This is a genomic window from Ruegeria sp. BA2 (assembly GCF_056539605.1).
In genome coordinates this window covers 1-57,671 of sequence record NZ_JBQFVE010000019.1, presented here as the reverse complement: position 1 = coordinate 57,671, position 57,671 = coordinate 1, and the positions used below count along the sequence as shown (strand labels likewise).

At 56.5% G+C, this 57,671-nt stretch carries 55 protein-coding genes (1 of these 55 running past the window's edge); 33 read left to right on the top strand and 22 right to left on the bottom strand.

The window, feature by feature from the left end; genetic code table 11:
* The 5 genes from ACR0NN_RS23615 to ACR0NN_RS23595 all read right to left on the bottom strand — a co-directional run.
* Positions 1-1,021 carry the 5' portion of a VWA domain-containing protein gene (locus ACR0NN_RS23615; protein ID WP_170723810.1) on the bottom strand. Its footprint begins 902 nt before the window's first position, so the window shows 1,021 of its 1,923 coding nt (coding positions 1-1,021); it begins with the start codon at positions 1,019-1,021; its stop codon lies off the left edge, out of view.
* Positions 1,022-1,030: 9 nt separating this feature from the next.
* Positions 1,031-1,840, bottom strand: a complete 810-nt coding sequence (locus ACR0NN_RS23610; protein ID WP_170587458.1) for a CbbQ/NirQ/NorQ/GpvN family protein — start codon at positions 1,838-1,840, stop codon at positions 1,031-1,033.
* A 2-nt stretch (positions 1,841-1,842) separates the two neighbouring features.
* Positions 1,843-3,243, bottom strand: a complete 1,401-nt coding sequence (locus ACR0NN_RS23605) for a cbb3-type cytochrome c oxidase subunit I (RefSeq protein WP_170723809.1) — start codon at positions 3,241-3,243, stop codon at positions 1,843-1,845.
* 16 nt (positions 3,244-3,259) lie between these two features.
* Positions 3,260-3,709 (bottom strand): c-type cytochrome, encoded by a 450-nt coding sequence (locus tag ACR0NN_RS23600; protein WP_170686808.1) that lies wholly within the window; start codon positions 3,707-3,709, stop codon positions 3,260-3,262.
* A gap of 98 nt (positions 3,710-3,807) precedes the next feature.
* A complete protein-coding gene (locus ACR0NN_RS23595; protein ID WP_170723808.1) occupies positions 3,808-4,989 on the bottom strand; it encodes an NnrS family protein in 1,182 nt (393 codons plus the stop codon).
* 233 nt (positions 4,990-5,222) lie between these two features.
* Between ACR0NN_RS23595 and ACR0NN_RS23590 the strand changes: the two genes are divergently transcribed.
* The 20 genes from ACR0NN_RS23590 to ACR0NN_RS23495 all read left to right on the top strand — a co-directional run bounded on the left by ACR0NN_RS23590 (position 5,223) and on the right by ACR0NN_RS23495 (position 25,700).
* Positions 5,223-6,899, top strand: coding sequence for a cytochrome D1 domain-containing protein (locus ACR0NN_RS23590; RefSeq protein WP_170723807.1), 1,677 nt, complete (start codon positions 5,223-5,225; stop codon positions 6,897-6,899).
* Positions 6,900-7,020: 121 nt separating this feature from the next.
* Positions 7,021-8,805 carry a NapC/NirT family cytochrome c gene (locus tag ACR0NN_RS23585; RefSeq protein WP_170723806.1) on the top strand — a complete coding sequence of 595 codons (1,785 nt, stop codon included), beginning with the start codon at positions 7,021-7,023 and terminating at the stop codon, positions 8,803-8,805.
* A 54-nt stretch (positions 8,806-8,859) separates the two neighbouring features.
* Complete coding sequence (locus ACR0NN_RS23580) at positions 8,860-9,261, top strand: plastocyanin/azurin family copper-binding protein (protein ID WP_170723805.1); 402 nt, start codon at positions 8,860-8,862, stop codon at positions 9,259-9,261.
* A gap of 191 nt (positions 9,262-9,452) precedes the next feature.
* Positions 9,453-10,214, top strand: a complete 762-nt coding sequence (gene cobA / locus ACR0NN_RS23575; protein WP_170723804.1) for a uroporphyrinogen-III C-methyltransferase — start codon at positions 9,453-9,455, stop codon at positions 10,212-10,214.
* Entirely contained in the window at positions 10,207-10,578 is a 372-nt protein-coding gene (locus ACR0NN_RS23570) for a c-type cytochrome (RefSeq protein WP_170723803.1), read from the top strand. The genes cobA and ACR0NN_RS23570 overlap by 8 nt, the downstream gene beginning before the upstream one ends.
* Entirely contained in the window at positions 10,575-11,720 is a 1,146-nt protein-coding gene (locus ACR0NN_RS23565) for a cytochrome D1 domain-containing protein (protein WP_170723802.1), read from the top strand. Before ACR0NN_RS23570 ends, ACR0NN_RS23565 begins: the two co-directional genes overlap by 4 nt.
* A 3-nt stretch (positions 11,721-11,723) precedes the next feature.
* Complete coding sequence (gene ahbB / locus ACR0NN_RS23560; protein WP_170723801.1) at positions 11,724-12,713, top strand: siroheme decarboxylase subunit beta; 990 nt, start codon at positions 11,724-11,726, stop codon at positions 12,711-12,713.
* On the top strand, positions 12,710-13,159 hold the full coding sequence (locus ACR0NN_RS23555) for an Lrp/AsnC family transcriptional regulator (protein ID WP_170723800.1): 450 nt from the start codon (positions 12,710-12,712) through the stop codon (positions 13,157-13,159). The genes ahbB (ACR0NN_RS23560) and ACR0NN_RS23555 overlap by 4 nt, the downstream gene beginning before the upstream one ends.
* Complete coding sequence (ahbB, locus tag ACR0NN_RS23550) at positions 13,156-13,638, top strand: siroheme decarboxylase subunit beta (RefSeq protein WP_170723799.1); 483 nt, start codon at positions 13,156-13,158, stop codon at positions 13,636-13,638. The genes ACR0NN_RS23555 and ahbB (ACR0NN_RS23550) overlap by 4 nt, the downstream gene beginning before the upstream one ends.
* A 4-nt stretch (positions 13,639-13,642) precedes the next feature.
* Positions 13,643-14,857 (top strand): heme d1 biosynthesis radical SAM protein NirJ, encoded by a 1,215-nt coding sequence (gene nirJ, locus ACR0NN_RS23545; RefSeq protein ID WP_170723798.1) that lies wholly within the window; start codon positions 13,643-13,645, stop codon positions 14,855-14,857.
* Positions 14,832-16,457: a cytochrome D1 domain-containing protein gene (locus tag ACR0NN_RS23540; protein ID WP_480685662.1), complete on the top strand. Its 1,626-nt coding sequence runs from the start codon at positions 14,832-14,834 to the stop codon at positions 16,455-16,457. Before nirJ ends, ACR0NN_RS23540 begins: the two co-directional genes overlap by 26 nt.
* Positions 16,414-16,677 carry a hypothetical protein gene (locus tag ACR0NN_RS23535; RefSeq protein WP_170723797.1) on the top strand — a complete coding sequence of 88 codons (264 nt, stop codon included), beginning with the start codon at positions 16,414-16,416 and terminating at the stop codon, positions 16,675-16,677. Before ACR0NN_RS23540 ends, ACR0NN_RS23535 begins: the two co-directional genes overlap by 44 nt.
* A gap of 103 nt (positions 16,678-16,780) precedes the next feature.
* Positions 16,781-17,245 carry a DUF2946 family protein gene (locus ACR0NN_RS23530; protein WP_170723796.1) on the top strand — a complete coding sequence of 155 codons (465 nt, stop codon included), beginning with the start codon at positions 16,781-16,783 and terminating at the stop codon, positions 17,243-17,245.
* A gap of 44 nt (positions 17,246-17,289) precedes the next feature.
* A complete protein-coding gene (locus ACR0NN_RS23525; protein ID WP_480685678.1) occupies positions 17,290-19,413 on the top strand; it encodes a 4Fe-4S binding protein in 2,124 nt (707 codons plus the stop codon).
* A 14-nt stretch (positions 19,414-19,427) separates the two neighbouring features.
* Positions 19,428-21,335 carry a TAT-dependent nitrous-oxide reductase gene (gene nosZ / locus ACR0NN_RS23520; RefSeq protein ID WP_170723794.1) on the top strand — a complete coding sequence of 636 codons (1,908 nt, stop codon included), beginning with the start codon at positions 19,428-19,430 and terminating at the stop codon, positions 21,333-21,335.
* A gap of 2 nt (positions 21,336-21,337) precedes the next feature.
* Positions 21,338-22,594 (top strand): nitrous oxide reductase family maturation protein NosD, encoded by a 1,257-nt coding sequence (locus ACR0NN_RS23515; RefSeq protein WP_480685661.1) that lies wholly within the window; start codon positions 21,338-21,340, stop codon positions 22,592-22,594.
* On the top strand, positions 22,584-23,477 hold the full coding sequence (locus ACR0NN_RS23510) for an ABC transporter ATP-binding protein (RefSeq protein WP_170723792.1): 894 nt from the start codon (positions 22,584-22,586) through the stop codon (positions 23,475-23,477). Before ACR0NN_RS23515 ends, ACR0NN_RS23510 begins: the two co-directional genes overlap by 11 nt.
* Positions 23,474-24,295, top strand: a complete 822-nt coding sequence (locus ACR0NN_RS23505) for an ABC transporter permease (protein WP_170723791.1) — start codon at positions 23,474-23,476, stop codon at positions 24,293-24,295. Before ACR0NN_RS23510 ends, ACR0NN_RS23505 begins: the two co-directional genes overlap by 4 nt.
* Complete coding sequence (locus tag ACR0NN_RS23500; RefSeq protein ID WP_170723790.1) at positions 24,292-24,807, top strand: nitrous oxide reductase accessory protein NosL; 516 nt, start codon at positions 24,292-24,294, stop codon at positions 24,805-24,807. The genes ACR0NN_RS23505 and ACR0NN_RS23500 overlap by 4 nt, the downstream gene beginning before the upstream one ends.
* Positions 24,804-25,700 carry an FAD:protein FMN transferase gene (locus ACR0NN_RS23495; protein WP_170723789.1) on the top strand — a complete coding sequence of 299 codons (897 nt, stop codon included), beginning with the start codon at positions 24,804-24,806 and terminating at the stop codon, positions 25,698-25,700. The genes ACR0NN_RS23500 and ACR0NN_RS23495 overlap by 4 nt, the downstream gene beginning before the upstream one ends.
* Before the next feature lie 414 nt (positions 25,701-26,114).
* Here the strand turns inward: ACR0NN_RS23495 and ACR0NN_RS23490 are convergent, their stop codons facing one another.
* The 6 genes from ACR0NN_RS23490 to ACR0NN_RS23465 all read right to left on the bottom strand — a co-directional run bounded on the left by ACR0NN_RS23490 (position 26,115) and on the right by ACR0NN_RS23465 (position 31,315).
* The gene (locus ACR0NN_RS23490) at positions 26,115-26,822 is read right to left on the bottom strand and encodes an IS6 family transposase (RefSeq protein WP_170723426.1); all 708 of its coding nucleotides are present in this window, start codon (positions 26,820-26,822) and stop codon (positions 26,115-26,117) included.
* Positions 26,823-26,998: 176 nt separating this feature from the next.
* Positions 26,999-27,961 (bottom strand): ion transporter, encoded by a 963-nt coding sequence (locus ACR0NN_RS23485; RefSeq protein WP_170723427.1) that lies wholly within the window; start codon positions 27,959-27,961, stop codon positions 26,999-27,001.
* On the bottom strand, positions 27,954-29,144 hold the full coding sequence (locus tag ACR0NN_RS23480) for a low temperature requirement protein A (RefSeq protein WP_170723428.1): 1,191 nt from the start codon (positions 29,142-29,144) through the stop codon (positions 27,954-27,956). The genes ACR0NN_RS23485 and ACR0NN_RS23480 overlap by 8 nt, the downstream gene beginning before the upstream one ends.
* A gap of 199 nt (positions 29,145-29,343) precedes the next feature.
* Complete coding sequence (locus ACR0NN_RS23475; RefSeq protein ID WP_259462648.1) at positions 29,344-29,997, bottom strand: DsbA family oxidoreductase; 654 nt, start codon at positions 29,995-29,997, stop codon at positions 29,344-29,346.
* A gap of 3 nt (positions 29,998-30,000) precedes the next feature.
* Positions 30,001-30,720, bottom strand: a complete 720-nt coding sequence (locus ACR0NN_RS23470; protein ID WP_170723429.1) for a glutathione S-transferase N-terminal domain-containing protein — start codon at positions 30,718-30,720, stop codon at positions 30,001-30,003.
* The gene (locus tag ACR0NN_RS23465) at positions 30,707-31,315 is read right to left on the bottom strand and encodes an NAD(P)H-dependent oxidoreductase (RefSeq protein ID WP_170510850.1); all 609 of its coding nucleotides are present in this window, start codon (positions 31,313-31,315) and stop codon (positions 30,707-30,709) included. Before ACR0NN_RS23465 ends, ACR0NN_RS23470 begins: the two co-directional genes overlap by 14 nt.
* 213 nt (positions 31,316-31,528) lie before the next feature.
* Here ACR0NN_RS23465 and ACR0NN_RS23460 point away from each other — a divergent pair, with 213 nt between their 5' ends.
* Positions 31,529-31,813: a winged helix-turn-helix transcriptional regulator gene (locus ACR0NN_RS23460; protein WP_480685657.1), complete on the top strand. Its 285-nt coding sequence runs from the start codon at positions 31,529-31,531 to the stop codon at positions 31,811-31,813.
* Between the two features lie 96 nt (positions 31,814-31,909).
* On the opposite strand, the gene ACR0NN_RS23455 is transcribed toward ACR0NN_RS23460, so the two are convergent.
* The 9 genes from ACR0NN_RS23455 to ACR0NN_RS23415 form a co-directional block, all read right to left on the bottom strand.
* Positions 31,910-32,263, bottom strand: coding sequence for a GFA family protein (locus ACR0NN_RS23455; protein ID WP_170723430.1), 354 nt, complete (start codon positions 32,261-32,263; stop codon positions 31,910-31,912).
* Between the two features lie 74 nt (positions 32,264-32,337).
* Positions 32,338-32,466: a hypothetical protein gene (locus ACR0NN_RS23450; RefSeq protein ID WP_480685655.1), complete on the bottom strand. Its 129-nt coding sequence runs from the start codon at positions 32,464-32,466 to the stop codon at positions 32,338-32,340.
* A gap of 98 nt (positions 32,467-32,564) precedes the next feature.
* Complete coding sequence (locus tag ACR0NN_RS23445; protein WP_480685653.1) at positions 32,565-33,485, bottom strand: ABC transporter substrate-binding protein; 921 nt, start codon at positions 33,483-33,485, stop codon at positions 32,565-32,567.
* A 64-nt stretch (positions 33,486-33,549) separates the two neighbouring features.
* Positions 33,550-35,211: a BCCT family transporter gene (locus tag ACR0NN_RS23440; protein ID WP_480685651.1), complete on the bottom strand. Its 1,662-nt coding sequence runs from the start codon at positions 35,209-35,211 to the stop codon at positions 33,550-33,552.
* A gap of 86 nt (positions 35,212-35,297) precedes the next feature.
* Positions 35,298-36,644, bottom strand: a complete 1,347-nt coding sequence (dddP, locus tag ACR0NN_RS23435; protein WP_170723432.1) for a dimethylsulfonioproprionate lyase DddP — start codon at positions 36,642-36,644, stop codon at positions 35,298-35,300.
* A 260-nt stretch (positions 36,645-36,904) separates the two neighbouring features.
* Complete coding sequence (locus ACR0NN_RS23430; RefSeq protein ID WP_170723433.1) at positions 36,905-37,903, bottom strand: GlxA family transcriptional regulator; 999 nt, start codon at positions 37,901-37,903, stop codon at positions 36,905-36,907.
* A 14-nt stretch (positions 37,904-37,917) separates the two neighbouring features.
* Entirely contained in the window at positions 37,918-40,368 is a 2,451-nt protein-coding gene (locus ACR0NN_RS23425) for a GcvT family protein (RefSeq protein ID WP_170723434.1), read from the bottom strand.
* A 172-nt stretch (positions 40,369-40,540) separates the two neighbouring features.
* Positions 40,541-42,100 (bottom strand): trimethylamine methyltransferase family protein, encoded by a 1,560-nt coding sequence (locus tag ACR0NN_RS23420; RefSeq protein WP_170723435.1) that lies wholly within the window; start codon positions 42,098-42,100, stop codon positions 40,541-40,543.
* Positions 42,101-42,363: 263 nt separating this feature from the next.
* Entirely contained in the window at positions 42,364-42,957 is a 594-nt protein-coding gene (locus ACR0NN_RS23415; RefSeq protein ID WP_170646503.1) for a helix-turn-helix domain-containing protein, read from the bottom strand.
* Here ACR0NN_RS23415 and thrC point away from each other — a divergent pair.
* Together thrC and ACR0NN_RS23405 are read left to right on the top strand one after the other, a co-directional pair.
* A complete protein-coding gene (thrC, locus tag ACR0NN_RS23410; protein WP_480685648.1) occupies positions 42,942-44,441 on the top strand; it encodes a threonine synthase in 1,500 nt (499 codons plus the stop codon). The two genes, ACR0NN_RS23415 and thrC, sit on opposite strands and share 16 nt — an antisense overlap.
* Complete coding sequence (locus ACR0NN_RS23405) at positions 44,438-45,226, top strand: hypothetical protein (RefSeq protein ID WP_170646505.1); 789 nt, start codon at positions 44,438-44,440, stop codon at positions 45,224-45,226. The genes thrC and ACR0NN_RS23405 overlap by 4 nt, the downstream gene beginning before the upstream one ends.
* A gap of 144 nt (positions 45,227-45,370) precedes the next feature.
* On the opposite strand, the gene ACR0NN_RS23400 is transcribed toward ACR0NN_RS23405, so the two are convergent.
* The gene (locus ACR0NN_RS23400) at positions 45,371-46,300 is read right to left on the bottom strand and encodes a LysR family transcriptional regulator (protein WP_010442716.1); all 930 of its coding nucleotides are present in this window, start codon (positions 46,298-46,300) and stop codon (positions 45,371-45,373) included.
* Positions 46,301-46,380: 80 nt separating this feature from the next.
* Here ACR0NN_RS23400 and ACR0NN_RS23395 point away from each other — a divergent pair, with 80 nt between their 5' ends.
* The 6 genes from ACR0NN_RS23395 to ACR0NN_RS23370 all read left to right on the top strand — a co-directional run bounded on the left by ACR0NN_RS23395 (position 46,381) and on the right by ACR0NN_RS23370 (position 52,849).
* The gene (locus tag ACR0NN_RS23395; RefSeq protein ID WP_480685646.1) at positions 46,381-47,430 is read left to right on the top strand and encodes an ABC transporter ATP-binding protein; all 1,050 of its coding nucleotides are present in this window, start codon (positions 46,381-46,383) and stop codon (positions 47,428-47,430) included.
* A 78-nt stretch (positions 47,431-47,508) separates the two neighbouring features.
* The gene (locus tag ACR0NN_RS23390) at positions 47,509-48,753 is read left to right on the top strand and encodes an extracellular solute-binding protein (protein WP_170723437.1); all 1,245 of its coding nucleotides are present in this window, start codon (positions 47,509-47,511) and stop codon (positions 48,751-48,753) included.
* Positions 48,754-48,829: 76 nt separating this feature from the next.
* Entirely contained in the window at positions 48,830-49,861 is a 1,032-nt protein-coding gene (locus ACR0NN_RS23385) for a carbohydrate ABC transporter permease (protein ID WP_010442719.1), read from the top strand.
* A 10-nt stretch (positions 49,862-49,871) separates the two neighbouring features.
* Positions 49,872-50,753, top strand: a complete 882-nt coding sequence (locus ACR0NN_RS23380; protein WP_010442720.1) for a carbohydrate ABC transporter permease — start codon at positions 49,872-49,874, stop codon at positions 50,751-50,753.
* A gap of 76 nt (positions 50,754-50,829) precedes the next feature.
* Entirely contained in the window at positions 50,830-51,828 is a 999-nt protein-coding gene (locus ACR0NN_RS23375) for an ester cyclase (RefSeq protein WP_010442721.1), read from the top strand.
* A gap of 25 nt (positions 51,829-51,853) precedes the next feature.
* A complete protein-coding gene (locus ACR0NN_RS23370) occupies positions 51,854-52,849 on the top strand; it encodes a nuclear transport factor 2 family protein (protein WP_170512638.1) in 996 nt (331 codons plus the stop codon).
* Between the two features lie 591 nt (positions 52,850-53,440).
* On the opposite strand, the gene ACR0NN_RS23365 is transcribed toward ACR0NN_RS23370, so the two are convergent.
* Positions 53,441-54,322 carry a LysR family transcriptional regulator gene (locus tag ACR0NN_RS23365; RefSeq protein WP_170723438.1) on the bottom strand — a complete coding sequence of 294 codons (882 nt, stop codon included), beginning with the start codon at positions 54,320-54,322 and terminating at the stop codon, positions 53,441-53,443.
* A 104-nt stretch (positions 54,323-54,426) separates the two neighbouring features.
* Here ACR0NN_RS23365 and ACR0NN_RS23360 point away from each other — a divergent pair, with 104 nt between their 5' ends.
* The 4 genes from ACR0NN_RS23360 to ACR0NN_RS23345 all read left to right on the top strand — a co-directional run bounded on the left by ACR0NN_RS23360 (position 54,427) and on the right by ACR0NN_RS23345 (position 57,597).
* Positions 54,427-55,221 (top strand): VOC family protein, encoded by a 795-nt coding sequence (locus ACR0NN_RS23360; protein WP_170723439.1) that lies wholly within the window; start codon positions 54,427-54,429, stop codon positions 55,219-55,221.
* 35 nt (positions 55,222-55,256) lie between these two features.
* Entirely contained in the window at positions 55,257-56,027 is a 771-nt protein-coding gene (locus tag ACR0NN_RS23355) for a nuclear transport factor 2 family protein (RefSeq protein WP_170723440.1), read from the top strand.
* 60 nt (positions 56,028-56,087) lie between these two features.
* Positions 56,088-56,390: an antibiotic biosynthesis monooxygenase family protein gene (locus ACR0NN_RS23350; RefSeq protein ID WP_480543496.1), complete on the top strand. Its 303-nt coding sequence runs from the start codon at positions 56,088-56,090 to the stop codon at positions 56,388-56,390.
* A gap of 550 nt (positions 56,391-56,940) precedes the next feature.
* Positions 56,941-57,597 (top strand): hypothetical protein, encoded by a 657-nt coding sequence (locus ACR0NN_RS23345; RefSeq protein WP_170723442.1) that lies wholly within the window; start codon positions 56,941-56,943, stop codon positions 57,595-57,597.
* Positions 57,598-57,671 lie beyond the last annotated feature (74 nt).

Here is a 57,671-nt window from a genome sequence, read left to right as displayed (position 1 = left end):
GATTCACATCCTCTGGCGCTAGGTCCAGATGCAGTTTCAGCTTGGTTGGCGGGGCTTTGGAGATCTGGCCCAAGCCGATCTCTTCCTGATCATCAGCGGCCTTTTTGGCATTGTCGGGATCGTCATCGTCGATGCGCCGATTGATGTTCAGGAACTCGGCCCAGCTGAGGATCGCCTCGAACTTGTGCAGGATGAAACTGTCACTGCGCGAGGCCTGATCCGATTTTCTGCGGCGGGCGCGGTGGGTCTTCTCACCGGACTCTTCGGGCGGTCCGTCGGTATCGGGGTTTTCGACTTCGTTATGTTCGGAAAAACCAACAGCGCGCAGTTCGGGCCACAGGGGCACGAGACGAAAATGCTGATATCCGCGCGGGGCGGTCAGATCATCACTTAGCGCCAAGAACTTCTCGGCTCTTGATGACAGCGGCGCGGGGTCGCCAAGCATATGGCGAACCAGTTCTTCAAGCGCTACTTCAACAGGAGGCAGAACTGGGATATCGCGGTGATGCAGAACACCTTTGCAAAGCTCAGTATAAAGTGGCCGCAGGCCGGGAGCGTTTTCCAAGGTGGCCTCGACCATGCTCTGCGCCGCGATCAGCGCGTGCAGATCGGCACGCAATGGGTCGCGTTCGTCAATTCGAGTTCCGGCATGAGCAGCAGCAGCGGCCAGCCAGACAAAAAGCGCGCCATTGGCTTCGCGCGCAGGGAAAACCGCCAGCCGGTCCGGCAGGCGCAAAACTTCACCATCGAACGAGGCGCGCGGCATCAGCTCGACCTCAGTTGCCAGCTTGCGGCGCCAGCTTAGACGGTGATGTGAAACCTCGGGTGAGACCGGGCGCAATTCAACGCCCGGACTACCCCCAAGCCCTCGGAAGAGGACGGCCAGCCGCCCTGCGACCTCTGAGAGGTCGACCGCGGCTCCATCATGCACCTCAGGTGCATCAAGGCGGCTGGCAAGGGTGTGCCACAGTTTCCCGATCGTTTCTTCGGGTTCCCATGGCTCAAAATCGATCCTGACCATCGGCCGGCCTCACCCAAAGACAGCCGTGACAAGATCGAGGAGCCCGCGTTTGATGTCCTCGTCATCAGTCAGAGGTTCAATCATTGCGGCGAGGATGGCGCGGTCGGTGGACATGCCTTGCGCGATCAACGTCGCGGCATAGACAACCAGACGGGTGGAAACGCCTTCCTCAAGGTCCTGACCCTTGAGCCCGCGCAGCTTGTTCGCCAGACGGATCAGCGGCTTGCAGCGCTCCAGCGCCAGCCCGCTTTCCTGGGCAACGACTTCGGCCTCCATCTCAGGCGAGGGGAAGTCGAATTCCAGCGAGATGAACCGCTGCCGGGTCGAGGGTTTCAGGGTTTTCAGGATATTCTGATATCCGGGGTTGTAGGATGCAACCAACATGAAGCCGGGCGCCGCCTCAAGCTCCTCACCCGTACGGTCGATCGGCAGGATGCGCCGGTCGTCGGTCAGCGGGTGCAGCACGACGGTGACGTCTTTGCGCGCCTCGACCACCTCATCGAGATAGCAGATCGCGCCTTCGCGCACCGCGCGGGTCAGGGGACCGTCGACCCAGACGGTTTCTCCACCCTTCAACAGGTAGCGGCCAATCAGGTCGGCAGCGGCGAGGTCATCGTGGCAGGCCACGGTGTAAAGCGGGCGGCCAAGTTTGGCGGCCATATGGGCCACAAAGCGGGTCTTGCCGCAGCCCGTCGGGCCTTTCAGCAGAACCGGCAGGTCGTTGTTGTAGGCGGCGGTGAATACATCGCATTCATCACCTTGGGCGAGGTAGAAGGGGGCGTTTGCCGCCCCCTCGTTCAGTTTCATGGAGCCGTCCATCTTCATGACTCCGCTGCGACGTGGTCAGGATCGCTTTCCAGCCGGTCGCGTTCGATTGGGCCGGGTTCGACTACCTCTTTCCGGGGCACCCAGATCGAGTAGATGAACAGCAGCGCGCCAAGGACGACGACCACGCCGGAGCCGAGACGCATCCAGTAGAAGACTGCGATCTGGTCCTGGACGTCCATGAAGTAGTCTCCGACCACACGCTGCATGTGCGTCTGCACGGTCCCACCAAAGGTCAGCACAAAGGTCATGAAGACCATGCCGCTGCTCATCAGCCAGAACGAACCCATGTTCAGCACCTGATTGTACGGGTCACGGTTCTTCAGGATTGGCATCGCATAGCTGAAGATTGCCAGGTTGAGACAGACATAGGCACCGTAAAAGGCCAAGTGACCGTGCGCGGCAGTGATCTGCGTGCCGTGGGTATAGTAGTTCACCCCATGCAACGTGTGCAGGAAGCCCCAGACACCGGCACCGAAGAAGGCCAATGTGGCGCAGCCCAGCGACCACAGCAGCGCGGCCTTGTTGGGGTGGTCACGGCGGCCTTTCCAGACCATGACGAATGCAAAGGCCATCATGGCAAAGAACGGGATCACCTCGAGGCTTGAGAAGATCGAACCGATCCACTGCCAATATGCAGGCGTACCAATCCAATAGTAATGGTGACCTGTGCCAAGGATCCCCGAGAACAGCGCGGCGGCGACGATGACGTATAGCCATTTTTCGACGATTTCACGGTCCACACCTGTCAGCTTGAGCATCAGATAGGCCAGGATCGATGCCATGATCAGTTCCCATACACCTTCGACCCACAGGTGGACAACATACCACCAGTATTGCTTGTCCAAGGACAGGTTGCCCGGGTTGTAGAAGGCAAACAGGAACAGCAGCGCCAACCCCCAAAGACCCAACAACAAGATGTTGGTGATGGCGGTTTTCTTGCCTTTCAGAACGGTCATCGAGACGTTGTAGAGGAAGATCAGCGCGGCAACGACAATGCCCGCCTTGACCCATTTGGGTTGCTCAAGGAACTCGCGGCCTTCTTTGCCCAGAAGCCAGTTGCCTTCAAACAGGTTGAACACATAGGTCACAACCACACCCAATGTTCCGACCACAAGGATGATCAGTTGCAGATAGGCCAGCTTGGTCGAATGAATCTCGCGCTCCGCCTCTTCCGGGATCAGGAAATAGGCCGCGCCAAAGAAGCCGAGGATCAGCCAGACGATCAGAGAGTTGGTGTGCAGCATCCGCACGATATTGAACGGCAGAAGCTCGCTCAGGAAGTTGGGCGATACATAGATCAGACCGGCCAGCAGGCCGCCGATCACCTGTATCGCAAACAAGGCCATGGCTACCGCAAAGTAGGCATAGGCTATTTTTTGGGATTCGTATTTCATTGCTCCGTTCCCTTTCTCAGCCTGCCTCGTTGGGCGGCCAGCCCTGAGCGTCGATATTGTCGGTCCAGATCAAGAAGTTCGCCAGATCACGGATCTCCTCGTCGCTGAGGTTGAAATTGGGCATCTGCCGGCGACCGGGAATGCCGGTCGGTTGCGCTTCCATCCAGCCCTTGAGGGCCTCAAAAGCTGATTCCGGGTCGTCCAGCACGCCCCAGCGGGTCATCACATTTGCGACTTCAGGCGCAAAGTAAGCACCCTCGCCCATGATCGTGTGGCAGTTGATACAGGCGTGCTTTTCCCAGACATGCTTGCCCCGCACCACACTTTCATCGAGCTTCGCCGAGTTCTCGGAGTTCACGATATACAGGTGCGAATGTGCCGACAGGGCCAGAAAGATGAGGATAAAGAACAGTGACCCGCCATAGAATATGTTGCGCGCCATGCTCTTGGTCATGACTTCTCGCATTGCGCTCTCCTTTGCGCAGATTAGCTTGTGTGCTCAGCATGGCGGCTGGGGCGCTGTGGCTCCTTAACGAAAGTCAAGACTAGGGAAATGAAGTCAGATCAGCCCGATTTCGTAACTTTAGGGCCGGTCAACGCGGACCACATCGAAACCAGGTACAGAGCAAACGCGGCGACCCATAGGCCGTCTGACAACAGCATGGCAACCAGGTATCCGGCGTTCAACTCAGCCCCGATCCAGCGAGACAACGCAGCCGCAGCCATAAACCCATAGGCCACAACCATCGGCAAGGGCGCGACCAACGCGCGACCGCTATGTCCAAGCGCCGCGCGGCTCATGACTGCAAGCGTCATGCCACCAACGCAACCGATACCCAAAATGTGAAGAGCAGCAACCTCATTCCCGACGCCCAGAATGGCCAATCCCCAAAGGATCAGGCCCAGCGCCAGCATGACCAGGCCCAGGTGCAGTGCCAGCAAAATCGGTTGCCGAGCCGCCCAGATCGCGCGCCAGCGCGCCATGCGCAAGATCTGCACCACGCCCAATACTAGAGCCAATCCTCCCACCACCGATCCGGCACCCAAGCTCAAGGCACTGAGCGGCAAAAGCAAAGCCAAGACCATCCCGGCTTTGTCGAAAATCGGGGATGAGACCGGCCAAAGCGCCTCGGGCACCTCGGCGCGTTTCATGGCGTTTCGGGTAAAGGCCGGTGTAATTCGTCCGCCCAATATGGCGATCATCGCGCACAGAGTCAGAAGCCCTGCCCTCAGCCCGGTTTGACTTGTGCCATTGCTGACCCCCATCCAGCCCAGATGGGTCATCAGATTGGCAATCCAGATGAAGCTCAGCAAAGCCAGAAAGGCCATGTTCTGCAGCTTTGGGCGTTTGATCAACTGCGTCAGTATCTTGGCCGCCAGAACCGGGACAAAAGCCAGATCGAGCACGGCGACCATCGCCGGAGGAAGAGCGCCTGAAAACCACATCGCCAGCCGACCAGCCAGCCAAAGCCCGGCAACGATGGCAATGAACTTCGCACGGGCCTCGGGCGCACCGGTCCAGTTGGGAACGGCGGTCAGGAAGAAACCACCCAGCGCAGCCGTGGCATAGCCAAAGATCATCTCATGCGCGTGCCACATCGGCGGGGTCATGCCGTATTCCGGTGCCAGGTAGGGCACTGTCAGCCACAAGCCCCAGACCAGCCCGACAAACATGCCGTAGAGGCCCGCAGACAGAAAAAAAACACGAAACCCTTCGCCGAGAACGCGGGTGATGATTGCGGACATAGCTGCTCTCCTTGACGGTTTTGCAAGCCCTAGCATTCAGCCCGCACGCGTAACTTAACCAAAATCAAAACCGCAAAAACATGCATCCATAACCCAAATTTTCCTGAGGTTTTTTTGGCTCTTTTTTCCAATCCGCCAACAGATTTGCACCCGCAGCGTTGACTTTCGTCAAGGAGTATCCACGCGCGATGTCTCACCCTTGGACCTGCCTCACCAGCAAATGGAGAGTGATCATGTCACTTGGAATCAGCTACAACAAAACTGGCCGCGCCTTGCGCGTCGGTTTGGCGATGCTGCTGGGCAGCGTCGCTGCACCAGCCTTTGCCGACGAGCCAACCCTGAGCAAGGAAGCCTTTGAATCCTCAAAACAACTTTACTTTGAACGCTGCGCCGGTTGTCACGGCGTATTGCGCAAGGGCGCGACCGGCAAAAGCCTTGAGCCTTTGGTGGAAACAAGGAACGCCGACGGCACCGTGACCGAGACGGGCACTCTGAAACTGGGGCAGGAAAGGCTTGAGAAGATCATAGCCTGGGGCACCGAAGGCGGGATGAACAACTTCTCGGACGTGATGTCCGAGGACGAAATACGCGATATGGCGACCTACATCCAGATGGAGCCGCCCAAGCCGCCGGAAATGTCGCTTGAGCAGATGATGGCGACGCGCAAAGTCTATGTCGAACCTGAAGATTACCCGACCGAGCCGCTGCATGGCCGCAACTGGGAAAACTTCTTCGTGGTCATCGAACGTGATGTGGGCAAGGTGGCCGTGATCGACGGCGACACCAAAGAAGTGCTGGCGCATATTCCGACAGGTTATGCGGTGCACGTTCTGAAAGCCTCGGAACACCATAAACTGGATGAGCCGGAAAATCCCGGCCGCTTCTGGTACACTATGGGCCGCGACGGCAAAATGACCAAGATCGACCTGTGGCAGAACCCCGAGAATATGCTGGTTGCCGAGGTTACCATTGGCTATGACGCCCGCGATGTGGCCGTATCTGGTGACGGTAAATACGTCATTGGTGGCGCCTATTGGCCGCCTCATTTTGCCATCGTTGACGCCGAAACCATGGAGCCGAAAAAGGTTGTCTCGACCCGCGGCTACAACGTAGACGGGGATTATGTGGAAGAGGCGCGCGTAGCGGCCATCTACACCACCCCGAACGAGCCCACATGGATCGTGGCCGTCAAGGAACTCGGTCAGCTTTGGCAGGTGGACTACTCCGATCTAGACAACCTGCGGATCGACAAGATCGACAGCGCCAAGTTCCTGCATGACGGGTTCTTTGATCCATCGGGCCGGTACTTCCAGATCGCTGCAAACGCGTCGAACAAGATGGTCGTGGTTGATACCGAGACCCACAAACTGGAAGCACTGATCGACACCGCGCCACTGCCGCACCCTGGCCCGGGCGCCAACTGGGATGACCCGAATTGTGGTCCTGTTGCCGGAACAACCCACCTGGGCGAAGGCACGGTTACCGTCTGGGGCAACGACCCCGAAAGTCGCCCGGACGACGCCTGGAAGGTCTGCTACGAGGTTGAAACCGACGGACCCGGTCTGTTTATCCGGACACACCCGGAATCGGATTACATCTGGGCTGATCAGACCAAGCATCCTGAGCCTGAAATCCAGCAATCGGTGCAGGTCATCGACAAGGCCACCGGTGAGATCGTGAAAACGATCCAGATCACTGAAGAGGAAGGCAATGTCGCCGTTCACTTCGAGTTTAACCAGGACGGCTCCGAAGTTTGGGTTTCCAAGTGGAACCGCTCGACCTCGAAAGAGCCAAACGGTGAGATCGTGATCTTCGACGCCAAAACGCTGGAAGAGATCGGCCGCGTGAAGGGCCTGTTTGCCCCGACCGGTAAGTTCAACGTCTACAACCGGTCGAACCACGTCACCTGACGGGTTTGGCACTCAGCATCACAAAGGGCGGGCCCCTCGCCCGCCCTTTCTTCGTTTGATCCATCCGACAAACTCACCGGCCACATAAGGCCAGACTAGACAGCCAAAACGGAGCCCGGATATGACCTCGGAACCGGAAAAGAAAAAACCAATCTGGCGCCGGTATTTCCTGTGGGGAATGCCCGTGGCCGGTCTTGCTGCAGCCTTTGCTGCCGGCATCATCTTCTGGGGCGGGTTCAACACCGCCATGGAAGCGACCAACACCAAGGAATTCTGCGTCTCGTGCCACGAAATGCGAGATTTCGTTTACGAGGAATACACCGGCACAATCCACGACGTGAATCGTTCGGGTGTGGGTGCGGTCTGTTCTGACTGCCACGTGCCCAAGGACTGGACGCATAAGATCATCCGCAAGATCAAAGCCTCAAAAGAGTTGTATGGCAAGGTTGTCGGCACCATCAATACCCGCGAGAAATTCGAGGCCAAGCGCGTGCATCTGGCCATGAACGAATGGGAGCGGATGAAATCCACCGACTCGCGCGAATGCCGCAACTGCCACGATTTTGAATCGATGATGCCTGAGTTCCAGAAACCCCGCGCCCGACAGCAGCACCTGAACGCGATGACGGTCGGTCAGACTTGTATCGACTGCCACAAGGGAATTGCGCACTCGGACGCCCGTGATCGGGCCGATGAAGAGTATCTGGAAGAACTGGAGGCCCCGACCCCTGCGTTCATTCGCGAGATTCCGGCCGAATATCTGGCAAGCCTCGAACGCATCGAAGCCAAGGAAGCTGCCGATGCCGAAGCTGAGAAAGCCGCGCGTGTGGCTCAGCTAGAAGCGGTGCAAGCTCAAATCGCAGCAGCAGTTGATGCCGCTGTCGCGGAAGAACGCGCCAACGCTTCTGGCCAGGAAACCACAGCCGCCGCAGGTGGCGGCAGCGATGTCGGTACGAATATCGATTGGGCGGTGGTCCCAAGCGCGGATATGAAACTGTTCTATCCCGGTCAGGCTTCGTTTGAGTGGGTCCAGAACGGCAGATCCCACGGCGGCGCGCGCCCGCTGACCAAGGGCGGTGACAAGTGCACAACCTGCCACGCAGCCGAGCTGGATGCGATCGGCAACAAGATCGTGGCCGGTGGCGATCTGGAACCCACGCCGATCCCCGGCAAGCGCGGTGTAATCGACGCGACGGTGCAGGCGGCTCATGATGATCAGAACCTGTACATCCGTCTGCAATGGCCGGATACGGGTCACAACCCTGCCCCGTTTGTGGATGGCGGCAAGATGGACCCGGACAACAAGATCAAGGTGGCCATGATGATCACTGGCACCGGGATTGAGCTGGGCGATCAGGTCGGCTGCTGGGCCTCATGCCACGCAGACAACTCCTACATGCCCTTCGATCCGGGTACCGAGGCGATTGCCGCAAACGGGGATGTTTCGGGCCGTCTGTTCACGCAGGACACAGTGACCAAATACATCAGCGAAAGCCGCACCGAGGTCGAGATCAAAGGCCGTCGCGGCAAGGCGCTGGGTGGCTGGGACAAACTGCAGGCGGCTGATCAGATCGAGCAGTATCTGGCCGACGGCACCTATCTGGACCTGATGCGCGTTTATGCAGACGGCAGTGCCACGAACGGCTATCTGCTTGAACAGCGCGTGGTCAATGACGGCGAAATCGCCGCCTCGGCCAGCCTCGACGCGGGCGTGTGGATCGTGGTCTTCACCCGCCCGCTGAACTCGGGCGCGCCCGGCGATGTGCCGCTGGAGGCCGGTCAGACCTACACGGTCGGCTTTGCCATCCACGATGATTTTGCCGCCGCACGGTTCCACCATGTGACGCTGGATACCAGCCTGGCACTGGACGATGACAGCGCCTTCATCAACGTGGTCAAACAATAAAGGACAGGGGCCGGGCGATCCGGCCCGTTCCACTTAGAAGAGGAGATTTGGACGATGAAACCCCAACACCTTCTTCCCGCTTTGCTGCTTATTGCCGCGCCCGCTTGGGCGGATGTAACTGCCGAGCTATGTGCTGAGGCCGAAGAGCGCTATGTGGAGCTGTTCGGTCAGCCCTTATCCGCCGTTGAGGATGCCGAGGTGGTGCTGATGTACAAATACACCTTCTGTCCAGTCGAGTTGACGGTGAAACCGGGCACAACAGTGCGCTGGGTCAACGTCGACAAACGAACCAGCCATTCGGTTCTTCTGAAAGATGGCAGCGAACCCGAAAGCGATCGCCTGTTTCCCGAGGAATCGGTTGATCTGACCTTCCTCACCCCCGGTCCGCAGGACTATCTGTGCGGACCCCATTGGGAGACGCAGAACATGATCGGCATGATCACCGTCGAACCCTGAGCTGAGGCAACCATACAGGCATGAGAGAGAGGAGCGCGGGGCCAAATCCTGCGCTCCTTAACTTTAGTCAAGGAGGTTCCATTTCGATTGCGGCAGGCTTGGCCCATGACACGCCCGGCTCACCCAGCAAAGTCCCAAAACCGCGCAGGAATTCCGGGCTCCGAAGACATTCGAACCAAGCGAGTTTGTACATGAGCGGTAAGGTTTTTCTGATTGGCGCAGGCCCTGGCGACCCCGAACTGATGACCCTGCGCGCGCTACGGATGCTGCAAGAGGCGGACGTGGTGGTCTATGATCGTCTGGTCTCGGCTGATATCCTTGCCATGCACGCCAAGGGCGCACGGCTGATCCCCGTTGGCAAGACCCCGAAATGCCATACCGTGCCGCAAGATCGCATCAACGACATCCTTGTTGAAGAAGCCCGCGCCGGACACACCATTGCGCGGCTCAAGGGTGGCGACCCGATGATTTTCGGGCGCGGCTCAGAGGAGGCCGCGCATCTGATGGCAAACGGCATCCCTGTCGACTACGCGCCAGGCATCACTGCAGCCCAAGGCGCATCCTGTTCCACCGGCGTGCCGCTGACCCATCGCGGGCTGGCGACATCGGTGCAATATGTCACCGGGCACCGGCAGGCTGACAAGGTACTGGATCTGGATTGGAAACGTCTGGCCGACCCGGACTCGACGCTGGTCGTCTATATGGGCGTCGCCAATATCGGCCAGATCGCCATGGGGCTGATGACCGAGAACCTGCCAGGCGCGACCCCGGTTCTGGCAGTTGGCAAAGCCACCACCCTGGATGAGCACCGTCTGGTGTCACGGTTGGACCGGCTGGCAGCAGATGTGCGCGAAACCGGTTTGGACGCCCCCACGTTGTTTATCATTGGCAAGGTGGTATCACTCTACGCCGAGCGACCTGTGGCCGAGTTGCTGGAGCAAGCTCATGGCTAAGCTTGGTTCCCGGAGATCAATACAGCAATCAGCTACCGCAGGACGCAAGGGATGGACTGCGCGCGCCGTTCTCACGTCGGCCATACTTGTGGCCACAACAGCCTTCGCCGCCGACACGCTTGACCCCAACGCACTGAAGCGTCTGATCCATCAGGATTGCGGCTCATGCCATGGGCTATCGCTCAAAGGCGGCCTTGGTCCTGATCTGCGCCCCAAAACGCTGGAACATTACGACGCCGAGGTTCTGACCGGCGTTATTCTCGATGGCATTCCCGACACCGCAATGCCCCCATGGCGGCCCCTGATCAGCGAAGAAGAGGCTGAATGGATCGCCCGTTATCTGCTGGCACAGGAGGCACAATGAAACAGCTTATCCTCACACTTGCCGCTACGCTGCTGATGACCAGCGCGCAGGCCGAACCCACCTCGACCGGCGACCTCGGCCTTGTGATCGAACGGGCCAAAGGCTCGGTCCTGTTGGTCGATCAATCCGAGCGCGCCGCACTGGCCCGGATCGCAGGGCTGGGTGATTTGTCTCATGCGTCGCTGGTTTATTCGCCTGACCAACGCTTCGCCTATGTCTTCGGACGTGACGGCGGACTGACCAAGGTTGATATCGTCACTCGCAAGATCGCGAACCGCGTTGTGCAAGCTGGAAATGCAATCGGCGGGGCCATCTCGGATGACGGCAAACTGGTCGCCGTGTCGAACTATGAACCCGGCGGCGTACGGGTCTTTGATGCGGACACGCTGGAAATGGTAGCCGACATCCCAACTGACGGCAAAACCATCGGTCTGGTTGACGCACCGGGCCGCCGGTTTGTCTTTACCATGTGGGACACGGGCGAGACCTGGATCGCCGATTTCGCCAGAGGCGACCCCGCGATCACCAAAATCCCTGACATGGGCAAGAATCCTTATGACGCGCTGATCACCGCAAATGGCCGCACCTATATCACGGGTCTGTTCGGCGAGGACGGCCTGACCGCACTGGACCTTTGGGCCGAGACGCCCGAACCGATCCGCGTGCTGCCCAACTATGGGCGCGGGCAAGAAGAGATGCCGGTCTACAAAATGCCCCACCTCGAAGGCTGGGCGCTAACGGGTCGGGAGTTTGTCCTGCCCGCCGTCGGCCATCATGAGGTGCTTTGGATCGATGCCGATACTCTGGCTGAAACCGGACGCACCAAGACGCACGGGCAGCCGGTCTTTGCAATGGCGCGACCCGATGGACGGCAAGTCTGGGTAAACTTTGCCCACCCGCTGAACGACACGATCCAGGTGATCGACAGCGTTAACAAAGAGATCATCCGTGAATTCAAACCCGGCCCTGCGGTGCTGCATATGGAGTTCACGCCGCGCGGACATGAGGTGTGGCTAAGTGTGCGCGATGCAAACAAAGTGATGGTCTACGACACGCACAGCTTTAAAAAGCTGCGGGAAATCGAGGCCGACAGCCCTTCTGGCATCTTCTTCACTGCGCGTGCGCACAAAACAGGGCTGTGATCGATGGAGCATATCACCGACCCGATTGATCGCCGCCTGCTGGACGACTTTCAGCGCGATTTTCCTTTAACCGAGCGTCCGTTTCAGGTTCTTGCAAATGCGCTCGGGCTGGACGAAGCTGAAGTAGTGGACCGCCTGACCCGAATGCGCGCCACCGGGCGGATTACGCGGGTGGGCGCTACGATCGCGCCAGGCGCTGTATCCGCCAGCACTCTGGCCGCTGTCGCCGCCCCTGATGAACGTCTGGAAGAGGTCGCGGCCCTGATCGACGCGGAACCCGGCGTGAACCACAATTATCAGCGCGAGGACGACTGGAATCTGTGGTTCGTCGCCACCGGCCCGGACCGCGCGCATGTGAACGACACACTGGCCCGTATCTCACACCGCTCTGGTCTGCGCGTACTGGACCTGCGGCTTGTACGCCCCTTCAACGTCGATCTGGGGTTCCGCATGTCGGGGAAAACCAGAAACGTCCCCGGCCCGCGTCGGGTGGATCGGGATGCCATGCAGGATGGCGACCGCTCGTTGTTGCAGGCGCTTAGCTCGGGTCTACCGCTTGTCGTCGACCCTTATGCTGCGCTGGCCCGGTCATTGGATCGCGATGCAGATCACGTGATGACTCGCATCGCAGCCTTGCATTCTGCTGCTATCATCTCACGCTTGGGGGTGATTGTGCGGCACCGCGCGCTGGGGTGGTCGGCAAATGCTATGGTCGTCTGGGATTTGCCTGTCGAACAAATTAGCGCTGCTGGCAAAGCTCTGGCCGCCTATCCGGGTGTGACGCTGTGCTACGAGCGCAACCCGGTCGAGGGGGTTTGGCCGTACCGCCTGTATTCGATGATCCACGCCCGTTCGCGCAAAGAAGCTCGACATACTCTGGCCGGTGCCGCCGCCCTACCGGAACTGTTTGGAGCCAAGCACAAGGTATTGTTCTCGACCCACTGCTTCAAACAGACCGGCGCGCTGATCCAACCAAAGGAGGCAGCCGCATGACGCTGGACAAAACCGACCGCGCAATCCTAAACCGGTTGCAGGACGACTTGCCACTGACCTCTCATCCCTATGCCGCGATTGCCGAGGAAATTGGTATCCCGGAAAATGAGCTGCTGAGCCGTCTTTCACGTATGAAGGATGAGCGCATCATCACCCGGTTCGGCCCTTTCTTCGACGCCGCTGCGATGGGTGGCGCGTTCTGTCTGTGTGCGATGGTCGTCTCGCCCGAGGATTTCGAAACCGTCCTGACCAAAGTCAATGCGCACCCCGAGGTTGCCCATAATTATGAACGCACGCACCGGCTGAACATGTGGTTAGTGCTGGCCACCGAAACGCCCGAGGGGATCGAGGCCACGGCCGATGCAATCGAACGGGAAACGGGGACACGGGTTCTCCGTTTCCCCAAACTACAGGAATTCTTCGTCGGCTTCCGGGTGGCGGCATGATCGACGCGAAAGACAGAGAGATTATCGAGGCGCTGCAAGGCGGCCTGCCTCTGGTGTCTGCACCCTATGCACAAGTCGCGGCAGATCTTGGCATCGACGAGGACGCCTTGCTGTTCCGTCTGGCCGACATGAAATCGCGCGGCGTCATCCGCCGCATCGCCGCCGCTCCGAACCACTACAAACTGGGCATGACATCGAATGGTATGACCGTCTGGGATGTTGACGACGATTGCGTCGCTGAACTGGGCGCACATGTCGGCGCGCTGCCTTTTGTCACCCATTGCTATGAACGCCCGCGCGCCCTGCCTGACTGGCCCTATAACCTGTTCGCCATGGTCCACGGCAAAGACCGTGATGAGGTCGAAGAAAAGCGCGCGCAGATCGCCGCCATTCTGGGCGATGCCTGCCGGGCCAAAGATATCCTCTATTCCACGCGCATCCTGAAGAAAACCGGGCTGCGCCTGAAACAGAAAGGCTGAGACGATGTTCCGCCTGACCGAATACATGCACCAACTGGTCACCCCGACCCCGGTACGCAAGCGCCGCCCCGGGCCGGTGAAACCGGTGGTGATCTGGAACCTGACGCGGCGCTGTAATCTGAAATGCCGCCATTGCTATACCGTCTCGGCGGATGTGGCGTTCCCCGGTGAGCTCAGCCATGAGCAATCCATGGTAACCCTTGAGGATCTGGGCCAATTTCGCGTCCCGGCTCTGATCCTCTCGGGTGGGGAACCGCTGGATCGGTTCGATTTTTTCGACATCGCCAAACGCGCCCGCGATCTGGTGCCGATGCTGGCGCTGTCGACCAATGGCACGCGGATTTACGACGAAACCGCTGACATGATCGCCAATGTGGGGTTCAACTATGTCGGCATTTCGCTGGACGGGATCGGAGCTACCAATGATTGGTTCCGCGGGGTCGAAGGCGCCTTTGCCGACGCCCTGCGTGGCGTGCGGGAATGCAAGAAGCGCGGCATCAAAGTGGGCCTACGTTTCTGTCTGACCGAAGGCACCCAGCACAATTTGCCCGATTTGCTGCAGCTGTGTGACGATGAAGGTGTCGACAAGTTTTACCTGTCGCATCTGGTCTATGCCGGACGCGGCGACAAGAACCGGTGCGAGGATGCCGCGCATCTGCGCACCCTTAAAGGACTGGATTTGTTGCTGGAACGCGCGTGGGAGGCTGCTTCGGGTGGTCGTCCGCTTGACATCGTGACCGGCAATAACGACGCCGATGCGGGGTATTTCCTGAACTGGGTTCGGGCTCATTTCGACGACTCCAAAGCCGCACATGTACGCGACCATCTGGCGGCGTGGGGCGGGAACTCCAGCGGGTTGGGCGTGGCTAATATCGACAATCTGGGCCGCGTACACCCCGACACTTATTGGTCCGACTACACCATAGGAAATGTGAAAACCCGTTCCTTTTCAGAGCTTTGGACCGGAGATGATCCGATGCTCGCCATGCTGCGCACCCGTCCGCGCCCGCTGAAAGGGCGCTGCGGAGCTTGCCAGTTGAAGGATGTGTGCGGCGGCAATACCCGCATTCGGGCCTTGCAAGTGACTGGCGATCCATGGGCCGAGGACCCGGCCTGCTATCTGTCAAATCAAGAAATCGGCGTCGAGGATGCGGGCGAGCGCCTGCAGGTCACGCCATTCCGGGGGAAACGTCATGATCCGGCGCATCAGTTCTTTTGACACCGTAAGTGCAAAGCTTTCAACCGCTACGCTCGTGACGCGGGCGGGAGCCTCCGGCGGGAGTATTTTTGAAAAGATGAAGATCGGGGCCTTGTGCTCGATCCTGAGCCTGAGTGCCGCCTGGGCCGATGCGCCGTCGGATTATGCCGAACACTGTGCCTCGTGCCACGGTGAAAACCGCTTGGGTGGCGTTGGTCCGGCTCTGATCCCCGAGACGTTGAAACGGATGCGTGGACCGCGCGTGGCCGCCGTAATAGCAGAGGGACGCGCGGCCACGCAGATGCCTGCGTTTTCGCATGAATTGGATGCGTTACAGATTGAGGAACTGGCAGGGTGGTTGAAGTCGCCGCTTGAAACCGACCCTGAATGGGGCGAGGCCGATATCATGGCCAGCCGTATTCTGGACGAGGGCTATGTGCCGGTGGACGCGCCCGTCTGGGATAGTGACCCGATGAACATCACACTGGCGGTTGAGACGGGCGATCATCATGTCAGCGTGCTGGACGGCGACACATTCGAAGTTTTGGACCGGTTCGAGACACCCTTTGCAGTCCACGGCGGGCCGAAGTTCAGCCCGGATGGTCGCTATGTCTTCATCATGTCTCGCGATGGCTGGGTGCAGAAATACGACATCTGGGCATTGAGACAGGTGGGCCGCGTGCGCGCGGGTTTGAACAGCCGCAACATCGCCATGTCGGGTGACGGTAATTGGGTGGCAGTAGCGAACTATTTGCCGAACGCGCTGACCCTGCTGTCGACCGACGATTTGTCGGTGGCGAAAGTCATTGAAGTCAAAAGCAAAAAAGGTGTTCCCAGTCGCGTTTCAGCGGTCTATCAGGCCCCGCCGCGGGAAAGCTTTGTGCTGGCCCTAAAAGACGTGCCCGAGATTTGGGAGGTGTTTTATGGGGCGAACCCGCCGCAATTCGGGCTGGGGCATGATTTCCGCATCGAAGGTCAGTTCAAGAACCCCGATCCCTTCCCGGTACGTAAGATCACCACACCCGACTATCTGGACGATTTCTTCTTTGACCAGAGCTATGAGTACGTCATGGGCGCCTCGCGTGATGGTAAGGGCGGGCAAGTAATCGATCTGGTGATCGGGCATAAAGTGGCCGATCTGGACCTGCCTGGGATGCCGCATTTGGGCTCGGGGATTACTTGGAAATATGGCGATACGACCGTGATGGCCACGCCGCATCTGACTGATGGCACGGTCTCGGTGATCGACATGGAGACATGGGAAACCGTTAAGCGGATCAAGACCGAAGGTCCGGGGTTCTTCATGCGCAGCCATGAGAACTCGCCCTATGTCTGGGCCGATGTGTTCTTCGGTCCCAATAAGGACGCGATGCATGTCATCGACAAGCAAAGCCTTGAAATCATTAGGACTATGCGCCCTGCACCCGGCAAAACCGTTGCCCATGTCGAGTTCACCAAGGATGGAAGTCATGCGCTGGTGTCGATCTGGGAGGATGACGGGGCGGTGATTGTCTTTGACGCGCAAACTCTGGAAGAGGTCCGCCGCCTGCCGATGCGCAAACCGTCTGGGAAGTACAATGTCTGGAACAAAATCTCCTTCTCGGAAGGCACCAGCCACTGAGGGCAAATGGCCAGTCTGGAAGCTGGCCATATTGCTCTATCCAGCCACGATGCTGACCGTGGCGATCAATCTGTTCCTGCTCGGTCTGATCCTGCACAGTGCAGGGTATAGAGCCATTGAGCCAGTGCCTGCGATCCTGTGGTCGATCCCCTTGGGCATACCAGCCTCGTGGCTGGCGGGCCGATGGGTGCGCGGGTTGATGGACGAGGCAGATGATTGATTTCAAATAGAAAACCAGAAATTCACTGCACCTAACTTAAGTCAAGTATCTGCAAAACCGAATCTTCTAGAACTCAGGCATAGCTTCCCGAGTCGGAGTCTCCATGCCTGCCCTGGTCCCTTTGCACAATCTCCCTGCCCGTGCGATCCGCACGGCGGCCGGGTTGGCAGGCATGCTCCTTCTTTTGTTGCAGACCATTGCACCGGTGCTGGCGAGTCCCGGTGAAAGTGTCTGGGTAGAGATCTGCTCGGAAAGTGGCGCGGTTTGGGTCGAGGTTGATCTGGATGAGGACACCGATGACCCGACCGCGTATTGCCCGAAATGCGCGGATTGCGCGCTGTGTGCGGTGACCAGCGCGGCACCTGTGCCCGAGCTTGCGCAGGTCGCAGAAATCGGACTCTTCTGTGTTGTACAGGTTCAGAACAGCAAATCTTCCGTGTTGTACAAGTCGGATCAGCTGTGGCCCGAGACCCGAGGGCCCCCATTACTGACCCAAGGAACAACTGAACGCGCCCCGCGCGCGTCCATGGCGTCTACCTTAAGTATCGGAGGTGCGCCGTGGTCGTAAGTCGCGCAATCCATTTCCTTCTGGCCCTTGTCCTGTCTTGCCTGATGGCAATCAGTGCCCAAGCGGACAGCTTGGCCAGCTTCTTGCCCGAGATTGAACCCGCCGATCTGGCCCCGGGAGCCGATGCCTTCGGGCCGGTCCGCGATGACGTTCCGGTTGCGCCCGTCCTGAAGGGCGGCGAGACCGTTGCCTGGGCTTTCCTGACTTCTGACTTCGTGGGTACCACCGGGTATTCCGGCAAACCGATCCATGTGGTTGCAGGCATCGATCAGGATGCGGTGCTGACCGGGGTGCAACTGGTCAAACACTCGGAACCCATCGTTCTAATCGGCATCCCCAACTCGCGGATGGTTGATCTGACCGAAGGCTATGCCGGTCTGGACCTGAAGGTTGAGGCAGAAACCGGCGGTGAGGGGCATGACCTCGACATTATCTCGGGCGCCACCGTCACGATCATGGTGATCGATGACAGCCTTGTGCGCGGCGGCATCAAAGTGGCCCGAGCGCTGGGATTGGGGGGCCTGTCCCCCCTGCAAGTCGATGGGCCGAAGCGCGAAGTCGATATGGCACAGGATGCCGTTTATGACTGGACGACGCTGTCGGGCGACGGATCGGTGCGGCGGCTGACGTTGGATGTCGGCCAGGCCAATGCGGCGTTTGAGGCCACTGGCGACCAGCGCGCCATCAAACGGCCCGAGCCGGGCGAACCCGATGACACGTTTATCGACATGCATATGGCGCTGGTCTCGGTGCCCTCAATTGGCAAATCACTGCTGGGTGAGGCCGAATATCAGAACCTGATCGACTGGCTGGACGAAGGGGAACAGGCCATTCTGGTGCTGGGGCGCGGGGCCTATAGCTTTAAGGGTTCGGGCTATGTGCGCGGTGGTATCTTTGACCGTATTCAGCTGATCCAGGGTGACAGCTCGGTGCGGTTCTTTGACCGTCAGCAGCGCCGATTGGGCGAGGTCGCAGCACCGGACGCGCCAAGTTTCACTGAACTGGATATCTTCAAAATCCCTGCCGATGCCGAGTTCGATCCTGCCGAGCCGTTCCGCCTGCAACTACTGGTGCAACGCGCCGTGGGTGCGGTTGAGAAAACCTTTCTGACCTTCGATCTGGGATACAAGCTGCCCGAACACTATCTGCTGCCAGTCGCAGCGCCTACGGTCGTTGATGACGCAACAGACGAGGCCGCAGCCAAGGCTGCCTTATGGCAGCGTATCTGGAAGGACCGCGTTGTTGAGATCGCGGTTCTGGGTGCGATGCTGCTGGTGCTGACGGCCACCTTCTTTTTCCAATTCCATGCCACGATGAATGCGCGGGTGTTCTACTGGTTCCGCATCGGGTTCCTGACCATGACCCTGTTCTTCATCGGCTGGTACGCCAATGCGCAGCTGAGCGTGGTGAACCTGATGGCGCTGGCGGGCAGCTTACGCACAGGCTTCTCGTGGGATGCCTTCCTGCTGGATCCGCTGGTGTTCATCCAGTGGTTTGCCGTGGCCGCCGCGCTGCTGTTCTGGGGGCGCGGGGCCTATTGCGGCTGGCTGTGCCCGTTTGGTGCGCTGCAGGAACTGACCAACAAGATCGCGCGCGCGCTGAAAGTGCCACAATGGACCCTTCCCTGGGGCCTGAACGAACGCCTCTGGCCCGCAAAATACATGATCTTCCTCGTGCTGTTCGGGATCAGCTTTGTCTCGATCCCGCTGGCCGAGAAATATGCCGAGGTCGAGCCGTTCAAAACCGCGATCATCCTGAAATTCATGCGCGACTGGCCGTTTGTGGTCTTTGCGCTGGCTTTGCTGGTGATCGGGCTGTTCATCGAACGGTTCTATTGCCGTTATCTCTGTCCGCTGGGCGGAGCGCTGGCGATCCCTGCCCGTATTCGCATGTTCGACTGGCTGCGCCGCTACAAGGATTGCGGCACCCCCTGTCAGACCTGCGCCAACGAATGCCCCGTTCAGGCGATCCACCCGACCGGTGAGATCAATCCGAACGAGTGCGTCACCTGCCTGCATTGTCAGGTGCTCTACCAGTCCGAGGACAAATGTCCCGTCGTTATCCGCCAGTTGAAACGGCGGGCCAAGACAGGGTCGGTCCAGATGAAGACCCCACTCGGACAGCCACCGGCGAACCATCCGAACGCCAAACCGCAAACCGTTTCCTAAAAGGAGAGACGATCATGTCGGAACACGATAAGAAACTGAACATTACACGCCGCGGGATGCTGGGGGCAACCGCCACCGGCGCGGTGATTGCCGGGACCGGTCTGGGTTCGACCCTGATGACCGCGCGCCAAGCAAGTGCCGCAGCCAATGCGCATCTGGAGCCGGGCGAGCTGGACGAATACTATGGCTTCTGGTCTTCAGGCCAAACCGGCGAGCTGCGCATTTTGGGCGTGCCCTCGATGCGCGAGCTGATGCGGGTGCCGGTGTTCAACCGCTGCTCGGCCACTGGCTGGGGCCAGACCAACGAGTCGCTGAAGATCCTGACCGAAGGTCTGCTGCCCGAAACCAAAGAGTTCCTGGCGGCAAACGGCAAGGTTACCTATGACAATGGCGACCTGCACCACCCGCATATGTCGTTCACCGATGGCACCTATGACGGCCGCTATCTGTTCATGAACGACAAGGCCAACACCCGCGTGGCCCGCGTGCGCTGTGACGTGATGAAATGCGACAAGATCATCGAAATCCCGAACGCGCATGACATCCACGGTCTGCGTCCGCAGAAATACCCGCGCACCGGCTATGTCTTCGCCAATGGCGAGCACGAAGCACCGCTGGTGAATGACGGCCAGATCCTCGACGATCCGTCGCAATACGTGAACATCTTTACCGCCATTGATGGTGATACGATGGAGATCGCATGGCAGGTGATGGTGTCGGGCAACCTCGACAACACCGACTGCGACTATCAGGGCAAATATGCGTTCTCGACCTCGTACAACTCGGAAATGGGGATGAACCTTGCCGAGATGACCGAGAATGAGTTGGACCATGTGGTCGTGTTCAACCTGAAAGGCATCGAAGACGCGATTGCTGCGGGCAACTATCAGGAGCTGAACGGCGTCAAAGTTGTGGATGGCCGCAAAGAGGCCGGTGGCAACCTGACCCGTTACATTCCGATCCCGAACTCGCCGCATGGTGTGAACGCCGCACCCGACAAGAAACACATCATGATCAACGGCAAGCTGTCGCCGACCGTGTCGGTGATCGATGTTGAGAAGGTCGACGCGCTGTTTGCCGACAACGCTGATCCGCGCTCGGCCATCGTTGCCGAACCGCAGCTGGGTCTTGGCCCGCTTCACACCGCGTTTGACGGAAAGGGCAATGCCTTCACCACGCTGTTCTTGGACAGCCAGGTTGTGAAATGGGACATCGCCAAAGCCATCGAAGCCTATGGCGGTGCGGACGTTGATCCGATCCTTGACAAGGTGGACGTGCAGTATCAACCGGGCCACAACTCGACCTCGATGGGTGAGACTGCTGAGGCTGACGGCAAGTGGCTGATTTCGATGAACAAGTTCTCGAAAGACCGCTTCTTGAACGTGGGTCCGCTGAAGCCTGAGAATGAGCAGTTGATCGACATCTCGGGCGACAAGATGAAGGTGGTCCATGACGGGCCGACCTTTGCGGAACCGCATGACTCGATCCTTGTGCACCGGTCCAAGGTGAACCCGGTCAACGTCTGGGATCGCAACGACCCGATGTGGGAAGATGCGCGCAAACAGGCCGAAGCCGATGGCGTCGATCTGGACTATGGCGCGGATGAGCCGATCCGGGATGGCAACAAGGTGCGTGTCTATATGACATCCGTGGCACCTGTGTTCAGCATGGAGAAATTCACCGTCAAACAGGGTGACGAGGTGACCATCTATGTCACCAACCTGGATGATGTGGATGACGTGACCCACGGGCTGTGCCTGTCAAACTTTGGCATCGCGATGGAGATCGGGCCGCAGGCCACCGCCTCGGTCACGTTCATTGCCGATCGTCCGGGCGTGCATTGGTACTATTGCCAGTGGTTCTGCCACGCGCTGCACATGGAAATGCGCGGCCGGATGTTCGTTGAGCCGCGGAGCGCGTAACGATGCGTTGGTCCCTGCTCATACCGCTCCTGCTCGGCTCGCCCCTTTGGGCGGCGGACTGGGATGTGCCCAACCGGGCGGGGGCCATCAACGAGATACTGGCGCAGGCGGCGGATGGAGACACCCTCCGCCTGAGCCCCGGTGTCTACACAGAAACACTGGTTCTGGACCGGCCCGTCACGATTGACGGGCTGGGACAGGCCACCATTGATGGACAAGGTGATGGCAGCGTCATCACCGTGACTGGGCCGGGCGTGACCCTGCGTGGGCTGACAGTGATCGGCTCTGGCTCGGACCATGACGGGATCGACAGCGGTATCCAACTGACCAAGACGGCCCACGCGCCGGTGGTCGAGGATAACGTGCTGCTGGGCAACCTTTATGGCATCGACATCCACGGGGCCAAGGACAGCATCGTACGCCGCAACCGGATCGAGGGGCGGCAGGACCGCCACATGAACGCGCGCGGCAATGGGGTTTATGTCTGGAACGCACCCGGAGCCGTAGTCGCCGACAATGACATTCAGTTTGGCCGCGATGGGATTTTCGTAAATTCTTCGAAGAAGAATTTGTTCACCGGCAACCTGTTCCGCGATCTGCGTTTTGCGGTGCATTACATGTATGCCGACAATTCCGAGGTCAGCAACAACGTCTCGATCGGCAACGATCTGGGCTATGCGGTGATGTTCACATCGAATGTCAAAGTCACCGACAATGTCTCGATTGACGACCGCGAACATGGCGTGATGCTGAACTATGCCAACAAGAGCGTCATCACCGGCAATGTGGTGAAAGGTGCGAAAGAGAAATGCACCTTCCTGTACAATTCGAACAAAAACGAGTTCACTGACAACTGGTTCCAGGGTTGCGGCATCGGCATCCACTTTACCGCCGGCAGTGAACGCAACCGGATCGTCGGCAATGCCTTTGTCGGCAACCGGACTCAGGTGAAATACGTCTCGACCAAATGGGTCGAGTGGTCCGAAGACGGGCGCGGCAATTACTGGTCCGATTTCGCCGCCTATGATGTGGATGGCAACGGCATTGCCGATGCCCCTTATCGCCCCAATGACAGTATGGACCATGTGCTGTGGACCCAACCCGCAGCCAAATTGCTGCTCGGCTCGCCCGCCGTGCAGCTGGTGCGCTGGTCGCAATCGGCCTTCCCGGCGCTGCTGCCGGGCGGTGTGATGGACAGCAACCCACTGATGCAAGCCCTTGAACCCCCAGCTATGAAAAAGGTGCCTCATGACGGATAAGGCCCTGTCAATTGACCATGTTCTCAAGGACCGAGGGAAAACCCGCGTTCTTGACGATATCACCCTGTCTCTTGCCCCCGGCCAGCGCGTTGCGCTGCTGGGCCATAACGGCGCGGGCAAGTCGACCCTAATCAAATCCATCCTCGGCCTAACACCGATCCATGGCGGAGCCATTCGGATCGGGATCGCCACCCCCGGTAGTGCTCAGGCGCGTCGCGAGACGGCCTATCTGCCCGAAGCGGTGTCGTTTCATCCCGCCTTGACGGGCCGCGAGCAATTGACCCTTTTCGCGCAGCTTTCAGGCGTAAAAGCCGATGTGCCCGGTTTGCTGGATCGTGTCGGCCTCAGCGATGCGCTGGACCGCCGGATCGGCACCTATTCCAAGGGGATGCGGCAACGTCTGGGTCTGGCGCAGGTGCTGCTGGGCCAACCGAAAGTGGCCTTGCTGGATGAGCCGACAAGCGGGCTGGACCCGATTTCTCGGCAGGACCTGTACGCCATCATCGACGAACTGGCCGCCCAAGGCACCGCCGTTCTGATCGCGAGCCATGCGCTGACCGAGGTCGAGGCCCGCACCGACCGCATCGCCATCATGCGCAAGGGCCGGATGGTGGCCGATGACACGCTGACCAACCTGTCGGCGCTGGCCGGTCTGCCGATCCGCCTGAAAGTACGCGCCAGCACCAATCCTGATGTGCTGGCCGCTGAATTAGGCGGCAGCCGGATCAATGGGGCATCCGTTGAATTGCTCTGCTCACCCGAAGACAAGATGGAGGCGCTGCGCCGGATCGCCGGGTTGGGCGGCGCGGTCGCGGATGTGGAAATGACGCCGCCCAAGCTGGAAGACCTCTATCGCCACTACGCACAGGAGGGTTTGCAATGACCCGCTTCCTCGCCATCACCCGCACTGAAATGCTGATCCTACGCCGCAACCGCTGGCTGCTGGTTGCAACGCTGATCATGGTTCTGTTCGCTCTGGCACTGACCTTTGCAGGCAGCGCCCCAACCGGCACGCTGGGGGTCGACATGTTGACCGTTTCGGTGGCCTCGATGACCACGCTGTCGGTTTATCTTGCGCCGCTGCTGGCGCTGATGATCGCCTTTGACGCCATCGCCGGCGACGTGGATCGCGGCAGCCTGTCACTGCTGCTGTCTTACCCGGCAGGGCGCGGAGAAATCCTGTTGGGCAAGTTCACCGCCCATCTGGCCGCGCTGGCCTTCGCAATGACCATCGGTTTCGGTACTGCAGGTGCGGTGGCGTCGTTCTTTGGTGGCGCGGGGCCGGAAAGCCTGATGGCTCTGGTGCGCCTCATCCTCACTTCGATCCTGTTGGGCGCTGTGTTTCTGGCGCTTGGATACCTGCTGTCCGCCTTGGCAAAGGGGGCCACGGCCGCGGCAGGTTTGTCGGCCGGGCTGTGGCTGGTTTTTGTCGTCCTTTATGATTTGGGCCTGTTGGGGGCCGTCGTCATGGACAAGGGCGGCACCTTCACCCAATCCGTCTTTCCTTGGGTGATGGTGGCCAACCCGGCCGACGCTTTCCGTCTGTGGAACATCGCCGCAACCGAAGGCGTTGCGATGGCGTCAGGCATGACCGGAGCTGCGCAGGCCCTGCCCGTCTGGGCCGCGCCTGCCTCGCTGCTGCTCTGGCCGCTGCTGGCATTCGTCCTTGCCCGCGCCGCATTCCGGAGGGTTGAGCCATGAAACGCTTCTGTCTGGTCGCATTGATCGCGCTTATCGCCTGTAAAGAAGAGGTGGCCGAGGCCCCCGGTCCAGTGGACCTGACCCCCGATGCGTTGAGTTTTTTCTGCCAGATGAACATCGCCGAACATGGCGGGCCGAAGGGGCAGATCCACTTGGAAGGCTACCCCGCACCTTTATTCTTTGCACAGGTGCGCGACATGGTGGCCTATCTCAAAAGCCCCGAGCGGGACGCGAAGATCACTGCCGTCTACGTCAGCGACATGAGCGTCGCGCCCAGTTGGCGGCAACCGGGGATTTCGAACTGGATCGACGCAGAGAGCGCCAGCTTTGTGGTTGGGGCCAATGTCGCCGGTGGCATGGGTGCGCGCGAAGTGGTGCCTTTTGGCGATCCCACCGCAGCCCAAGCGTTCATCGCCGATTATGGCGGCACGACCCTGCCCTTGTCCGACATACCAGATACCGAGGTTCTGGGCCCCGTCGATCTCGATCTTGTGCTGGAGACACCCGCATGACCTTTCTGACACGCCGCCGTTTCCTGAGCATTTCGGCCGCCTGCGCTGCCTTGCCTGCAACGGCTGGTGCCGTTGCACAATGGCGCGGTATTGCATTGGGTGCACCGGCCAGCTTGCAGCTTGAAGGTGTGACCAACACCGACGCTGCCCCAATCTTCGCCGCGGTTGAAGCTGAGTTGGATCGGTTAGAGGCGATCTTCAGCCTTTATCGGCCCGAGTCAGAATTGTGCCAACTGAACACGTCGGGACTCCTGAAACACCCTTCACCCGAGCTTTTGAGCCTGCTCAGCCTCTGCGACGTTCTGCACGATGCATCGGACGGCGCATTTGATCCGACAATTCAGCCTTTGTGGAGCGCGCTTGCTAGTGGGTCTGGTGCATTGGAGCTGAAAACAGCCCAAGACGCAGTTGGTTGGCAGAAGGTGTCAGTGACAAGTAATGAAATCCGATTGCCTAAACCGGGTGTCGCCGCAATAACTCTGAATGGCATCGCACAAGGAGAAATAACGGACCGCATCGCCAACCTGTTACGGTTGTTCGGCTTGCAGAATGTGTTGGTGAACATGGGCGAAATTGCCGGAATGGACAACCGCACCGACGGTGCTGCTTGGCAGGTCGGACTGGCCGGTCCAAATGACGTTGTGCTGAGCAGGATAGAACTGCATAACCGCGCCGTTGCCACTTCGGTCCCCGGTGCCATGCGCATGGCGGAAAGGTCGGGGCATATCTTCGATCCAATATCTCTTTTGGTGTTTCACGAGGCTGTTTCAGTTTCAGCACCTACTGCCGCATTAGCGGACGGGCTATCCACCACATTGTGCGTGACCCCGACTGAGCGGATCAACTTGGTCCTATCCCAGTTTCCCAATGCGAGACTCGAAGTGTTGGTTTGATTAAACATGTGAGCTGATCGAAAAAAAGTGTCGCTTTCCCACCCGGCCAAGTGAAGTACGAAGCTTTCTTAGCTTGGTTCTGGTTGATCGAAATCACTGCTGCGGTCGGAGTATTCGCTGATCAAGCTTAATTTCGGTTTTCTGCACAGAGCCAAGACTTTGCAAATCCGGTTTCTGCGCATCAGCGACATTTGTCGACAACTCAGCCTCGCGAATTGAGATCACATTTGAAGCTGCTCGTTTGCTGGCAAATGCCGATGCGGAATTCACAGTGCTTCATGTGCAGGAACCGATCCCTGCATATGTGGCATCTCAGATACCCGAGGAAGTTCTGGCAAATACGCGAAAAGAACTTCAGGAAGGTGCTGTCAGACGAATTCGAACCAGTCTCAGTGTGCCGCGGGAACCGCGAACCTATCCGGAACAAAGTTGACGCCACTCGGCGAGAGCGGCGGTGCGTGTCAGCTTGAAGGTATCTCTGCTGCTTAGCGATCTTTGCTGGTTGAAGTGGTTGTAGACGGAAGAGTGGACGGAGGCGAATTTCTGTAAACTTCGCATGCGCCTGAAACGTTGCATCGCGCGTTCGCGTCGTCGAAACGGCAGGTGCGAATTCTCGACGCGGTTGTTGAGCCACCTGCCCGTCTGTTGTTTTTCGAGCGCGCCCATTTCTCTGAGCGCAGCCTTGTAGGAAGCGAAGCGATCTGTGACGATCTCTTCGGCGCAACCGTGCCGCTTTATCAATTTCTTGAGGAATTTCAGTGCTGCAGCTTTGTTTCGGCGTTTGGTGACAACGGCTTCCAGCACCTCACCTTCGTGATCAACAGCCCGCCAAAGATAATGCCGCTTGCCATTCACCTTCACGAAAACCTCGTCAACGTGCCACTTCCATTTGGAGAAGGCGCGCAGTTGCTGAACACGCTTCCGTCGGATCTCAGCTGCAAACATTGGACCAAACCTGTTCCACCAATATCGGACGGTTTCGTGGCTCACGTCGATGCCTCGCTCGTGCAACAGATCTTCGACGTTCCGAAGCGAGAGCGGGAAACGGATGTACAGCATCACTGCAATGCGGATGATCTCTGGGCTGGTTTTGAAGTACTTGAAAGAGGCCGGATTGGTCATGGGCAAAAGCTACGCAACAACCCTAACTCGCTCAACCAAAGTTCTTCTGACAAGACCTTTTCAGTTTCATTGACTCCGATTTTTGGGATCAACGAAAGAGCGCACGCTAAAGAACTGACAGACAGTTTTTCCCCGCAAATCTCGAACTCCGTAGACAAGCAGTCCGATGCTGGCGTTCACGACTTGGCCTTTTGCTTGGTCGGCTGACCACATGTGGGACAGTGATCGACCTGTGATATTGTTTCGGCATGCACGCGGTTTCGGATATGATCGGCAGCGCGGCGCGAGAGACCCAATTGCTTGCGAACTGAGTCAATCTCTTTCTCATCGGCCTCGCAGATATCGCCGTCTTCCAAGGCCTTTCGAAATTCACGTTCCAGGCTGGCCCGTCGGCGGTGCAATTGGTCGTTCAGGCCGCTGGCAATGATCCCTGCAGGCAACGCAGCCATACCGATGCCAATCACGGTGATCGCAGCGCCGAAGATCTTACCGGCAACTGTCACGGGCGTCACGTCGCCATAACCAACGGTCGTCAGCGTTGCCATCGCCCACCACATCGCTGCGGGGATCGAACCGAAGGCATCCGGTTGCGCTTCGTGCTCGGCCAGCCAAGCACCACTGGCCGCAAAAATCAGCATCACCATCAGGATGAAGAAACCTGCAAAAAAGGCGCCAGCCTCTTCCTCAAACACAGCAAGCAGCATGCCGAGCGCGGGGGAATACCGCGTGAGTTTAAGCAGTCGCAACATGCGGAAGGTACGCAGCAGACGCAGGTCAACCGGGAAGATCAAGTAGAGCAGCGCAGGTAAAATCGCTAGTAAATCGATGATGGCGATCGGGGAGACGGCCCATGCAGCGCGCGTTTTGTAACTTGGATTTTCAGTGGCGACCCACAGCCTTGCCGCGTATTCGACCACGAAGACAAACAGAGAAAGACCCTCAAAGAGGTTCAGAGCGAGGCCCCAACGGAAATATATGGAGTCAACCGTTTCCAGGATAACGGCGGCCACGTTCAGCGTGATTAGGGCAATTAGAGCTATTTCAAGCAACCAGGGACCGGTGGCCGCCCGGTCCGGGCGCTCGAGCCACCAATAGACTTTTCTTTTTAGATAGCCTGAACTTGTAAGTGCCTCACTCATGTCGAAACTGCGTCCAGGCGCGCGTCAGGGGGATCGCGATTTGCGATAGCAAAGCTGTCCCCCAGATCAGATTGCCTAACAAAGAGGGGACATGTGGGACGACAAAGAAACAGATGATTGCCAGCACTATCCCGAATACACGCACGTCCCATCGCCCGAAATCCGACGCCAAACGATGTTCTATGACGTTTTGAAGCACCCAAAGCATGGCAATGTAACCGGCAAGACCGAAACAGCCTATGGCGGCATATTCGGTTGGATATGGCTCCCAAAATCCGACTTTGACCTCGGCAGCAAGAGCCACGCCGACCATGACGCCGCAAAGCATCAAAATCAGGTGCGCAAGCCACCAGATGACCAACGTCGACACCTTTTTGTCTTTTGGTTTGGCATTGCCGACAAAGTCGAAATAGATCCAACACATCACGAACATCGAAACGCCACCGATGACGAAGTTGACGAGTACGTCCGGTGATACTTTGTAAATTCCTTTTTCGGACAGGGTGACGACCAGTTTGAAGAACCCTTCGCCTAATACGATCAACGTTAAAAGAGCAAACCGTTCAGCCATATGGCCAAGACGCGGGACAAACCTCTCGAAACGCAGGACTGTGACACCGGGGATCATATACATTGCCTGCGTGGCCACCATTGCGACGGCAAACACCCAGTAAGCAAGAGGAGCAGGCAAAAAGGCTGCAATCGCAAAGATCACCGCAAAGACCGAGAAATTGCGGATCTGGGCCGTCGACATCGACTCGCCTGATGAATTGGCCCGCCGGGCTCGATAGTACAGCGCCGCGATCATGGCCCTGTTCGCAGCAAATCCTAACGCGAAGAAAACCCAACCATTTCCGTCAATAGCCGGGATCGCCGCTGCCATGAACATCACCGTGCAGATCATCACGGCCATAATCAGCCGATGCCAAAAGTCGGTACTGACGTAGATCGAGTTGAATATGCTGAGTTCGCCCCAAGCGTACCAGAGCGTTATGAAGACTCCGGCGAACACAAGAAACCCATGCAGATCGAGATGATGCGACAGGTAATTGCCCAATAGAAAGATCGTCACGACGTGGATCAGGTCGTAGAACAGCTCGGCCCAGTGGACATGGTCGTGCGCGTGGTCGAGGTCTTGGTGATGTTGCGGCTTCCGCCAGATGGGGTGATCATGCAGTGCCATAAATTAGGAACTCTTCCAAGTTGAAGGGCTGTAGCGGCCGGCATGCGGCCACTCCGACTGAGTTTTTAATTTAAGAGGAAGGTTGTCGCGGAGACTTACGTCATGCAACCCCCACAATGGTTGTTCAGCGATGGCAGGCCGGGCGACACCTGTCCGATCGTGGTTTTTTTGCGCCGGAAGTGCCTGGTATTCACTGGTGTCACGCGGCCCTGTCGTCTCGTAGATGCAGCAGGATGCGGGCGTAGTTTTCCTCGCCCTGCGCACCGGTCACGAGGTGACGTTGATCGAACACCATTGCAGGCACGCCCCGAACACCTTGGCTGATCCAGAATTGCTCTTTTTGGCGCAAGTGATTGGCCCGATCTTGGCTTTGCAACATGTCTAGCGCATCCACGCGGTTCAGCCCGATGCCTGCGGCCGCGTCGGCGAGAACCTGCATGTCCGAGACGTCCTCGCGACGGGTGAAGAAGGCCGCAAAAAGTGCCTGCTTCATCTCGTGGCCTTTTCCTAGTTCCGTTGCCCAGTCAATCAACTGATGCGCTCGGAAGGTGTTATACATCCGCATGTCATCGGCGTAGTTGAACTTGAACCCAAGTGCTGCGCCCATCTCGCTGAGGCGGGCACGCGCCTTGATCGATCCTTCCAAAGTGGTCCCGTATTTTGCCGCCAGATGTTCGCGTAGGTTCTCGCCACCCTCGGCCATCTGCGGGTTCAGCTCGAATGGATGCCAATGGATATCTAGTTCGGTCTGGGTGTCGCGCGCAGCTTTGGCAAGTTGGTGGTAGCCGATCACACACCAAGGGCAAACAACGTCTGACACGATATCGACGCGAATGGGCAGAGCAGCTTGCACGGTTCAGGTTCCTTTTACATCGCTGGAAAAGCGCGACGCGTTTTCCTTAGCAAAGGCGCTGGCATCTGCGTTGGTATCCCAGAATTGGGGGTTGGCCTTTGGGATGGTCAACGCCCGTTGCACGGCCGGCCGGGCGTCAATACGGTCGAACCAGGCGTTCAGATGCGACAGGTCCGACACATCTACCCTTGCCCAGACATATGCACGCGCCCATGGGAACAGCATCATGTCAGCTATGGTGTATTCGTCTGCAGCAATCCATTCGCGCCCGTCCAGACGAGAGTTCATCACCTCCATCAAGCGGCGGCTTTCGTCCACGTAGCGACGGATTGAAAAGGGCTCTTCATGGCCATTAGGCGCAGCGATGTGCTGGAAATACATCGCCTGTCCCATCATCGGTCCTACGTGCCCAACCTGAAACAGCATCCATTGCATGACCTCGGACCGTTTGACCGGGTCCGATGGCAGAAATATTCCGTATTTCTCGGCCAGATACCACAGGATCGCGCCGGATTCGAAAATCGCGCGCCCTTCCGAACGGTCTTCGATGGTCGGGATCTTTCCGTTCGGGTTCAGCGCCAGATAATCCGGCGCTTTTTGTTCCTGTTTGGAAAAGTTGATGTGAGTCAGGTCGTAAGGGACACCTGCCTCTTCCAGAAAGATGACCGGCTTGTAACCGTTCATCGTACCGGCGGTGTAGAGATGGATATCAGGCTGGGACATGTTCAACCTCGGCAAACGTGGTTTTCAGATGCGCGTCAAATCGAGCGAAATCGGTGTCGATTTCCGGGTTCTTCATTACATCAAATGCCGCAAAGGTCGGAAGCGGCTGCATCGCAAAGAACTTTGCGTTCAGGTGCATCGGGCGCAGCAAATCATCGACGCTACCACCGGCAAAGAACGGTTCGGCCTCATTGTTAAACGCTTCTTTCGGGGCGTTGAACGTCACTGAAAGCATGTAAGTCTTATCGCTCAGCGCACCTCCCATCCCATAATTGGCCTTCGGTGCTTCTGCCGTCCGACCGTCACCGGTACTTAGCCGCCCATCCATTCCAGCGGTGTAAACTTCATCCATGTATTTCTTGAAAACCCACGGAACGCCCATCCAATTCACCGGAAACTGCATGATGACCGTATCGGCCCACATGTGCGCCTCAACCTCAGCATTCGCGTCATAGCCGTCGGCGACAGTTGCCACGCGTACCTCGTGACCCATTGCGGTAAGCATGTCGCGCGCGCGCTCCGTTAGGCTGGCGTTCAACTGCCCGGGGGCGAATTCGTAGGGCTGAGTACCGTTCACGATCAGGATTTTTCTCATGTCCATATCCTATTTGTGTAATCTTGAACCCTTGACTTTCTTCGGGCTCAGAGAGCATTTGATGGTACAGGTGTTGGAAATCAACTAGTATACTTTTGGTAACCTAGTTGCCTAAGCTAAAGGATGACGATGCGAGCGCGGATTGACGAAGATGCCAAAGGGCGCCGACTGGTCTCGGAGGCCTGTGTGGAGCCATGTGCAATAGAACGAGGTATGCGGATCATTGGCGGAAAATGGACCGGGTCTATCTTGTGGCACCTCAAAGATGGTCCTGTGCGTTTCAACGATCTGTCGCGCATGATCGGCGGGGCAAGCAAGAAGATGATCACCGAGCGATTGCGTCAACTTGAGGAGCAGGGCTTGGTTGCGAGGCAAGTGATGGATACTGCCCCTATTTCCGTTCAATATTCCATTACCAAGTTTGGCTGCACGGCGCTTGGATTTCTCGATGAACTGCGAAAGTGGAGTGAGGAGTTACCCAACGGTTTGAATCGATAGCATCGGTGTGTGTTTTAGTTTCTTCTGATCGCCGTTTGTCAAAATGCAACGACTCGATTTTGATGTGTACAGTTCCCTTCAGACGTCTTGGTCGCGTCAGAGATTTCTTCCGTCATAGATTATGTCAGGTAGGCGAAGAGCGTCCAACTCATCTATGCATCCCAGGTTAACTCGATAGTGGCCCGGGTTCAGTCGCGTCTCGACGAATGTATGAATTCCGCAGCGACTGCAAAAATAGTGCCGCGCCGTTTCTGTGCCAAATTGGTAAGTTGACAGAACACCCTGCTCACACCTGATCTTAATTTCTTCAGGCGGGATAACCGTTGCACTCATCACCATGCCTTTGCGGGAACATAGTGAACAATCGCATCGCATTGCATGATCGATGTCGGGTATCGAAAACGTGAATTTTACAGAACCGCAATGACAGCTGCCTTGGAATTTTTTCACCTTTCACTCCACCGGTTGAGTGCGGAAAGAGCGCCCACAAACGATCTGTAGTCACTCAAGGATTGTTCACACTTTTATTCGGCCACAATTGGGCCTGTATCCGGAACTGTAGAGGTAAGTCCAACTGCGTTCCTGCGGCTACCGTTGATGATTGCCTTGATCAGAGCAAAGCCGATCAGCGCCATTGCCAGCCTTCCGGTCATCTGGACCGGAAGGCGTAAGGGTATCAAACACTCTAGCGGAATTCACTTCCAAGCTTGGAATTCGTTACCGCCTGAAGCATTCTTGGAAACGTATGTCACTACGGGAACCAACTGTCGACAACAGCCGAGTTGTCTTCAACCCATTGCTTTGCAAATGCTTCGGGGTCCTTTTTCTCGACCGCCAAGGCAAAGGACATTTCCGAGAGCATCTCGGTCTCCAACTTGACATTGCTTAGCATTGCGACGGCATCAGGCTGCGCGCTTTCCAAACTGGTCGCATAACTGACATGAAGATCGTCAGTATCCCAGGCGACGCCGGCGGTCGATTTCTCCAACCAGCCCGGGATCGAGTTGGGCGGCACGATAATCCACTTTGAACTTACGTGCGCTGGCTCGCTCAGAACGACAAGGTCGTGCACTTCGAACATGTAGTGCGGCTGATAACAATAGAATACGACATTCTCGTTCTGTCCGACAGCAGCCCCCAGTTCTGCCAAGGCGTCGGCTTCATCCATGATCCTGAGGCTCATAGTCTTGTGATAGCCGTAGGAACGTGCACGGACTTGTTCGATGGAAGTGGAAGTCCAACCTTCAGCGCCGATCCAGACTTCACCTTTTCCGTCTCCGTTACTATCAAATTTCTGAGCCATTTCCGGATCGGAAAGCTGCTTGATATCCGTGATACCAGTGCGTTCCGCCGTGCCCTTTGTCACGCACATTCCTTGCGCCCCCTTGGGGCCACTGGACTTTACCTGAACCGTTTTTCGGCCGTCGACATATTCCCGTCGAAGGTAGTCGAGACTGGGCAGCCAGACCTCAGGGTGCACATGCAAAGTTCCGGCATCCATAGCCGCAAACATGGCTGCATTGGTGCTGTCCTGCAATTCGACATCCAAGTCCAGCCGACTTTCCAAGGCAACCTTCAGAATATGTGCGGTGGCTTCCCCCGATGGCCAGTTCGGGACCCCAATGACCATGTCGGCCGCCGAGACCGTAGAAGCGGCAGTTACCGCGGACACCACACTGATAGCTGCAAAAGATTTACGCGTTTTCATCTCGAAGTCCTTTCATCACTATCAGGTTTCATTCCGCAGCAGATGCCGGGGCGGTGGTCGGTACACCTTCGGCAATTCTTCGGCTATCGTTGTAGATCGCTTTGATCAGTGCAAAGCCCATCAGAACCATCGCCAAACTGAATGGCAAAGCCGCAATAACCATCGCGGTTTGAATGGCTCCCAGACCCCCAATGACAAGCAGGGCTCCGACCACCAGTGCCAGGGCGACACCCCAGAAATAGATGTGCGGCTTGGCTTTCGGGCCGTCATCGCCCGCGGCGTTGATTGTATTTACGATCAAAACAGCGGAGTCTGCCGTGGTCACGAGATATGTCAAAAGAAGTACCACAACGATAACTGAGAAGACCCATGTCAGATTGTCGTTGAGAATAACGGCCAGTGTCGCAAACAGCTGGTCTGAGATTCCCGCGCCCAGAATCGAGCCCCCAGCCTCACCTGTAAGTTCAAGGTGGATGGCCGTACCGCCAACAAAGGCGAACCAGATGAAACACATCATTGCCGGGACAAGCATTGCACCCAACACAAACTCGCGCACTGTGCGCCCTCGCGAAACCCTGGCAAGAAACAGACCAACGAATGGGGTCACCGCGATCCACCAGGCCCAGTAAAAGACCGTCCAGCCGCCTTGCCAGCCGGCGAGTGCGGCGCCCGTTTCGGTTCCATCATCTGACCAGACGGTAAAGCTGATTCCCGGCAGTGCCAGCAGGTAGTCCCAGATACCGACAAACATGGCCTGCAGACTGAAGAATGTTGCACCGAAAATCAGGAAGAACGCCAACAAGAAAAAGCTCAGCCCCATATTGATATTGGAGAGCCATTTGATCCCCTTGCCGACACCGGAAAGTGCGGACAGGGTCGATGCACCCATGATAACCACAAGGGCGAAGATGATGGCAGCAAAGGACGCTTTTTGTGTTCCTCCCTCATCGGTCACCAGCAACCAGTCACCGAAACCAATCCGGTTAAGGCCGGCTACAAACTGCTCGACACCAAAGCCAAGGGTCTGGGCAACGCCCAGGATAGTTGCCACTACGGCTACGATATCGATGACATGACCAATTGGGCCCGAAAGCGACTTGCCGAAAAGCGGGATGAGCGCGGTGCGCACCGTAAGTGGCAGGCCCCTGCGGTATGAGAAATACGCGAACCCCAGCCCGGCAATTGCATAGCATGCCCAAGCCGATAACCCCCAATGCGCAAATGACCAGATATAAGCTGACCTTACGGTTTCAGCCGTCTGAGCGGGCACGTCTCCCATAATCACGTGGGGGTTGTTTTGAAAATGGTAAATCGGTTCGGCTGTCGCAAAGGTCAGCATCCCAATGCCGATCCCGGCGCTGAACATCATTGAAAACCAAGAGAAATTCGAAAATTCAGGCCTTTCATTGTCCTGACCCAACCGAAGCCTGCCAGAAGCCGGCAATGCCGCCAGAACAAGGCAGAGTATGAGGAAAAACGATACTGCGTAGATGTACCAAGAGTTAAAGCTCGCCAGAATGAAGCCATTCAATGTTCCTAGTGTCTCTGCAGCACTCTCCGGAAAGGCCACGGCCCACACGATGAGCAAACCCACCAGGATTTTCGCGGACACGGCAACGTTCTTCGAGAACCCTTCATAAAAGCCGCTCTCTGAAACTGGAATGTCCAATTCGCCTAAAGGTGGTTTCATACTTTCCTCCATTGTATGCTAATTTTGAACCGTCAGCGGACCGTGTCATGGGTTTGCTGGCGGCCTTTGGATATTGCGAATGCCAGCTAGGCCGTTTCTCCCATCAGGCGCTTATCGAGCGGGTAGGTCGAAATCGTTTCGAACCCGCTTTCAGTTACAACTCCCTGATCCTCCAGCTTGACCATGTGGTCGCCGCCGACCTCACCCACCAGCGCTTCGACACACAGCGTCAGCCCAGGTTCGAGAATGGCGTCGAAGGCGCCGTCCACCAGTCGGTCGGGATAGGCGATCAATGGCCATTCGTCGCACAGGCCCACACCATGCATCGGAGAGGAATATTTCAGCGCCTGATACTTGTCCTGCAGCACATGCAATGAGCGTGTCAGCTCCTCCATGTGGAGGCCGGGGCGCAGGAGCGCCGTGTTGTAGCGGATGTGCTCGACGGCCTCGGCGTAACTCTCGCGCATATGTTTCGGCGCCAGTTCGTCACCGATCCACCATGTACGGCTGAGGTCCGCGCAAATGCCATATGGCCCGATCAGATCAGTGTCGAAGGCGAGGATCTCGTTCTCGGCGATGACCCGGGGCCCACATTCCTGGAACCACGGGTTCGTGCGTGGCCCCGAGGTGAGCAGCCGTGTTTCGATCCATTCGCCGCCACGCTTGATGTTCTCGGCATGGAGCACGGCCCAGACATCGTCCTCGGTCACCCCGCCCTTTGGAATTTCTGCGCGCGCGAACTCTTCCATGGCGGCCATCGAACGCTCGCAGGAATGTATGGCGCAGCGCATGGCGCGTAACTCGTGCTCGGTCTTAGTGCCCCGTGTGCGTTCGGTCACTTCTTCGCCGTCGCGATACTCCAGCCCCGCTCGGCGGATCGCGTCCAGTCCCGCAGGCTGGATCTTGTCGATCCCGATCTGTGTATAGCCCGGCGCATGGGTGGCCAGCAGATCAGCCACCTCAGCGGCGAAGGCGTCGGCCGCTGGCCCAATCCGGTCGCCACGGGCGAAATAGAACATGTCAGCGCCAGATCGGCTCTCGCGGACGAGCGGATTATACTCGGCGAGGAAAGGCGCGTTCTTGTAGTCCCAAAGCACCATGTATCCGCCGGCACAGAGCAGGCAGGCCCGGAACGGGTTGTGGGTGTTCCACAATTGCATGTTCGTCGTGTCGGTCGCATAGCGGATGTTCAGTGGATCGAACATCAGCAGACCCCCATAGCCGCGGGCCACGATGGCGTCGGTCAGGCGCTTGTGGCGGGCCTTGCGCATCTCGGTCAGGTCGGGCAACGCTAACCCCGCCTCGCGCCATTCAGCATGGGCAAGTGCGGTCGGCCCAATCTCGACCCGGTCGCCGTCATTTGCCGTCCCATCGCCAAGACGAACGCCCTGGCTAGGGTCGATCTTGCGCCGATCACTGTAATGGGTGTTCATTTTGTGATTTCCTTTCAGACGCTTGATTGCAAGCAAGAAAAGCCGCGTCCCGACTTGCGCGGCCTTTCATTCAAGCTGCGTTCATAGCTTGATCTGCGAAGTCCCCCCATTGTCGTAAGCGGGGTGCGATTTTCTGCGGTATTATTGACCGGGACACCGAAGGCATAAGAGATCGTTCTGTGTTCTGCTTTGCCGCCGTCACAGTTTAGTTCCGTAGTGACCAGTGTTGTCTGAGTTGATTGCAACGCCGTTCTCCGAAGCTAGTGCGCAAGCACAACCTTTTCTTCTCGAGGCGCTATGCCGAAGTGCCTTCTGTAGTGTTTGGAGAACACGCTTTGTGTTGAGAATCCGCAGGCCGTAGCAACGTCGATCACGCGCATCTGGGTTTGCTGCAGCAATACGCGTGCCCTCTCGAGCCTTAGAACCATCATGTAGGTTTTTGGGGTCATTCCCAGATATCGGCTAAACAACCTTTCAAGTTGCCGTGTCGATATCCCAACCTGACGAGCGATAACCGACGGTGAAACAGGCTCTTCCCAGGTTTCCTGCATATAACTCAGTGCTTTGGATAGCTTTTCGTTCCGGTGTTTCGGACCATAAAGACTGGAGATACTCTGACGGCAATTTCCGTCACGCATAGACCCACAAAGGAGCTGGTCAGCAACCTGACTAGAGGCTTCCGGACCTGCTTTTTGGCGGATCAACGCAGAAAAAAGGTCCAGAGTGGCGGCACCTCCCCCGCAGGAGACGATATTTGAAGCCTCTTCAAAAATTGTGCAGGTAGGCTCCAGATCCAGATAGCCTTCCTCAAAGACAGGCTTCATTCTCCAGTGTGCGCTGATGGGCCCTTCGATCGCTATGCCGATCCGGGCGAGAAACAGTGCACCACCTCCTAGACCGCATAGTCGTGCTCCTAGTCTTGCGGCTTGCCTTAGCCAAGCCGCAGTCCTTCCTGACTTAGAGTAGTTTTGGGAATTGAAGGCGCAGCAAACAACGATGCAATCTTCACGGTGCACATCAGGCAGGGCACTATCGACTGCTACTGTCAGCCCTGAAGAAGATTTTATGCTATCGCCCGTTTCGCTGGCTGTTTTCCACTGAAAGAAGGCCTTACCCATTGCTTCGTTGGCGGCGGCCAGAGAGTCGATGCCGGATCCCAGTTCCAATGCCGAGAACCCGGGCATCAATAAGAATACGAAGCGGTTCACCTCAACAAGTTCACTTAGAACCACATCTATGTCTTTCTCTGGCCGCCCCATGGTTTTTCTCCTGATCAAGAACGCATGTTTGCGCCGTTGGCGTCGTAGATTGGTCCTGCCAGAACCAGCGCGTCGTAGAAGTTGCCCAGAATTTCCACCTGAAGCGTCGTTCCCGGCAGTGCGAACTCGGCTGCGACGTAACCCATCGCCATCGACTTGCCGACATGGTGCGCATAGCCGCCCGAGCTGACGTAGCCGACCGGTTCACCATCTTTCAGGATCGCCTCGTCATGGGCCACGTCGATCCCCTCGACGTCGATGGTCATTGTCACCAACTTCTGCGAGACCCCTTCATCGCGGGCTTTCAGCGTTGCTTCTTTGCCGACGAAGTCCTTCTTCCAGTTGATGAAGACATCCATGCCGGATTCGACAGCGTCGAAGTCGGGACGGTATTCCATCGTCCAGACACCCCAGCCCTTCTCGAGTCGCATCGACAGCAACGCACGCGCGCCGTACCAGCGATAGCCCAGATCGGCGCCGGCCTCTTCGATGGCGTCTGCCAGGCGCATCAGGTATTGCGGTTTGCAATAGATTTCGTAGCCCAATTCGCCAGAGAAGCTGATCCGGTTAATGATCACCGGCACGCCGCCGACAAAGGTCTGGCGCAGGTCGCGGAACTTGAAGGCTTCGGCTGAAACATCGTCCCGCGTGATCCGGGCCAGCAGGTCTCGCGATTTCGGGCCAGACAATGCAATGCCGTGCCAGTCGTCTGAAACGTTGGCATAAGAAATGCCCGCAGGCAGGTCTTTTTCGAACCAGCGGCGGTGTGCCTCTTGCATCGCGCCCGAGCCGAACAGCATAAAGTGATCCTCGGCCAGGCAAGCCACCGTCAGGTCGCCGTAAAGCTTGCCCTTGGGTGTCAGCATCGGCGTCAGAGCCAGGCGTCCGGGCTTGGGAACAAACCCGGCAAGGATATGGTTCAGGTATTCGCGAACACCCTCGCCCTTGAACTCATGCTTGGCAAAGTTGGCAATCTCAATGCCACCTACGGCCTCGCGCACGGCCTTGATCTCCCGTCCGACATAATCGTGAGACCGGTTGCGCTCGAACGAGGGTACCTCATGCGCATCTTCCGGGCCATCGGCAAACCAGAGTACGTTTTCGAGGCCGAAACCCTGATCCATCACCGCACCTTTGGCGATCATGCGATCATAAAGCGCGGTGGTCTTCTGCTTGCGGCCCTTGGGCAGGGTTTCATTCGGGAAGGTCATCACGAACCGGCGTTCGTAGTTTTCCGACGACTTGACTGTACCCCAATCCGGTGTCGCGAACTCTCCAAAACGCGCCACGTCCATCGCCCAGACATCGATGGATGGCTCGCCGTCGATCATCCATTCCGCAAGGGTCAGGCCCACGCCGCCGCCCTGGCAGAAGCCCGCCATGACACCAACCGCCACCCAGTAGTTCTTCATGCCCGGAACAGGGCCGATCAGCGGGTTTCCATCAGGGCCAAAAGTGAACGGACCGTTGATCACATCCTTGATCCCGGCATTGGCCATAGCCGGAAGACGCTCGAACGCGGTTTCCAGACGATCTGCCACGCGATCAAGATCCGGCGGCAGCAATTCATGACCGAAGTCCCAGGGCGTTCCGCCGACTTTCCACGGGGTCGCCTGGGCTTCATAAGTACCCAGCAACATGCCCTGCCCTTCCTGACGGCAGTACACGTTGGCCTCGAAGTCGATGCCGTGCGGTAGCTGCTGACCGAAGTTCACGACTTCGTCCATGCGCTCGGTGATCAGGTAGTGGTGCTCCATCGGCTGAACCGGCAGATGACGGCCCGCCATATGGCCCACCTCACGCGCCCACAGACCGCCGCAGTTCACGACATGTTCTGCATTGATCGTGCCTTTGGGGGTGACAATGTCCCAGCTGCCATCGGGGCGCTGTGTCATATCGGTGGCGCCACAGTGGGTGAAATACTGGGCGCCATGCGCCTTGGCCGCCTTGGCAAAAGCGTAGGTCGTGCCGGACGGGTCCAGATGGCCGTCCTGTGCGTCCCACAGAACCGCGTGATAGTGGTCCGGATCGATCAGCGGATGACGCTTGGCCAGTTCCTTGGGCGAGATGAATTCCTGATCCAGCCCCATGTAGCGCGCTTTCGAACGCTCGCCCTTCAGGTAATCATACCATTCCTTGGTCGAGGCGGCATAAAAGCCACCAGTTTGATGTAGACCAACGGATTGCCCGGACAGTTCTTCGATCTCTTTATAAAGATTGATCGTGTATGATTGCAGGCGCGAGATATTCGGATCCGAGCTGATGGTGTGGATACCGCCGGCCGCGTGCCAGGATGAGCCGGATGTCAGCTCGTCACGTTCAAGCAGGACCGCATCCTTCCAACCGAACTTGGCCAGGTGGAACAGGATCGAGCAACCAACAACGCCGCCGCCAATAACAACGACTTTGGCGTGCGACGGCAGTTTCTTTCCGCCTGTGGACTCGTCGGTCTGAATAGTAGGCATATTTCGTTTTTCCTCAGGAATTCAGCTTTCACTCTGACTGCATTTGGGTGCGCGCTCCTCGTTTTGACCCAAAGCATCTATCTCGGTGAAAAGGGGTTCTCTTCTTTGCAGTGGATTGCTGGTAAGCGGAACGATCCCGGTTGTCGCGACCGTCCTGGCGAACCTGCAAGTGTCAGAAATCCGTGGCAGCACCGCCCTCGGCCTTGCGCTTGACGACAAAGGCGTCAAGCTCGTCCCTGATCGCCGGGTCCAAGGCCGGGGCCTCATAGGTGGCAAGGCGGTTTTTCCACTCTGCGTTGGCACGCCCAATCGCAATCGGCGATCCGGCCTCCTGCCAGGTCTCAAAGTTGCGCCAGTCACTCAGGATTGGCGAATAGAAGGCGTCGCGATAACGCGCCTGGGTGTGTTCAGTGCCAAAGAAGTGACCCGCTGGCCCAACCTCATTGATGGCTTCCAGCGCAAGGTCTTCCGGGCTAGTCGAAACCGGCTGAAGAAATTCCGTGACCATCTGCAGCAAGTCGATGTCAAGCATCACCTTCTCATACGAGCAGCACAGCCCTCCTTCGAGCCACCCTGCCCCGTGCATGAGCATGTTGGCGCCGCCATTGATCGCACCCCAAAGCGAGAAGACCGCCTCATACGCCGCTTGCGAGTCAACCGTATTGGCCGCGCACACATTCGAAGAGCGATACGGAATGCCGTAGCGCCGCGCCAGCTGTCCACCGATATGCTGCGCCTTCATGTATTCCGGTGTGCCAAATGCTGGCGAGCCGGTCTTCATATCCACGTTGGACGTGAAGCCGCCATACATCACCGGCGCACCTGGCCGCACAATTTGGGTAAAGGCCACACCCGCCAGAGCTTCGGCGTTTTGCAGCGTGACGGCACCCGCAATCGTAACGGGCGCCATCGCCCCTGCCAGCGTGAAGGGTGTGATCACAACAGGCTGGCCCATCTCGGACAACGCCATCACGCCCTGCATCATCGGAATATCGAGCTGGAGAGGAGAGTTCGTGTTGATGATCGAGAACATACAGGCCTGATCACGCATCTGGTCGAGCGTCAGACCATGGGCAATCCGCGTCATCTCGATTGCATCGGAGACACGCTCCTCACCAAGTGAGTAGATGCAATAGGCCTTGTCGGTCAGCGTGATGTAATCCTGAATACAGTCAAGATGGCGGATAGATGCGTGAATATCGACAGGCTCCACCGGATACCCACCCGTCACGTGTAGAACGTTGTGCATCTGGGCCAATCGGAGGAAGTTGCGAAAATCTTCCTGATTGCCTGCGCGCCGGCCCCGATCCGTATCCGAACAATTCGGCGCGCTTGCCATCATGTTGAATACAATGTTGTTTCCGCCCATGGTCACGTTGTGCTGGGCGTTTCGCGCGTGGAGCGTGAATTCAGACGGCACGCTTACAATGGCTTCGTTGATCAGATCAGGATCGAAGCGCACACGTTCTTCACCGTCCCGGACATCAGCCCCCGCTTTTTTCATCGCTGCACGCGCGTCGTCATGCAAGACATCCAGGCCGGTTTCTGAAAGCAGTTTCAGGGATGCCTGGTGAATGTGTTCAACCTGATCATCCGAAATCAGCTCAACGGCAGGATAGGAACGCTTAAGCTGCGCGAACGGGCGCTGCACGATTGCCGGGGCTGGTACCCCGCCATCACGGCGACGCCCACGGCGCCCGCGCGCTTTCTGGGCCAGTTGTTCAGTTGTCATCCGATAGCACCTTCATTGCCGGAGTTAAGCCTGAGAACGAGTGGATTGGGCGTTACGCCTCAAGTCATTTGCTGCTTACGGCGGCAGGCAAAGAAACCTGACCGCGATTCGTCGCTCAATCCTGCGTGGGCCCGCGAACGGAAAAGTCCGCTATTACTTGGAGGTACCAGTTGATGTTTCACTTTTAGATTTCCAATATGCCGCACGAGATGCGGTATATTGGAAAATCAATATGATTCAGTCAATACATTTTGTAGGCCTTCTCAAACTGACGCTGTAGGTTCCTGATATTGAGTCGGCTGAGCCACGAGAAGGATGGCCTCCGTTTCTCCATCCGCCTCGTTGTTAATGCGATGATTGCAGTCACTGCGGTATCGCAATGTATCGCCCGCCTCAGCCCGAACAGTTCGTCCAGCGACCGTTACCGACAGTGAGCCGGACAGGCAGGTCAGGTGCTCGAAGGTTCCAGGCGCATGGGGCTTTGAATCAAGCTCTGCTCCGACCTTCATGAGAAGCCTGTGCCACTCTACGGGAAGAACAGTGCGTCGCGGGCTCAGCATATAAATCTCGCATTTACCGTCCGCACTTCGCTGCATCGGCGTGGAATAGTGATGAAGATGCTCGATTGGATCCTCGCCACCAGGCGTGCCCTCAAGCAAGCTAAGGTCAACGCCAAGTGCCTGAGAAAGGGCCCAGACTATGGAAAAGGTCGGGTTGGTGGCACCCCTCTCAATGGCGGATAGCATTGATCGGGACACCCCTGTACGCTCAGAGAGTCGCTCAAGGGTCAGGCCCAGCGATTTCCTGGCTTCCTTCATAATTTTCCCGATTTCAGGTGTAGGTGAAGGTGTGTTCATTCCGTAGTTCCACTATATTAGATTTTTTGTTTACGAACGATAGAGGTCTTGCTAAATCCACAATATTAGAAATCTTGGAAAATGCCATGCTCTACTCAAGTACTCGCGGGAACGCACCCGCTCGATCTCTCCGAGAGTTGCTAAGCCGTGGAACTGCCGAAGATGGCGGTCTTTACGTGCCTGAGGCCTGGCCCGAACTTACATCCAGCGAATTGGCCACGCTGAGCGGGCGGGCCTACGACCAGATTGCATCGGATGTTCTGGCACTGTTTGGCGGAGCTGAGTGGCAACAGTGCGACTTCACCGCAGGCATAAGAAAAGCGCTGGCCGGTTTCGAACGCAATGATGGCCCACCTCTGTCTCGCCTGGATGACCAGATGTGGAGCATGGAGCTTTTCCATGGCCCCACGCTCGCTTTCAAGGATTACGCCCTCGCCCCTTTGGCGGAAACGATCGATCGGGAACTCACAATCACTGACAAGCGCGCGACCGTACTCTGCACAACGTCGGGAGATACTGGCGCAGCCACCGCAAATGCCTTTGCGGGACGTTCGCGAGCCAATGCAGTAATTCTGTTTCCGGAGGGCCGCGTCTCTGATGTTCAACGCAAGCAGATGACTTGCCTGGGAGCCGCAAACGTTCAGGCAATTTCCGTTCGAGGCGACTTTGATGACTGCCAAAGCATAGTCAAAAACCTGTATCAAAGCGAAGTTGCCAAAGAATATAGCTATACGGCTGTGAATTCGATCAACCTGGCCCGGATCCTCCTTCAGACGTCCTACTACATTTACGCTTCGGTCAAAATCCACAACGATTGCGGCCAACCCGTGAACTTTGCTGTCCCCAGCGGGAATTTTGGAAATGTCTTTGCGGGCTATATCGCGAAGCAAATGGGCGCTCCCATTGGGAAGTTGATCGTCACATCGAACGAAAATGATGTCCTCCCCCGGCTTTTCGAGACTGGTATGATGTCGAAGGCAGAGACAATACCGACGATCTCACCGAGCATGGATATTCAGGTTTCCAGCAACTTTGAGCGTATGCTGTGGATCCTGAAAGGACGCGACGGGAACACAACGCGCGACATGCAAAAGCAGCTCGCTGAGCAGTCCATTTACGAACTTTCGCAATCCGAGCATTCAAGACTGACCAAAGATTTCGATGCGATGAAATGCGGCAAAGATGATGCCTTAAACACCATGCGCCAGATCCATAAGCAATTCGGCAAGATCATTTGCCCACATTCGGCAACCGGCTACTTCGCGGCGCATCAGCTGAGGGCAACGCTTAACGGACCCATTGTTGTCGCTGAAACAGCTCATCCGGCAAAATTCCCGACGGCAGTTGAAGAAGCGCTTGGAACACTCCCAGAAACTCCGGCGCGGCTGGAAGCCTTGTTTGCCCGCGAAGAAGAGTTCGCAACCGTCGATCCGACGGTTGAAGCGGTGCAAAGTGTGATTGATGGAAAATTCGCAACACCATGAAGCTGACGTGTGTAACCCCGGAAGTTCAATCTCTTCTGAGTGAACCGCGTGACATACTTCTGATCGGGATGTCGGGAATTGGAAAGACGCTCCTTTCGAGCTTTTTGAACCAATCCGGGGCGTGGCGCTATGTGTCGATAGACGCCCAAATCCAAAGGCAGTATTTGCGCAAGCAGATACTTGACGCATTCAATGCCGAGGTCAGCAAGGGAGCTATGCTGTCCAGGCTGCAGGAACTGGGCATTCTCAACTTGGACGACGAATTGTGCAAGGACACGCTTGCGCCATTGACTTCCTATTTGGGGATGCCTGGAGACCCAGACAGAGGCGGGATTGAATTCAACGAATATGTGAAACGGCAGAACTTTCATAGGCAGGCTGAACTCACCGCAGTCGAAGGCCTTCTTAGCCTGGAATCCGATCAGCCAGTTCTGGCTGATTCAAGCGGGTCGTTCTGCGAATTGTTTGCGGCTGGTGATCCCACATTTTCTGCTTTGAAAGAAAGGTTCCTCATCGTTTCGCTTAGGGAGAGCGATGAACTCGTCCAGAACCTGATAGTCAGGTACGTTGAGAACCCAAAACCAATTTACTATCCTCCAGACCTGCTTTCTGAATATTGGAGCGAGTATTCAGAAATGGCCGGAGACCGAGACAGTGATATCGATCCAACGATGTTCGCGCTTTGGTCGTATCAGAAGCTAATTTCGGTCAGGCGAGATAAATTTGCGGCACTAGCTAGGCACAGCGACATATCTATTAGTGCCGCAGATTTGCGATACGCCTGAGTCTTCATCGACCAACGCGCCAGGCCATGTTGAGAACGATCATTCTTCGAACACTATTATGTCTTGCGTCAAGTTGACCTCCATCACAGATACCAGCTTGTTTCATGTCGGAAAGTAGATGTGAGCCCCTTTTGTGAACACGGCCTAGTCGGAAACAACTTCTATCAGTTGATTGATTAGCCAGATGTGTAGAGGACTATTGGCGTCTCGAATATGACGAACTGCATGGAGTTTGAATATTCCCCCTGCGATCGGTAGGGGTCGGTGGGATATATCGAATCTCCGAATGTTGTTATTTGCGGCCCGCTTAGGCAATGTCATCACAAGGTCGGAGCTTTCCACAATCGATAGAGCGGAAAAAAGTGAAGGAACAATCGTCTGAATGTTTCTTCTAAGCCCTTGAAGTTGCAGAGCTTGGTCGACCAAGTTTCTAGTAGGACCATGCGGTGAAATGAGCAGGTGGTTCGCCCTGGCTATTCGTTCAAATGTCAAATCTTCCTCCAAAAGAGGATGACCATTGCGACCTACCAGCACGTAATCTTCTGAAAAGAGCTCTTCTGAAACAAAGTGATTTTCACTTTTTGCCGGAAAGTCGAAATATCCTATCGCGAGATCAATGCGCCCCTGCGTCAGGGCCTCAAGAGCTTCGTCGTTGAATAATGAAAATGCGTGGATATTGATGCCCGGACTCACCTTGCGCAGCTTCGCAACCAGCGGCGGAATTACCCCGGTAAGCTCGTAGTCAAATGCACCTATCTTCAAGTCGGTGGAAGTAGAACTCGGTTCGAATTCATCGGCACCTTCTAATGTTTGTGAAATGAGTCGAACAATTCTGCGAACTTTCGGTTCCAATTCGTGCGCTAAAGCAGTTGGTTCTAGCCCATGCGCGCGCCTTAGAAACAGCGGGTCATCATAGAGTTTTCGAAGACGCTTTAAGGCATGGCTGACGGCAGGTTGGGTCAGCCCCATCTCGCGCGCGACGGCTGTGGCCTGCCTGTGGCGCATGGCCCCGAGAAACACCAGGAGTATGGTGGTGTCGACAAGTCTGAGATCAATTTGATTTATATCACTCATAGAATGAATTCATTATTCTGAAAGTGGCTGACCGTCTAGCCTTATCTCAATCGTATGCAAGGCGATTCCGGGAGGGATAGATGGCGGAAATCCAACTTCGCAACATTGGCAAGCGTTGGGGCAGCTTCATTGGGGTGGACAATTTCGACCTTACGATTGCGGACAAGGAGTTCTTAGTCCTTCTGGGCCCTTCGGGCTGCGGCAAAACCACAACCATGCGGATGATTGCAGGACTCGAAGACGCCAGCGAAGGCGACATTTTGATCGACGGCCTGCGGGTTAATGAAATGGAACCAAAGGATCGCGATGTGGCGATGGTGTTCCAGAGTTACGCGCTTTACCCGAACATGAACGTTTATGAGAACATTCGCTTTCCGCTGAAAGTGCGCGGCGTCGATCCAAATATCCATGACGAAAAGGTGCGACGAGCCAGCGCGATGGTTGAGTTGGATGACTTCCTACATCGGAAGCCTGCTGAACTATCGGGTGGACAGCGGCAGCGTGTGGCGTTGGCTCGGGCAATTGTGCGTGAACCAAACGTTTTCCTGATGGACGAACCTCTTTCGAATCTGGATGCGAAGCTTCGGGTTTCGACGCGGGCGCAGATCAAAAACCTGAGCCACGAACTGGCGGTGACCACCATCTATGTAACCCACGACCAGATTGAGGCGATGACCTTGGCGGATCGGGTTGTGATCATGAAACAGGGTGTTGTGCAGCAAGTGGGTACACCTGTTGAGATCTACGACAGCCCCACCAACGCTTTCGTCGCCAGCTTTATCGGCAACCCTGCAATGAACCTGATGGATGGCGATATGTCAGGTGGAACTTTCCGCGCACAACATGTTGACGTGCCGGGATTGAGTGCACCAGATGGCAAGGTCACCCTTGGCTTCCGGGCCGAGGACGCCAACGTCGTCGAAATCGGCGGCCAGATCAACGCTCCAATCTACACGATGGAACTCCTGGGTGACGCGACCATGGTTTCGGTTCGCATCGGCGGCGCGCTTGTCTCGGTAAAAGCAGACAAATCTTACCGCGCCGAGATCGGTGAAATTGTTTCGATCAACGTCGCCCCTGAACACTTCCATCTGTTTGATCAGAAATCTGGAGCACGCATCGGAAGCTGACACATAGCACATTCCGAAACAGCCGAGAAACCGGGTGCAAAGTTACAAGATGCGCCCAACATCAAAGGGAGAAAACACATGCTCATCAAAAAACTATTCGTTGCTGGAGCAATGGCAGGACTAATGGGGACGACTGCTTACGCGGCAGATTGCGGCCCGTCTGATCAGTCCATCCGTATACTTGCGAGTGATTTTCCCGCCATTCACGCTGTGGCGGGCACCGCAGAAGGAAATTGCGCCGAAGCAGCCTCAGAGTTTTCGCGCAATCATACGACCGAAGCCCGACAGATCATGAACGCGGCGCTCACTCCGGATCCTGCCGAATACACCAGCGTAATTGTAGCTAATTCAACACTGACACAATTGATGAATGATGGACTGGTCCGTCCGCTGAACGATCTAATCGAAAGCCACGGTCAGAATATTCCCGACAATCTAAAGATCGCCATTGACGGCAATGTCATGGCCATTGCTTTCATGGCTAATGCGCAGCACCTGTTCTCACGCTCCGACATTCTGGCGCAAGTGGGGATCGACAGCACTCCGAGCACCTATGACGAGGTGATTGAAGCTGCAAAGGCGATCCGGGATGCCGGAATCATGGAATATCCCATCGTCATGAACCTGAAGACCGGCTGGAATGTAGGCGAGTCCTTTAATCTGGTCTTTCTTGCGCACGGTGGTGAGTTCTTCAAACCCGGCACCGCCGAACCAACTGTCAACAGCGAAGCTGGTATTGCTGCCTTGGAGACACTGAAAGCGATGGTGGAATACGCGCATCCAGACCATCTTACGCAAGCCTCGAACGAAACGCAGGGACTTTGGGAAGCTGGCGAGGCCGCACTTGGTATCATGTGGGGGTCTCGTGGAGCGCCAATCCTCGACGATGAAGGGTCAAGCGAGGAAGTTACGTCGAATACAGTTCTATCCGCTGCGCCCTCAGTTGAACCGGGTGGCATCCCCGGAGCAACACTATGGTGGGATGGCTTCACAATCTCCACGAATGTATCTGACGCTGAAGCAGAAGCGACATTCGCTGCACTGGCAAGTGCGTTGACGCCGGAAATGGTCGCGGCCAACAACGACGACGCTGTTTGGTTGCTCGAAGGATTTACGCCTGGCCCAGCGGCAGCTGGTGTTGCGGCAACTGTTCAAGGCGGGGCGCAACCGTACCCGATGCTTCCTCAGATCGGATTGCTGCACGCTGCATTGGGTTCCGAGCTGTCGGACTTCCTAAAAGGTGACGAAAGCGCCGAGAAGGCGCTTGCCGATGTTGAGGCAGCATACAGGACAGCGGCGAAAGAAGCGGGCTTCCTTCAGTAACTCCCCTGATCGAGCGCGCGAGGGGGGTACTTGTAAGCCCCCCTCAACCTAACACCCACCGACGGGGACATTTGACATGAAGCATCGCACATTCTTCTGGTTCATCCTGCCAACTCTTTCAGCAATGATTTTGTTCATCGCTCTGCCAATTGTTTCTGTCTTTATCCAATCGCTTTTCGTTCAACACGAACAGGTTCTGGTTGTTTCGGAAAGTTGTGGACCTTTTGGATGCAAGGAGTCCACCTCGGTCGATCTTGAGGCGACACAGAAACTTCGTGATGAAGCACCTTTAGGCAAGTTCAATGGATTGGGTACCTATACAAACCGCTCGCACTTGGCCTTTGCCGAAATTGGCGAGGCTTGGGCAAACACCGAGACAATGGGCGAGTTCTGGCGAGAGCTGGGTGACCTGCCATTTTATAATGCTCTCACCTTTACCCTAGCATACACGTTCATAGTAACGCCGATGGTCCTGATCCTCGGTATGGCCGTAGCGGTGGGTGTGAACACCCTGCCGCGCAAGCTCAAGGGCGCAGCGATCTTTGTCTCACTCTTGCCCTTCCTTGTCACACCGCTGGTCGGCTCGCTGATCCTGTTCTGGATGGTGGATGGCGACGGTGTCATCGGCGCAACCATTCAAAACATCTTCAATGACCCGAACCTCAGCTTGAAAGCTTCCACCGGTCTCATGTGGTTCATGCTTATGGTATATGGTGTCTGGCACACTTTGCCTTTCAGCTTCATCACATTTTATGCCGGGCTACAAACGGTTCCCGCGGACACAATGGAGGCCGCGCAGATCGACGGAGCCTCGAAGTGGCAACGCTTGGTCTACGTCGTGGTGCCACATCTGATGCCACTCGTGACCTTCGTGACACTGATGCTGATCATGGACAATTTGCGGGTGTTTGAACCGATCGTGAGTTTCTCTGCCGAGGCCCACGCCCGGTCACTGAGCTGGATTATCTTTAACGACCTGCGCGAAAGCGGCAACCCACTCTACGGTTCGGCCGGGGCAACGTCTTTGATCACAATCTTCTTGGTTGTCATCCTGATGATGCCGGTACTCGTTCGCACTTGGCGCGATTTCACGCGCAAATCTCACTGAGGACAAGATCATGGCGAGAAAAGCAGAAACACGCATGACCCCACTGAAACTGTTCTCCTTCACGATGGTAGGGTTATGGCTGCTTATCGCAGCGTTCCCCTTCCTTTGGACCTTCTGGGGAAGTTTCAAGGTGCAAGCCGATTTCCTGTCCAAAGCGGATTGGATGAACGCCGTGCGAGGGACCAACACACTCGAACAAACCGGCAGCACATTCACTGGACAAGGCTATTACGGCGCGTGGGTGACGGAAGATTTTTGGTTCAACTTTAAGAACACCAGCATTGTCGTGTTCTTTACAGTCGTCATTTCCCTGACGTTCGGCACGCTTGGAGGCTATGCGCTGGCGCGCTCGGGTTTTCGGTATGCATTTTGGATTCTCATGGCCGCACTCGTGTTTCGTGCCATGCCACATATAACATTGGTTTCGGGTTATCTGTTGTGGTTCTTCGAATGGAATGTCTGGGGCATATTACCGACCACAATCATAGTGTTGGTGGCAATAAATCAACCCTTTACCCTTTGGATGTTGCATTCGTTTTTCAAGAACATCCCTAAAGACATGGACGAGAGTGCCATGGTCGACGGTTGTACACGTTTTCAGGCCTTCAGACACGTGATTGTTCCCGTAATGTGGCCTGGTGTAATCACCACCGGTTTGTTCAGCTTTCTGCTGGCGTATAATGATTTCACCGTCGCCGTGATGCTTCTCAGCGAAGAGAACGAGACGATAATCCCCGCAATCAACAGCTTCATGGGGACCACTCAAGTCGAAGGCAAGGTAATGTATGCGGTTGCCGCCGTGGTATCCGCAACAGCACCGCTGTTCGTCCTGATCCTATTCTTCCAGCGCCAAATCGTAAGCGGTCTGACCGCTGGAGCAGTCAAAGGCTAATACTATGAACGACGCTAGTCCCGTCTCAGACATACACACGCGAAACAAGGCGATCTTGGAGCCTCTTCGAAATGCGATGGTCAATTTTGAACTAAGTAACGTTCGCTCGGCCATTGCCGATATCTTTACGGCAGATGCGGTCATACACATGCCGCACCCGTTTGGTGATTTTTGCGGCCCGACGGACTTTTTCGACGCCTGCTATGTGCCACTTTTCGAAGCAATGCCCGACCTTGAGCGTCGAGATTGGATTGTAATGGCAGGCCGGACCGAGCGGGGGGATGATTGGGTCGGATGCGGCGGCCACTACGTTGGCACCTTTGTAGGGCCGTGGTTGGACATTCCGCCAACCGGGCACCTGACACATATGCGTTTTCACGAGTTCTATCGGATTGTGAACGACAAAGTTGTCGAAATTCAAACCCTTTGGGACATTCCGGAAGTGATGATGCAAGCCCAGGCTTGGCCGATGGCACCGTCATTGGGGCTAGAGTTTTGCATACCGGGCCCCGCCACAAACGACGGCATCATACCCGGACCGTGGGACGAAGTGAAGGCGAACGCATCCTGCGACCACATCGTTACAATGCTGAAGCATATGAAAAAACACCCGAGTCAGGGCGGCCCCGAAAAGATGGAAATGCCGCGTTTCTGGAGCGAACGCGTCAACTGGTACGGCCCGGCCGGAATTGGCACAGGCCGAGGCATCGCTGGTTTCCGCAATTGGCATCAGATCCCATTTCTGAATGGGATGCCGGATCGCGGCCGATACGTAGATGAAATAACCTATCACTTCTTCGGTGACGGCAACTATGCAGCCGTGACCGGGTGGCCGAATATGATCCAAACCGTGACCAACGATGGGTGGATGGGTATTGCACCCACGGGTAAACGCATCACCATGAAATCATTGGATTTCTGGCGCCTGGAAAACAATAAGATTCGGGAAAACTGGGTCATGGTTGACCTTCTGGATGCCTATCAACAACTCGGCGTGGACGTTTTTGCGCGATTGCGTGAATTCAACAAGGTGCGCGTTCCGGGTCGACTATCCTTCCCGATTGGAGACGCTTGATGCCGTCATACCAAGGACATTAGACATGAACGGTTTTGACCCAAAGTTTGTCGATTTGCCCGACTATATCATCAGCATCACGAAAGAACTGTGGGAAGACCGCCGCATCGCCAAACTGCACGACTATTACGCCCCAGATATTGTCGTTCGCTCGCCCGCGTCGGTTGTTGTAGGCAACAAGGACGTGATCGCAGCGACTATGGCGACGCTTTCAGAGTTTCCAGACCGCAAGTTGCTGGGCGAAGATGTGATTTGGTGTGGTACGCCAGAAGACGGAATGCTGTCATCTCACAGGCTTTTGTCGACGGCGACGCATACGCATCCCGGCGTTTACGGCGCACCCACGGACAAACAACTTCAATACAGGATCATCGCCGATTGCCACGTCATCAACAACCAGATCAACGACGAATGGCTTATTCGCGATCAAGGCGCAATTGTGCGACAATTGGGTCTGAACCCGAAAGAATACGCACGCGGTTTGATTGAACGAGAAGGCGGACCGAGCAAATGCGTCCAGCCCTACTCTCCAGCGAATGATATCAGTGGTCCGTATTCCGGGACAGGCAATAGCAATATCTGGGGCACGCGATTGGCGAACTTGCTTGAACGTTTGATGCACGCCGAATTCGAAGCAATCCCCGAAGAATATGAACGTGCCGCGCAGTTGGAGTATCCAGGTGGGGCAGCAGCTGTTAGCTTTGACGGTGCAGATCAATTTTGGATGGGATTGCGGGCCAGCTTCCCAACGGCTGAATTCAAGATACACCATATAATTGGTCGTGATGATCCCGCGATGCCACCTCGTGCCGCCGTTCGCTGGACGCTTCACGGAATACACGAAGGATATGGCGCATTTGGTGAGCCGACAGGTGCCGAGGTTTTCGTCCTGGGAGCAACCCACGCCGAATACGGTGAATTGGTTACAGGAAAACCAAAGCTTCGTCGTGAGTGGACCCTTTACGACGAAACAGCCATATGGAAACAGATCCTATTGCAACCGAAAGTAGGGTGTCATTGAGCGTTCAAGACAATGTTGAATGTCGCCAGTGCCTGCGGTGTCTTTGCAAATTCGTATATCTCCAAAGTAATAGTCGTATCACCGGCAACACATTTTGGGCCGGCGAAATCAAAAGTGCAAAAACGTCAAAAAATCTACGTTCGACGCCGCATCCCGATTGATGCTCTCGCTCCAAGAAACCCGAGTCGTCTCAGAATTGCGCCGGGTTTAGATCTGGTTTCTGAAATCCGTCATTGGGCGCAGTGCCACGAGATCACACTCTATTGCGCATTGCGACAATAGTGGACGGACTGTCAAATGGCATGCTTTGCGACCACCGGATGTTCTGCGCCACGATAACACAGTACGAACATCGCAGTGGGGGTGTTATGTGAACCGCCTTCTGGTTGAGCGCACCACCCATCACCGCTTGTCGCGAACCACCCCACAAGTCTTCTGCCCATTCGGCCCGCAGAGTTGCCGTGACTTTCATCCAAAGCGGGCATTCGAAGACTCTACACCCGCCGTTCGGGCGGAATGCGGAAAACGGCGGGATTGAGCCCATACCTACCAAATGCCGCACACTGCACGAATGGCCACTTTCGAGCCGACCTACGCCCGAATCTCTTCACGCATAAACTCCACAAAGGCCCTTACACGCGGCTTTCGAAAGGCCGAAGGTAACTGCACGCTTTGGATCGGCAAAGTGCGGGAATGGAACTCCGGAAAGAGTTGCACAAGACGTCCGGTTTCAAGGTCGTCCCCCAAAAACACATCTGGGCATATGAAGATGCCGCTCCCGGCACGCGTCGGTACGAGGCACGCGGGAGGACTGTTTGCCAGAAATGGGCCAGAGACAGGCACCTGCACGGTTTGCCCTTCGATCTGGAATGGCCAGCGGTTTGGATCGGGGTTGTTCGCATCTCGAATGCAAATGTGGTCCGAGAGTTCCGCAGGATGTGAAGGTGCGCCATGTTCTTCAAGGTAGCAAGGAGTCGCGACGACTTTCATATGCGTTTCACCGAGCTTGCGAACGACCAAACTGGAGTCACTGAGCGCGCCGATCCGTATTGCGATATCGAAACCGCCCTTGGCCAGATCAGCATAATGATCCGACAAGTCCAATTCGACTGTGACGTCCGGGTGTTGCTCTACGAAACGGCTTGCTGCTTTAGCCACCGCCGTGTCGCCATAGGTAAGGGGCGCCGCCACACGAACGATGCCCTTCAAGCCCTCTGAAGCGTCAAACTCAGTCTCCAACTGCTCCAATTCAGCCAGCACCCGTCGCGCTCCTTCCAGATATCGCTCCCCCTCGTGGGTCAACGACATAGACCTGGTGGTGCGATGGAGAAGATTCAGCCCAACCATGTTTTCGAGCTGGGCCACACGTTTGCTGACCAGCTTGTTTGAAATGCCAAGCCGTTGTCCGGCGGCGGCAAAAGAACCGGATTCCACAACAGCCACGAAGCTCTGCATCCCGTCGATCCGGTCCATAGCATTGTCTCCATTTGCGCGATACACACTCGCTCTTATCGCCATTTCATGGAGAAAAGACCATCGCTAAGTTCCTCTCAAGCTGAATCGCAGGAGAAAAGAACATGGCAACGTCAGACGCCCCCATCTCAATAGGTCAGGTCGCCCTGACGGTGCGCGATCTGGATAAGACCGCCACCTTCTATGAAGACGTGATTGGCCTCGGCCTGATCGAACGCAACGGTGAAAGCGCCTTCCTCGGCACCGAAGCCGGAACGCTGATCGAGTTGCGCCAGGACCGAAACGCTAGACCCTTTCCTAAAGAGGCGGGGCTGTTTCACACCGCATTTCTGTTGCCGTCCAAACAAGTCCTCGGCGCATGGCTGATCTACGCGGAAGAGCGCGGTGTTCGCCTGGATGGCGCATCCCACCACGGTGTCAGCGAGGCGCTGTATCTGAACGATCCCGAAGGAAACGGCATCGAAATTTATCGTGATCTGCCTCGCGAAGCGTGGAAACGCCAAGGCGATACCATCCACATGACAACGCACCCGCTCGACCTGAAATCACTAACGGAAGATGCCACACAGTGGCAAGGCGCACCGCAAGGCACAGTCATCGGACACGTTCATTTACGTGTCGGTGATGTCAGCAAGGCAGCCAAGTTCGTTACTGACGAGCTGAGTATGGTTCAGACATTTGAGCTGCCCTCAGCCCGCTGGTTCGGGTCCGGTGGCTACCATCACCATCTTGCGGCGAATGCTTGGCAATCAAAGGGGGCAGGCCCGCGCTCTGTCGAAACCACAGGTCTCGCGAGTGTTGAGCTGTTGGCTGACCCCGCAAGTCTCACGCCCTGCCAGAAGGTCGATCCGTGGGGCACAGAATTCACGATCACCTCAGTGCAGGCTTGCGCCGCGTGAATGTCGTCAAATCAAACCAAGAGAGGACTACAACAATGACACCTAAAGAACTCGTAATGGAGGCCGTAGCTGCCATTTTTGTCAACTTCGACGCAACTGCCGCCGAACAGCTGCTGGCAAAGGACTATATCCAGCACAACCCAGCCGTCCCCACGGGGGCTGCGCCGATCCTTGGCTTCATTCCTGGTCTGAAAGAAAGCGGGATCAAGGTGGATATCCACCGGGTGGTCGCGGAAGGCAACATGGTTGTCCTGCACACCACCTACAACAACGCTCAGGCGTTCGGTGCTGAAACTTTGGTGGGCTTCGATGTTTTCCGCGTCGAAGACGGAAAGGTTGCAGAACACTGGGACAACCTGACCCCAACTACACCACCAAATCCTTCGGGGCACAGTCAGACCGATGGTCCAACTGAGATCACCGATCTGGAAAAGACGTCCGAGAACAAGGCTTTGGTCACCGACTTTGTGAACACGATCCTTAAAAATGGCGATGTTGACCGGATCACGGATTTCCTGTCCGCGGAGACCTATATCCAGCACAACAGCAACATTGCTGACGGCCTGGACGGTTTGGGTGCGGCACTCGCTGGCATGGCCGAGCGAGGCATCCAGATGATTTACTCGGATGTCCACATTGTTGTGGCCGAGGGCAACTTTGTCTTCAGCGCCTCTGAGGGCACGTTTGCCGACAAGCCGACGGCCTTCTATGACCTGTTCCGCGTCGAAAACGGCAAAATCGTTGAGCATTGGGACGTGATCGCAGATATCCCTGCGGGAATGGCTCATGACAACGGCAAGTTTTGATCGGGGGCGAACATGAGAGCATTCCTGATCACCCTCACGATGATGCTAGGAGGCTCAGCTATGGCTCAAGAAACTGGTGTAGTCGAGATTGTGACAATGAACCTTGCCGAGGGTGTTTCAGCTCAAGCGTTCGAACCGGTCGACAAGGCCATTGAGGACGAGTACGTCAGTAAACAGCCTGGCTTCATCTCCCGGCAAGCCGCCTTCGCAGACGACAAATGGGCGGTTGTCGTCAATTGGGAAAGCGCGGAGGCAGCGCAAGCATCCATGGACAGCTTTGCCTCTGCTCCGGCTGCTGAGAAGTTTATGAGCATGATCGATGCATCTTCTATGTCGATGAAGCGCTACCAACTGGCACGGTAAGAGCCTTCATACTAACCAAAGCGCCCATGGAAACATGGGTGCTTTTTTGCATTTTGATCATCAGCATTCATCACCCGACAATCGGGCTATCCAGGAGGACGGCAACTCTGTCCGCATACCGGTCGTTTGCTACAACTTGCTTGAATGTCCACTGTGCGGACTTTGCAGCCATCCGCATTCTTAATCCAAAGGACCGCAGTCAGCCTAAAGCGGCCATTCACGGCTACTCTACGCTATAGTTTGCCTAGTCATACGCTGCGATAGCTTTTTACGTGATTGCTACTTCCTTAGTGGAGCACTGCGCTGTGTTGCGGTTTTATACTGCGATAGTCAACGCGCGTTTATCAGGCAATCAAATCCTACTTGCATCATTGACTGAGGCGTGCCCTGTTCCCGTATTCTGACGCAATACGGTGTCCGACGGAGGCATATCATTTAACCAGCCAGCGCCAGTTCGGGTCGGCGAAAAAACTGAGAAAATTCGAAAGAGTCTGCTTCGTAAGGGCTACAATGAACTCACGACTTAATGCTGCTAAGTGGAGGAGCAAGGGTGCCAACTAAGTTCGATGGAGGATTGCTCTCTTGGAGTACGGCGTTGGCAATATGCACAACAGCCGTATTCGTCGTCCTGCTTGGCGATCAAGTCGTGGCGTTTGGTGGTATCGCGGCAGTCGCGGGTTTTTCAGCTGGTTTTTTAGGGTCTGTCTTTTCTAGTCTTGTTTCTAACGTCAGAACGTTTGCGATGGTGCTGGTGAGCATACTGGTATGCACACTCTTCCCGCTTCAGTGGATCGCCTTTCTGTGTGGTTTTGTCTTGATCAGTTCGGCTGCTTTTGAAGGGTACAAGAACGGTGGATTTGCAACAGTTCCTGCACTGAACGGATTGCTCTTGTACTTACTTATCCCACCTGACGAGCGTATTGCCGTTCATGTTTTGGTTTTTCTGGCCGCGGCAACAGTCGGTAGTTTGCTCAGCGCTTGGCTTAACTTGGCGGATTCAGCAATACGACCTCCCATGTCTTTCAAGGAAGCAATTTCTATCTGGCTATTTTTAATTGTCGGCATGAGTCTGACGTCGTTTCTCGCTCACGTAATCGGAAACCAAAAATCCTATTGGCTTTCGTTGTTGTTCGTATTCCGCGTCTTGGCTCCACTTCAAAAAGTGCCTGATGCTGCATTGCGGTTTGGGGTGTCCGTCATCAAATGAAGTGGTCCGATTGAGCTGACAGCTTTCAGGTTGGTCTGGCTCATCGTTTGTGATCTTAGGCGGCGTGCCCGAGA

Coding starts and splice junctions, on each gene's coding strand:
- ACR0NN_RS23515 (WP_480685661.1), top strand. CDS start 21,338: ATGCGTTGGTCCCTGCTCATACCGCTCCTGCTCGGCTCGCCCCTTTGG.
- ACR0NN_RS23425 (WP_170723434.1), bottom strand. CDS start 40,368: ATGCCTACTATTCAGACCGACGAGTCCACAGGCGGAAAGAAACTGCCG.
- ACR0NN_RS23390 (WP_170723437.1), top strand. CDS start 47,509: ATGCTCATCAAAAAACTATTCGTTGCTGGAGCAATGGCAGGACTAATG.
- ACR0NN_RS23470 (WP_170723429.1), bottom strand. CDS start 30,720: ATGTCCCAGCCTGATATCCATCTCTACACCGCCGGTACGATGAACGGT.
- ACR0NN_RS23580 (WP_170723805.1), top strand. CDS start 8,860: ATGAAACCCCAACACCTTCTTCCCGCTTTGCTGCTTATTGCCGCGCCC.
- nirJ (WP_170723798.1), top strand. CDS start 13,643: ATGTTCCGCCTGACCGAATACATGCACCAACTGGTCACCCCGACCCCG.
- ACR0NN_RS23540 (WP_480685662.1), top strand. CDS start 14,832: ATGATCCGGCGCATCAGTTCTTTTGACACCGTAAGTGCAAAGCTTTCA.
- ACR0NN_RS23420 (WP_170723435.1), bottom strand. CDS start 42,100: ATGACAACTGAACAACTGGCCCAGAAAGCGCGCGGGCGCCGTGGGCGT.
- ACR0NN_RS23360 (WP_170723439.1), top strand. CDS start 54,427: ATGGCAACGTCAGACGCCCCCATCTCAATAGGTCAGGTCGCCCTGACG.
- ACR0NN_RS23440 (WP_480685651.1), bottom strand. CDS start 35,211: ATGAAACCACCTTTAGGCGAATTGGACATTCCAGTTTCAGAGAGCGGC.
- ahbB (WP_170723799.1), top strand. CDS start 13,156: ATGATCGACGCGAAAGACAGAGAGATTATCGAGGCGCTGCAAGGCGGC.
- cobA (WP_170723804.1), top strand. CDS start 9,453: ATGAGCGGTAAGGTTTTTCTGATTGGCGCAGGCCCTGGCGACCCCGAA.
- ACR0NN_RS23610 (WP_170587458.1), bottom strand. CDS start 1,840: ATGGACGGCTCCATGAAACTGAACGAGGGGGCGGCAAACGCCCCCTTC.
- ACR0NN_RS23555 (WP_170723800.1), top strand. CDS start 12,710: ATGACGCTGGACAAAACCGACCGCGCAATCCTAAACCGGTTGCAGGAC.
- ACR0NN_RS23465 (WP_170510850.1), bottom strand. CDS start 31,315: ATGAGAAAAATCCTGATCGTGAACGGTACTCAGCCCTACGAATTCGCC.
- ACR0NN_RS23350 (WP_480543496.1), top strand. CDS start 56,088: ATGGCTCAAGAAACTGGTGTAGTCGAGATTGTGACAATGAACCTTGCC.
- ACR0NN_RS23430 (WP_170723433.1), bottom strand. CDS start 37,903: ATGGGGCGGCCAGAGAAAGACATAGATGTGGTTCTAAGTGAACTTGTT.
- ACR0NN_RS23590 (WP_170723807.1), top strand. CDS start 5,223: ATGTCACTTGGAATCAGCTACAACAAAACTGGCCGCGCCTTGCGCGTC.
- ACR0NN_RS23375 (WP_010442721.1), top strand. CDS start 50,830: ATGGTCAATTTTGAACTAAGTAACGTTCGCTCGGCCATTGCCGATATC.
- ACR0NN_RS23565 (WP_170723802.1), top strand. CDS start 10,575: ATGAAACAGCTTATCCTCACACTTGCCGCTACGCTGCTGATGACCAGC.
- ACR0NN_RS23485 (WP_170723427.1), bottom strand. CDS start 27,961: ATGAGTGAGGCACTTACAAGTTCAGGCTATCTAAAAAGAAAAGTCTAT.
- ACR0NN_RS23585 (WP_170723806.1), top strand. CDS start 7,021: ATGACCTCGGAACCGGAAAAGAAAAAACCAATCTGGCGCCGGTATTTC.
- ACR0NN_RS23480 (WP_170723428.1), bottom strand. CDS start 29,144: ATGGCACTGCATGATCACCCCATCTGGCGGAAGCCGCAACATCACCAA.
- ACR0NN_RS23385 (WP_010442719.1), top strand. CDS start 48,830: ATGAAGCATCGCACATTCTTCTGGTTCATCCTGCCAACTCTTTCAGCA.
- ACR0NN_RS23415 (WP_170646503.1), bottom strand. CDS start 42,957: ATGAACACACCTTCACCTACACCTGAAATCGGGAAAATTATGAAGGAA.
- dddP (WP_170723432.1), bottom strand. CDS start 36,644: ATGAACACCCATTACAGTGATCGGCGCAAGATCGACCCTAGCCAGGGC.
- ACR0NN_RS23535 (WP_170723797.1), top strand. CDS start 16,414: ATGTCTGGAACAAAATCTCCTTCTCGGAAGGCACCAGCCACTGAGGGC.
- ahbB (WP_170723801.1), top strand. CDS start 11,724: ATGGAGCATATCACCGACCCGATTGATCGCCGCCTGCTGGACGACTTT.
- ACR0NN_RS23500 (WP_170723790.1), top strand. CDS start 24,292: ATGAAACGCTTCTGTCTGGTCGCATTGATCGCGCTTATCGCCTGTAAA.
- ACR0NN_RS23595 (WP_170723808.1), bottom strand. CDS start 4,989: ATGTCCGCAATCATCACCCGCGTTCTCGGCGAAGGGTTTCGTGTTTTT.
- ACR0NN_RS23490 (WP_170723426.1), bottom strand. CDS start 26,822: ATGACCAATCCGGCCTCTTTCAAGTACTTCAAAACCAGCCCAGAGATC.
- ACR0NN_RS23605 (WP_170723809.1), bottom strand. CDS start 3,243: ATGAAATACGAATCCCAAAAAATAGCCTATGCCTACTTTGCGGTAGCC.
- ACR0NN_RS23600 (WP_170686808.1), bottom strand. CDS start 3,709: ATGCGAGAAGTCATGACCAAGAGCATGGCGCGCAACATATTCTATGGC.
- ACR0NN_RS23450 (WP_480685655.1), bottom strand. CDS start 32,466: ATGACCGGAAGGCTGGCAATGGCGCTGATCGGCTTTGCTCTGATCAAG.
- ACR0NN_RS23460 (WP_480685657.1), top strand. CDS start 31,529: ATGCGGATCATTGGCGGAAAATGGACCGGGTCTATCTTGTGGCACCTC.
- ACR0NN_RS23510 (WP_170723792.1), top strand. CDS start 22,584: ATGACGGATAAGGCCCTGTCAATTGACCATGTTCTCAAGGACCGAGGG.
- ACR0NN_RS23355 (WP_170723440.1), top strand. CDS start 55,257: ATGACACCTAAAGAACTCGTAATGGAGGCCGTAGCTGCCATTTTTGTC.
- ACR0NN_RS23525 (WP_480685678.1), top strand. CDS start 17,290: ATGGCAATCAGTGCCCAAGCGGACAGCTTGGCCAGCTTCTTGCCCGAG.
- ACR0NN_RS23380 (WP_010442720.1), top strand. CDS start 49,872: ATGGCGAGAAAAGCAGAAACACGCATGACCCCACTGAAACTGTTCTCC.
- ACR0NN_RS23365 (WP_170723438.1), bottom strand. CDS start 54,322: ATGGACCGGATCGACGGGATGCAGAGCTTCGTGGCTGTTGTGGAATCC.
- ACR0NN_RS23395 (WP_480685646.1), top strand. CDS start 46,381: ATGGCGGAAATCCAACTTCGCAACATTGGCAAGCGTTGGGGCAGCTTC.
- nosZ (WP_170723794.1), top strand. CDS start 19,428: ATGTCGGAACACGATAAGAAACTGAACATTACACGCCGCGGGATGCTG.
- ACR0NN_RS23370 (WP_170512638.1), top strand. CDS start 51,854: ATGAACGGTTTTGACCCAAAGTTTGTCGATTTGCCCGACTATATCATC.
- ACR0NN_RS23530 (WP_170723796.1), top strand. CDS start 16,781: ATGCCTGCCCTGGTCCCTTTGCACAATCTCCCTGCCCGTGCGATCCGC.
- ACR0NN_RS23400 (WP_010442716.1), bottom strand. CDS start 46,300: ATGAGTGATATAAATCAAATTGATCTCAGACTTGTCGACACCACCATA.
- ACR0NN_RS23405 (WP_170646505.1), top strand. CDS start 44,438: ATGAAGCTGACGTGTGTAACCCCGGAAGTTCAATCTCTTCTGAGTGAA.
- ACR0NN_RS23570 (WP_170723803.1), top strand. CDS start 10,207: ATGGCTAAGCTTGGTTCCCGGAGATCAATACAGCAATCAGCTACCGCA.
- ACR0NN_RS23495 (WP_170723789.1), top strand. CDS start 24,804: ATGACCTTTCTGACACGCCGCCGTTTCCTGAGCATTTCGGCCGCCTGC.
- ACR0NN_RS23505 (WP_170723791.1), top strand. CDS start 23,474: ATGACCCGCTTCCTCGCCATCACCCGCACTGAAATGCTGATCCTACGC.